Source organism: Halorubrum pallidum (assembly GCF_055380345.1).
Genome location: NZ_AP043945.1, coordinates 724830 through 780485, shown reverse-complemented (window position 1 = coordinate 780485; position 55656 = coordinate 724830). Strand labels below are relative to the sequence as shown.

55 protein-coding genes (2 of these 55 running past the window's edge) are annotated in these 55656 nt (G+C 68.1%); 25 read left to right on the top strand and 30 right to left on the bottom strand.

The features are described from left to right. A protein-coding gene (locus ACZ45C_RS05605) for a DUF5787 family protein (RefSeq protein WP_460560342.1) crosses the window boundary here: on the bottom strand, positions 1–550 show its 5' portion. 449 nt of this gene lie to the left of the window's left edge; 550 of the gene's 999 nt are visible here — the first part of the coding sequence; the start codon lies at positions 548–550; its stop codon lies off the left edge, out of view. An 80-nt stretch (positions 551–630) separates the two neighbouring features. Beyond that, a complete protein-coding gene (locus ACZ45C_RS05600; RefSeq protein WP_460560344.1) occupies positions 631–1077 on the bottom strand; it encodes a bis(5'-nucleosyl)-tetraphosphatase in 447 nt (148 codons plus the stop codon). Positions 1078–1292: 215 nt separating this feature from the next. On the opposite strand from ACZ45C_RS05600, the gene ACZ45C_RS05595 reads away from it, so the two are divergent. After that, entirely contained in the window at positions 1293–1625 is a 333-nt protein-coding gene (locus tag ACZ45C_RS05595) for a 30S ribosomal protein S10 (RefSeq protein ID WP_460560346.1), read from the top strand. Positions 1626–1681: 56 nt separating this feature from the next. Here the strand turns inward: ACZ45C_RS05595 and nasA (ACZ45C_RS05590) are convergent, their stop codons facing one another. Both nasA (ACZ45C_RS05590) and nasA (ACZ45C_RS05585) read right to left on the bottom strand, forming a co-directional pair. Beyond that, complete coding sequence (nasA, locus tag ACZ45C_RS05590; RefSeq protein WP_460560348.1) at positions 1682–3838, bottom strand: assimilatory nitrate reductase NasA; 2157 nt, start codon at positions 3836–3838, stop codon at positions 1682–1684. Positions 3839–4025: 187 nt separating this feature from the next. After that, entirely contained in the window at positions 4026–6137 is a 2112-nt protein-coding gene (nasA, locus tag ACZ45C_RS05585; protein WP_460560350.1) for an assimilatory nitrate reductase NasA, read from the bottom strand. 667 nt (positions 6138–6804) lie between these two features. Here nasA (ACZ45C_RS05585) and ACZ45C_RS05580 point away from each other — a divergent pair. Beyond that, the gene (locus tag ACZ45C_RS05580) at positions 6805–8565 is read left to right on the top strand and encodes a nitrite/sulfite reductase (protein ID WP_460560352.1); all 1761 of its coding nucleotides are present in this window, start codon (positions 6805–6807) and stop codon (positions 8563–8565) included. 257 nt (positions 8566–8822) lie between these two features. Here the strand turns inward: ACZ45C_RS05580 and ACZ45C_RS05575 are convergent, their stop codons facing one another. Next, the gene (locus tag ACZ45C_RS05575; protein WP_460560354.1) at positions 8823–9806 is read right to left on the bottom strand and encodes an NOG1 family protein; all 984 of its coding nucleotides are present in this window, start codon (positions 9804–9806) and stop codon (positions 8823–8825) included. Between the two features lie 218 nt (positions 9807–10024). Here ACZ45C_RS05575 and arcD point away from each other — a divergent pair, with 218 nt between their 5' ends. The 4 genes from arcD to ACZ45C_RS05555 all read left to right on the top strand — a co-directional run bounded on the left by arcD (position 10025) and on the right by ACZ45C_RS05555 (position 13889). Continuing rightward, entirely contained in the window at positions 10025–11494 is a 1470-nt protein-coding gene (arcD, locus tag ACZ45C_RS05570; protein ID WP_460560356.1) for an arginine/ornithine antiporter ArcD, read from the top strand. Positions 11495–11597: 103 nt separating this feature from the next. Then, positions 11598–12923 (top strand): MFS transporter, encoded by a 1326-nt coding sequence (locus ACZ45C_RS05565; RefSeq protein ID WP_460560358.1) that lies wholly within the window; start codon positions 11598–11600, stop codon positions 12921–12923. A gap of 55 nt (positions 12924–12978) precedes the next feature. Beyond that, positions 12979–13503, top strand: a complete 525-nt coding sequence (locus ACZ45C_RS05560; RefSeq protein ID WP_460560360.1) for a DUF2240 family protein — start codon at positions 12979–12981, stop codon at positions 13501–13503. Further along, the gene (locus ACZ45C_RS05555) at positions 13503–13889 is read left to right on the top strand and encodes a hypothetical protein (RefSeq protein ID WP_460560362.1); all 387 of its coding nucleotides are present in this window, start codon (positions 13503–13505) and stop codon (positions 13887–13889) included. Before ACZ45C_RS05560 ends, ACZ45C_RS05555 begins: the two co-directional genes overlap by 1 nt. A gap of 38 nt (positions 13890–13927) precedes the next feature. Here ACZ45C_RS05555 and ACZ45C_RS05550 read toward each other — a convergent pair whose 3' ends face one another. Beyond that, positions 13928–15742 carry a methyl-accepting chemotaxis protein gene (locus tag ACZ45C_RS05550; RefSeq protein ID WP_460560681.1) on the bottom strand — a complete coding sequence of 605 codons (1815 nt, stop codon included), beginning with the start codon at positions 15740–15742 and terminating at the stop codon, positions 13928–13930. A 426-nt stretch (positions 15743–16168) separates the two neighbouring features. On the opposite strand from ACZ45C_RS05550, the gene ACZ45C_RS05545 reads away from it, so the two are divergent. Further along, positions 16169–17470, top strand: coding sequence for a DNA double-strand break repair nuclease NurA (locus tag ACZ45C_RS05545; protein WP_460560364.1), 1302 nt, complete (start codon positions 16169–16171; stop codon positions 17468–17470). 30 nt (positions 17471–17500) lie between these two features. On the opposite strand, the gene ACZ45C_RS05540 is transcribed toward ACZ45C_RS05545, so the two are convergent. The 3 genes from ACZ45C_RS05540 to ACZ45C_RS05530 all read right to left on the bottom strand — a co-directional run bounded on the left by ACZ45C_RS05540 (position 17501) and on the right by ACZ45C_RS05530 (position 22953). Continuing rightward, positions 17501–18226, bottom strand: coding sequence for a CPBP family intramembrane glutamic endopeptidase (locus ACZ45C_RS05540; RefSeq protein WP_460560366.1), 726 nt, complete (start codon positions 18224–18226; stop codon positions 17501–17503). A gap of 84 nt (positions 18227–18310) precedes the next feature. After that, positions 18311–19603 carry a glucose-6-phosphate isomerase gene (locus tag ACZ45C_RS05535; RefSeq protein WP_460560368.1) on the bottom strand — a complete coding sequence of 431 codons (1293 nt, stop codon included), beginning with the start codon at positions 19601–19603 and terminating at the stop codon, positions 18311–18313. 182 nt (positions 19604–19785) lie between these two features. Further along, positions 19786–22953 carry an adenosylcobalamin-dependent ribonucleoside-diphosphate reductase gene (locus ACZ45C_RS05530; RefSeq protein ID WP_460560370.1) on the bottom strand — a complete coding sequence of 1056 codons (3168 nt, stop codon included), beginning with the start codon at positions 22951–22953 and terminating at the stop codon, positions 19786–19788. A gap of 434 nt (positions 22954–23387) precedes the next feature. On the opposite strand from ACZ45C_RS05530, the gene ACZ45C_RS05525 reads away from it, so the two are divergent. Next, positions 23388–23627, top strand: a complete 240-nt coding sequence (locus ACZ45C_RS05525) for a hypothetical protein (protein ID WP_460560372.1) — start codon at positions 23388–23390, stop codon at positions 23625–23627. 83 nt (positions 23628–23710) lie between these two features. On the opposite strand, the gene ACZ45C_RS05520 is transcribed toward ACZ45C_RS05525, so the two are convergent. Together ACZ45C_RS05520 and ACZ45C_RS05515 are read right to left on the bottom strand one after the other, a co-directional pair. Further along, a complete protein-coding gene (locus ACZ45C_RS05520) occupies positions 23711–25978 on the bottom strand; it encodes a CDC48 family AAA ATPase (RefSeq protein WP_460560374.1) in 2268 nt (755 codons plus the stop codon). Continuing rightward, positions 25975–26226: a DUF7127 family protein gene (locus tag ACZ45C_RS05515; RefSeq protein ID WP_460560376.1), complete on the bottom strand. Its 252-nt coding sequence runs from the start codon at positions 26224–26226 to the stop codon at positions 25975–25977. The genes ACZ45C_RS05520 and ACZ45C_RS05515 overlap by 4 nt, the downstream gene beginning before the upstream one ends. A 207-nt stretch (positions 26227–26433) precedes the next feature. Here ACZ45C_RS05515 and ACZ45C_RS05510 point away from each other — a divergent pair, with 207 nt between their 5' ends. The 4 genes from ACZ45C_RS05510 to ACZ45C_RS05495 all read left to right on the top strand — a co-directional run bounded on the left by ACZ45C_RS05510 (position 26434) and on the right by ACZ45C_RS05495 (position 30579). Beyond that, positions 26434–27213 carry an alpha/beta fold hydrolase gene (locus ACZ45C_RS05510; RefSeq protein ID WP_460560378.1) on the top strand — a complete coding sequence of 260 codons (780 nt, stop codon included), beginning with the start codon at positions 26434–26436 and terminating at the stop codon, positions 27211–27213. Between the two features lie 530 nt (positions 27214–27743). Then, positions 27744–28415 (top strand): DUF2391 family protein, encoded by a 672-nt coding sequence (locus ACZ45C_RS05505; RefSeq protein ID WP_460560683.1) that lies wholly within the window; start codon positions 27744–27746, stop codon positions 28413–28415. A gap of 103 nt (positions 28416–28518) precedes the next feature. Beyond that, a complete protein-coding gene (locus ACZ45C_RS05500; protein WP_460560380.1) occupies positions 28519–28902 on the top strand; it encodes an Hsp20/alpha crystallin family protein in 384 nt (127 codons plus the stop codon). Between the two features lie 3 nt (positions 28903–28905). After that, positions 28906–30579, top strand: a complete 1674-nt coding sequence (locus tag ACZ45C_RS05495; protein WP_460560382.1) for an ABC1 kinase family protein — start codon at positions 28906–28908, stop codon at positions 30577–30579. Positions 30580–30641: 62 nt separating this feature from the next. Here the strand turns inward: ACZ45C_RS05495 and ACZ45C_RS05490 are convergent, their stop codons facing one another. From ACZ45C_RS05490 to ACZ45C_RS05480, 3 genes are all read right to left on the bottom strand, one after another. Beyond that, a complete protein-coding gene (locus ACZ45C_RS05490) occupies positions 30642–31793 on the bottom strand; it encodes a site-2 protease family protein (RefSeq protein ID WP_460560384.1) in 1152 nt (383 codons plus the stop codon). 259 nt (positions 31794–32052) lie between these two features. After that, entirely contained in the window at positions 32053–32310 is a 258-nt protein-coding gene (locus ACZ45C_RS05485) for a DUF7123 family protein (RefSeq protein ID WP_460560386.1), read from the bottom strand. Between the two features lie 348 nt (positions 32311–32658). Continuing rightward, a complete protein-coding gene (locus tag ACZ45C_RS05480; RefSeq protein ID WP_460560388.1) occupies positions 32659–33456 on the bottom strand; it encodes a molybdopterin synthase in 798 nt (265 codons plus the stop codon). A 98-nt stretch (positions 33457–33554) separates the two neighbouring features. Between ACZ45C_RS05480 and pyrH the strand changes: the two genes are divergently transcribed. The 3 genes from pyrH to ACZ45C_RS05465 are packed head-to-tail and all read left to right on the top strand — an operon-like array spanning position 33555 to position 36271. After that, complete coding sequence (gene pyrH, locus ACZ45C_RS05475) at positions 33555–34280, top strand: UMP kinase (protein ID WP_460560390.1); 726 nt, start codon at positions 33555–33557, stop codon at positions 34278–34280. Beyond that, positions 34277–36004 carry a lysine--tRNA ligase gene (gene lysS, locus ACZ45C_RS05470; protein ID WP_460560392.1) on the top strand — a complete coding sequence of 576 codons (1728 nt, stop codon included), beginning with the start codon at positions 34277–34279 and terminating at the stop codon, positions 36002–36004. The genes pyrH and lysS overlap by 4 nt, the downstream gene beginning before the upstream one ends. After that, positions 36005–36271, top strand: a complete 267-nt coding sequence (locus ACZ45C_RS05465; RefSeq protein WP_460560394.1) for a DUF7573 domain-containing protein — start codon at positions 36005–36007, stop codon at positions 36269–36271. Between the two features lie 73 nt (positions 36272–36344). On the opposite strand, the gene ACZ45C_RS05460 is transcribed toward ACZ45C_RS05465, so the two are convergent. The 9 genes from ACZ45C_RS05460 to ACZ45C_RS05420 form a co-directional block, all read right to left on the bottom strand. Continuing rightward, positions 36345–36641: a DUF5808 domain-containing protein gene (locus ACZ45C_RS05460; RefSeq protein ID WP_460560396.1), complete on the bottom strand. Its 297-nt coding sequence runs from the start codon at positions 36639–36641 to the stop codon at positions 36345–36347. A gap of 116 nt (positions 36642–36757) precedes the next feature. Then, the gene (locus ACZ45C_RS05455; protein ID WP_460560398.1) at positions 36758–38503 is read right to left on the bottom strand and encodes a bifunctional N(6)-L-threonylcarbamoyladenine synthase/serine/threonine protein kinase; all 1746 of its coding nucleotides are present in this window, start codon (positions 38501–38503) and stop codon (positions 36758–36760) included. A gap of 10 nt (positions 38504–38513) precedes the next feature. Further along, positions 38514–38822: a 30S ribosomal protein S24e gene (locus ACZ45C_RS05450; protein WP_460560400.1), complete on the bottom strand. Its 309-nt coding sequence runs from the start codon at positions 38820–38822 to the stop codon at positions 38514–38516. A gap of 76 nt (positions 38823–38898) precedes the next feature. Next, positions 38899–39471 (bottom strand): GTP-dependent dephospho-CoA kinase family protein, encoded by a 573-nt coding sequence (locus ACZ45C_RS05445; RefSeq protein WP_460560402.1) that lies wholly within the window; start codon positions 39469–39471, stop codon positions 38899–38901. Between the two features lie 110 nt (positions 39472–39581). Beyond that, a complete protein-coding gene (gene spt4 / locus ACZ45C_RS05440; RefSeq protein ID WP_460560404.1) occupies positions 39582–39779 on the bottom strand; it encodes a transcription elongation factor subunit Spt4 in 198 nt (65 codons plus the stop codon). Then, positions 39779–40354, bottom strand: a complete 576-nt coding sequence (locus ACZ45C_RS05435) for a DNA-directed RNA polymerase (RefSeq protein WP_460560406.1) — start codon at positions 40352–40354, stop codon at positions 39779–39781. The genes spt4 and ACZ45C_RS05435 overlap by 1 nt, the downstream gene beginning before the upstream one ends. A gap of 21 nt (positions 40355–40375) precedes the next feature. After that, positions 40376–40819, bottom strand: a complete 444-nt coding sequence (locus ACZ45C_RS05430; RefSeq protein ID WP_460560408.1) for a PIN domain-containing protein — start codon at positions 40817–40819, stop codon at positions 40376–40378. Position 40820: 1 nt separating this feature from the next. After that, a complete protein-coding gene (locus ACZ45C_RS05425) occupies positions 40821–42065 on the bottom strand; it encodes a translation initiation factor IF-2 subunit gamma (RefSeq protein ID WP_460560410.1) in 1245 nt (414 codons plus the stop codon). Positions 42066–42179: 114 nt separating this feature from the next. Further along, positions 42180–42428, bottom strand: a complete 249-nt coding sequence (locus tag ACZ45C_RS05420) for a hypothetical protein (RefSeq protein WP_460560412.1) — start codon at positions 42426–42428, stop codon at positions 42180–42182. Positions 42429–42562: 134 nt separating this feature from the next. Between ACZ45C_RS05420 and ACZ45C_RS05415 the strand changes: the two genes are divergently transcribed. Next, the gene (locus tag ACZ45C_RS05415) at positions 42563–43060 is read left to right on the top strand and encodes a DUF5810 domain-containing protein (protein ID WP_460560414.1); all 498 of its coding nucleotides are present in this window, start codon (positions 42563–42565) and stop codon (positions 43058–43060) included. A gap of 36 nt (positions 43061–43096) precedes the next feature. Next, a complete protein-coding gene (locus ACZ45C_RS05410) occupies positions 43097–43534 on the top strand; it encodes a DUF5809 family protein (RefSeq protein ID WP_460560416.1) in 438 nt (145 codons plus the stop codon). A 143-nt stretch (positions 43535–43677) separates the two neighbouring features. Here ACZ45C_RS05410 and icd read toward each other — a convergent pair whose 3' ends face one another. After that, entirely contained in the window at positions 43678–44940 is a 1263-nt protein-coding gene (icd, locus tag ACZ45C_RS05405; RefSeq protein ID WP_460560418.1) for an isocitrate dehydrogenase (NADP(+)), read from the bottom strand. A gap of 156 nt (positions 44941–45096) precedes the next feature. Beyond that, on the bottom strand, positions 45097–46590 hold the full coding sequence (locus tag ACZ45C_RS05400) for an HTTM domain-containing protein (protein ID WP_460560420.1): 1494 nt from the start codon (positions 46588–46590) through the stop codon (positions 45097–45099). 95 nt (positions 46591–46685) lie between these two features. Between ACZ45C_RS05400 and cofD the strand changes: the two genes are divergently transcribed. The 8 genes from cofD (at position 46686) to ACZ45C_RS05360 (ending at position 52473) form a co-directional block, all read left to right on the top strand. Then, positions 46686–47720: a 2-phospho-L-lactate transferase gene (gene cofD, locus ACZ45C_RS05395; protein WP_460560422.1), complete on the top strand. Its 1035-nt coding sequence runs from the start codon at positions 46686–46688 to the stop codon at positions 47718–47720. Continuing rightward, positions 47717–48535, top strand: a complete 819-nt coding sequence (locus tag ACZ45C_RS05390; RefSeq protein WP_460560424.1) for a beta/alpha barrel domain-containing protein — start codon at positions 47717–47719, stop codon at positions 48533–48535. Before cofD ends, ACZ45C_RS05390 begins: the two co-directional genes overlap by 4 nt. Next, positions 48532–49632: a triphosphoribosyl-dephospho-CoA synthase gene (locus tag ACZ45C_RS05385; protein ID WP_460560426.1), complete on the top strand. Its 1101-nt coding sequence runs from the start codon at positions 48532–48534 to the stop codon at positions 49630–49632. The genes ACZ45C_RS05390 and ACZ45C_RS05385 overlap by 4 nt, the downstream gene beginning before the upstream one ends. Next, positions 49629–50267 (top strand): DUF447 domain-containing protein, encoded by a 639-nt coding sequence (locus ACZ45C_RS05380; RefSeq protein WP_460560428.1) that lies wholly within the window; start codon positions 49629–49631, stop codon positions 50265–50267. Before ACZ45C_RS05385 ends, ACZ45C_RS05380 begins: the two co-directional genes overlap by 4 nt. Before the next feature lie 104 nt (positions 50268–50371). Then, positions 50372–50566, top strand: a complete 195-nt coding sequence (locus ACZ45C_RS05375) for a 30S ribosomal protein S17e (protein ID WP_460560430.1) — start codon at positions 50372–50374, stop codon at positions 50564–50566. Positions 50567–50665: 99 nt separating this feature from the next. Continuing rightward, positions 50666–51901 (top strand): tripartite tricarboxylate transporter permease, encoded by a 1236-nt coding sequence (locus ACZ45C_RS05370; protein WP_460560432.1) that lies wholly within the window; start codon positions 50666–50668, stop codon positions 51899–51901. Between the two features lie 124 nt (positions 51902–52025). Further along, positions 52026–52205, top strand: coding sequence for an HVO_2753 family zinc finger protein (locus tag ACZ45C_RS05365; protein ID WP_049983145.1), 180 nt, complete (start codon positions 52026–52028; stop codon positions 52203–52205). 1 nt (position 52206) lies between these two features. Next, positions 52207–52473: an elongation factor 1-beta gene (locus tag ACZ45C_RS05360; protein ID WP_256417282.1), complete on the top strand. Its 267-nt coding sequence runs from the start codon at positions 52207–52209 to the stop codon at positions 52471–52473. 123 nt (positions 52474–52596) lie between these two features. Here ACZ45C_RS05360 and ACZ45C_RS05355 read toward each other — a convergent pair whose 3' ends face one another. The 5 genes from ACZ45C_RS05355 to ACZ45C_RS05335 form a co-directional block, all read right to left on the bottom strand. Then, on the bottom strand, positions 52597–52965 hold the full coding sequence (locus ACZ45C_RS05355; protein ID WP_460560436.1) for a thioredoxin family protein: 369 nt from the start codon (positions 52963–52965) through the stop codon (positions 52597–52599). Between the two features lie 98 nt (positions 52966–53063). After that, entirely contained in the window at positions 53064–54059 is a 996-nt protein-coding gene (locus tag ACZ45C_RS05350; RefSeq protein WP_460560438.1) for a Gfo/Idh/MocA family protein, read from the bottom strand. 245 nt (positions 54060–54304) lie between these two features. Continuing rightward, positions 54305–54958: an Sjogren's syndrome/scleroderma autoantigen 1 family protein gene (locus ACZ45C_RS05345; RefSeq protein ID WP_460560440.1), complete on the bottom strand. Its 654-nt coding sequence runs from the start codon at positions 54956–54958 to the stop codon at positions 54305–54307. A 71-nt stretch (positions 54959–55029) separates the two neighbouring features. Continuing rightward, entirely contained in the window at positions 55030–55455 is a 426-nt protein-coding gene (gene sufU, locus ACZ45C_RS05340; protein ID WP_460560442.1) for a Fe-S cluster assembly sulfur transfer protein SufU, read from the bottom strand. A gap of 110 nt (positions 55456–55565) precedes the next feature. Beyond that, a protein-coding gene (locus tag ACZ45C_RS05335) for a response regulator (protein ID WP_460560444.1) crosses the window boundary here: on the bottom strand, positions 55566–55656 show its end. 410 nt of this gene lie beyond the right edge of the window; only the last 91 of its 501 coding nucleotides appear in the window; its start codon lies beyond the right edge, outside the window — the gene reads right to left on this strand; it ends in the stop codon at positions 55566–55568.

Sequence of the window (55656 nt, the reverse complement as noted above, 5' to 3'; positions counted from 1 at the left end):
GCAGGGCGCGCTCGATCCGGTCGCCCGTCGTCTCGGTCGCGAGCCACACCTCGTCGGCGAGAGCCGTCTCGACGTCGTGTGCGAGCTGGTCAGCGAGCCGATCGGCGGCGGAGCGGTCCAGGTCCGGCTTGTTCTCGACGGCGACGATCCGCGTGACCCAGTCCGGGTACGGTCGCACGCGGCGGACCTGGATCCGGTTGCCGTCTCGGCGCGTCTCGACCAGGCCACGTCCCGCGGCGCGGTGGACCGCCTTCCGGACGTATCGCCACGGGTAGCCGGGGTCGGGCAGCGCGTCGCGATACCACGCCCAGTCGGCGGGCGCGTGGCGGACGACGTGCAGGAGGTCCGAGTCGACGGTCCGGTCGCCGAACGCCCGCCGCGCCGCGAATGCCGCCGGGTCCACCTCGATCACCACCGTGTCCCAGCGGCGCTCGCGGGTGCCGAGCTGGCGGGAGACGATCGCCGGCCGCGGGCCGTCTCCGGGGTGCCACGCCAGTTCGGCGTAGCGACAGACGAGCAGTTCGTAGCCGAACTCGGCGTCCGGAGTCACAGGTCAGCGTCGGAGTCGGCGGATAAAAACGAACCGCTCGATCGCGGCGGCGGCCGGCTGTTCGGACCGTCGCGAACCGATCAGACGTACTCGCCGCTCTCCTCGTCTTTCCGCTCGTCGAGGTACTCGTGGGCCTCTTCGAGAATGTCGCGGGGGCCGTCTTGGGTGATCGTGTTGAGCGCCTGGTCGTAGTCGCGCCACTGCAGGTCGCGGTGCTCGTTCGAGATCTCGGCGCTCGCCTCGAACGAGCGCGCGATGAACAGGTGAACCGTCTTGTGAATGGTGTTACCGTTCGCCTCGAACACGTAGTCGTACTCCTTCCGGAAGCCGTCGATCAGCCGGAAATCCTCGATTCCGGCCTCCTCGGAAACCTCCCGTATCGCCGTCTGCTGAAGCTCCTCGTCCCCCTCGACCCCGCCCTTGGGGAACTCCCAGTCCCCCGGCCGGCTCTTCAGGAGCAAATACTCCCGTTCGCCGCGGGTATCGCGGAAGAGGATGGCTCCAGCGCTGGTCGCTTCGACCGTCATTAGCGTCAGGTAAGCAACCACCCCTAAAGAGGGTGTCGGACTCATCAACACACCGGGCGTTTCAGCCGCCGTCGGCGGATCTGCGCCCCGAGCAGCCGCCGACACACGGCCGCTTTTCGGCGGACCTCCGCGATCCGTCATGGACCGCCGCGGACCGCCGGACAGGTAGGTGCGCTTTTACTCCTCGGGGTATCACACACGCACGACCCCCAGCCATGACCTTCGTCACGAAACTCTCGTTCGCGTCCGGCGACCACGACGTGCTCTCCGAGACCGTCCAAGACCTGAAAACGACCCTCGAACGCAAGGGCGCAGAGTGTAAGGGCCCACACGCCACGCCCGCCGAGACGGTTCGCGTTCCCCTGTATAAACAGCTCCGCGCGGGCGACGAGTTCTCGCCGTGGAGCTACTCGGTGTACAAGCGGTCGATGGAGATTCACGGTGCCGACGACATCGCGCGAGACGTGGTCGCGCGCGACTTCCCCGACTCGATCCACGTCGAGGTCGAGGTCGACCAGAAGAAGCCGCTCGGGCACCGCCGGGACTGATTCCGACGTACCGGCGGTCGCCGATATCGATATCGGGCGTCATCGCCAGCGACGTCTCAAGAGTGCGAACCGGTTCCGTTCGCCCGTTCCGGGCTGCCGGTGAGATCGGTGTCGCCGCGACTCGGTGCGCTCAATGCGATCGCGCACTGTTTGAGATTCGGTTCGGCCGATTCCGGGTCCGCGGCGGACAGCGTGAGTCGGTTGGCGGCCGGGTTGTGAACCGGGAGCCAGACGAGCCCCGGCGGCACGTCGGCGTCGGGTGCGACCTCGACCGCGACCGACGAGCGACGGGACTCGATCACCGTCTTCCCCCGGTCGAACGCCGCCAAGTTGTCGGCGATCGTTTCGGGGTGCACCCGCGCGGCCATCGCGCGTCCCCCGCCGGCGTCGGTCCGGGTTCTGACACCGGTGTTGTAGGCGTCCGGACGCCGGCCGGTCGTGAGTGTGAGCGGGTACTCCCCGTCGATCGGCTCCGGGACGCCCTCGTGTGACGCGTTCGAGAACCGCGCCCGGCCGGAGTCTGTGTGGAACGACCACGATCCGGCGGCGCCCTCGGCCGTCTCGTCTCCGTCGGACCCGGCACCGCCGCCCCGATCGTAGTATCTGTATCCTCCCTCGTTTTCGGCGTCCGGAGCGGGCCACCGGACGGCCAGTGACTCGGAGAGCCGCTCGTAGGATATCCCGGAGAAGTCGGCCGTCGTACCGCCCGTCAGGGCGCTGACCTCGTCGAACAGCGCCTCGGGGTCGAGCCGCGTCGACTCGAACAGCTCCGGAACGACCCGGTCTGCGACCGCGCCGATGATGTCCACGTCCTGCCGAACGTTCTCGGGCGGATCGCGGGCCGCCGTGACCCGCGACACGCGACGCTCCATGTTCATCACCGTCCCCTCGGACTCGCCCCACGTCGCCGCCGGCAGCACCACGTCGGCCAGCTCCGCGGTGTCCGAGTGGAACGCGTCCTGGACGATCAGGAACGCGTCGTCGAGGGCGTCTCTCACGTGCCCCGCGTCGGGCATCCCCGCGGCCGGGTTCGTCGCCACCGTCCAGCAGACGTCGATGTTGTCCCGAGCGATCTCGTCGATGATCCGAATGAATCCGGGTCCCGAGGAGTCCGGGAGCCGGCTCAGGGGCACGCCCCACTCGTTCGCGATCGCCTTGCGGTGGGCGGCGTCGTCGAACGGTCTGTACCCCGGCCACGACGACTTCGAGGCACAGACGCGGTTCCCCATCGAGTTCGCCTGGCCGGTCAGCGAGAACGGCCCGCTGCCCGGTCCCAGGTTTCCGGTGGCCAGACAGAGGTCGATCAGCGAGCGAGCGGTCCCCGTCCCCTGAACGCTCTGATTGACACCCATCCCCCAGTACACGATGGTTCGATCGTCGAACGCCGCGGCCAACTCCGCGACGCGATCGGCGGACACGCCGGCGGTCTCGGCCGCGACGTCGACGTCCGGCAGCGATCCGACCATCGCCTCGAACCCCTCGGTGTGTCGCCCGACGAACTCGCTGTCGACGAGGCCGTCGTCGACGGCCCGCGCGAGCACCGCTCGGGCCAGCGACAGATCTGTCCCCGGCTCCGGCCGAACGTGGAGGTCGGCGTCCGCGGCCGTCTCGCTCTCGACGGGATCGACGACGATCAGATCGCCGTCGTCGATCGTGCTGTCGGCGATCCACCGGTACAAGACGGGATGGGCGATCTTCGGGTTCGCACCCCAGATCACGTGGGTCTGTGCGTCGGGAATGTCCTCGTACGTCGGCGGGGGCGCGTCGCTCCCGAACGCCTGCACGTACGCCCGTACCGCAGAGGCCATACAGAGGGTAGTGTTGGCGTCGTAGTGGCGGGTGCCGAAGCCGCCGCGGGCGAGTTTGCCTAGCGCGTACGCCGCCTCGTTCGTCTGCTGACCGCTCCCCAACACCGCGACGTTGTCGTTCCCCTTCCTGAGCGCTTCGATGATCCGCACGGACACGGTCCCGAGGACGGTGTCCCAGTCGGCGGGCTGAAGCGTCCCGCCGCGGCGGATCAGCGGTTCGGTCACCCGCTCGCCCCTCGGGTCGACCGTCTCGCGGACGCCTCGGCTGCACGTTTCCCCGTCGTTCGTCGGGTGGTCCTCGTCGCCGCGAACGTCGACGACGCCCCGCCCGCCGTCTGCGGCGCGCTGTCGGTAGCCGCAGCCGACCGCACACCGCATACATGTGGTTGGTTTTCGATCAGTCATTAATCGTTATATGAATCTATTGTTTCGATCGAATCCGCATATTCATTCGATCGCCCGGTGAATTCGGATCGATGTGTCGTTCTGTTTGAATTCATTTGAGATAGCTCTTTTTCACACGAACGATTGTGTGGGGCATGGTCGTCGACGAGGGGAAGGGCACAGGATTCATCAGATAGGTGACGCGGAGTCAGTCGTCCGACGGGGCGGGCTCTCCGTCCGCGCTCGGATGCCCCTCGTGGACGAGGGGGTTCGACGGCTGCGGGGCTCGCACGTCGACCGCACACTGCTTGAAGTTCGGTTCGTCGGACTCGGGATCGACGGCCGGGAGCGTGAGGACGTTCACCGCCGGGTGGTGGATCGGCAGCCACACCATCCCCTTCGGGACGCCGTCGTCCGGGTTGACCGCGATCGTGGTCGACCCGCGCCGCGACGCGACGACCGTCTTCCCGCGGTCGAACTCCTCGATGTACTCCAGCGTCGTCTCCGGGTGGATCCGTGCCGTCGGTGGCGCGTCGGTCTCGTCACCTCGGCTGCGAACGCCGGTGTTGTACGCGTCGGCGCGCCGCCCGGTCGTCAGCGTCAGCGGATACTCGTCGTCGGTCGGCTCGGCGAGCCCGCCGTGAGTCCCCGTCGAGAACCGCGCGCGGCCCGACGGCGTGGGGAACTCCCACCCGTCCTCCTCGACGTAGCGGTACTCCCCCTCGGCTTCGGGCGACGGCGCGGGCCACCGAACCGCGAGTTCGGCGTCCAGCCGGTCGTACGAGAGGCCGGACAGGTCCGCGAGCGTCCCGGCCGTCAGCTCGCACAGCTCGTCGAACACCGACTCCGGCGACGTCGTCGGCTCCGAGAACAGCGCCGGATCGATCGCCGAGCCGATCGCGACGATGATGTCGAGGTCCCCTTTGATCTTCGGCGAGGTCTCCGTCGCGGCCCGTACTCGCGAGATCCGTCGCTCCATGTTCGTGACGGTCCCCTCGGACTCGCCCCACGTCGCCGCCGGCAGCACCACGTCGGCCAGCTCGACGGTCTCGGTTCGGAACGCGTCCTGCGCGACGAGGAAGGTGTCGTCGAGCGCCTCCCGAACGCGGTCGCCGTCGGGCATCCCCGCGACCGGGTTCGTCGCCACGGTCCAACACACCTCTGGCGGCCCGTCCGCGATCGCGTCGACGATCCCGACCGGTCCCGGTCCCGGATCGTCCGGGAGCCGGCTCGAAGGGATTCCCCACGCGTCGGCGACGGCACGTCGGTGATCCGGATCCGTGAACTCGCGCTGGCCGGGCCAAGTCCCCTTCGACGAGCAGACGCGCGTCCCCATCGAGTTCGCTTGGCCGGTCAGCGAGAACGGTCCGCTTCCCGGCCGGAGGTTCCCGGTCGCGAGACAGAGATCGATGAGCGCCCGTGCGGTCGCGGTCCCCTGGACGCTCTGGTTGACGCCCATTCCCCAGTACAGAAGCGTCGGATCGCTGAGGGCGGCGGCGACGCGCTCGACCGTCTCGACCGGGACGCCGGCCGTCTCGGCCGCCTCCCGGACCGAGGGTAGCGAGTCGACCGTCGCCTCGAAGCCGTCGGTGTATCGATCGACGAACTCGCGGTCGACACTCCCGTCGTCGACGACCTGCGCCAGCACCGCCCGAGCGAACGCGAGGTCGGCTCCCGGGTCGATCTGCGCGTGCACGTCGGCGTCGTCGACGGTCTCGCTCTCGACGGGGTCGACGACGATCAGATCGCCGTCGCCGCTCGCGCTGTCGGCGATCCACCGGTACATCACCGGGTGTGCCACCGCCGGATTCGCGCCCCAGACGACGTGAGTCCGCGCGTCGGGGATGTCCTCGTACGTCGGCGGGGGCGCGTCGCTCCCGAAGGCCTGGTAGTAGGCGGTGACGGCCGAGGCCATACAGAGGGTGGTGTTGGCGTCGTAGTAACGGGTGCCGAAGCCGCCGCGGGCGAGCTTGCCCAGCGCGTACGCCGCCTCGTTCGTCTGCTGACCGCTCCCCAACACCGCGACGCCGTCCGCACTCTCGGCGAGCGCGTCTTCGAGGTGCGAGACGACGGTGCCGATCGCCGTCTCCCAGTTGGTCGAGACGAGGGTTCCGTTCTCCCTGACGAGCGGACGGGTCAGCCACTCCCCGTCGGGGTTGGCCGTCTCGTCGACGCCGCGCTGGCAGGCGAGACCGCGGTTCACCGGGTGCGTCGCGTCACCCCGGACGGTGTCGAGCCCGTAGTTGTTCGCGTATCCCCGCTGTAGGTGGCCGCAGCCGACCGCACATCGCATACACGTCGTCGGCGTCCACTCGCTCATCGGCGATGCCGCACCTCCGCGACGGAGTCGCCCCGCCCTGAAGCGGGCGATTCGCCGGTGGTTCCGATCCGTGGCCGGTCCGAAATAGGTGGCCCGCACACGTTGTGTCGCATCAGTTGTTTTCTGAATACAACATACCCTATCGGCTCTATAACTGTTTTGGTACAGATAATATATCGAAATACACGAAAATTCGTCCATTTATTTCGTGTATTTCTAAATAAACGCGTGCACGCCCGAGCGGGCGAGTCGTCGCCGCCCGCACACGCGTCGCCCGATTCGGTTCGGCTGCTCAACGCGGGACCCCCTCGAACGTGGCGACGACCCGAACCCGACGGTCACGGAGACGCACCCGGACCGCGGTCGCCCCGGCGAATCGCCGACTCGCTCGTCGGACCCTCGACCCGCGGGAGAACGAAATCCACAGTTTGCGTTTGTAAACTTCTGACAGGTTTCGCTACCGCACGTATAATTTCTATATCGGATGGTAGAAATATAGGGAGCCATGGCAGCCCGTTTTTCGATCGCCCGGTTATCTACCATATTTTGTGATTTTATAAGAAGCGAACTATTTTATGCTATCCTATAAATTTCTAAGCGAAATGACCCAGCATTCGGCCACTATAGATGCAGAACGGTTCCAGACCAACGAGGAGGCTGATCGGTGATGGTTAACAAAAAGGAGGAGTGGAAATCGGAGCTATACGGCGACCGAGTGCGCGAGAAGTTGGTCGAGTTCGCCGAAGAAGGGTTCGACTCGATCCCCGAGGACGAGCGGGACGCGTGGTTCACCCGCTTCAAATTCTGGGGAGTGTTCCACCAGCGCACCGGTCAGGAGAGCTACTTCATGATGCGGCTGACCAACGCCAACGGGATCTTAGAGCCCGGACAACTGCGTGCGATCGCCGAGGTCGCTCGCGATTACGCGTCCGGTCCCGTCACGAATCCCGAGTTCGGCGACAGCTGGATCGACCTGACCACGCGACAGTCGATCCAGCTCCACTGGATCAAACTCGAAGATATCCCGGAGATTTGGGAGGAGCTGGAGTCGGTCGGCGTGACCACCCGATCGTCGGGCGGCGACACCATGCGGAACATCTCCGGCAGCCCGGTCGCCGGCAAGGACGCGGATGAAGTGATCGACACGCTCCCGCTTCTCGAACGGTTCCAAGAGGAGATCCGCGGAGACGACGACCTCTGTAATATGCCCCGGAAGTTCAACATCAGCATCTCCGGGACCCCGGAGGGCGGCGCGCAGGACGCGATCAACGACGTCGCCCTCGAACCCGCCCGCAAGGAGATCGACGGCGAGGAGACGCTCGGTTTCAACGTGCGCGTCGGCGGCGGGCTCGGCGGCAGAGAGCCCCGCGTCGCCCGGCCGCTCGACGCCTTCGTGACGCCGGACGAGGCCTTCGAGGTCGTCCGCGGCTTCGTCGAGCTGTACCACGACCACGGCGACCGGCAGGTGCGCGCGAAAAACCGGTCTCGCTTCTTCGTCGACGAACACGGCACCGAGTGGATCCGAGACCTGCTGGCCGAGGAGTACGTCGACGGCGACCTCCGGGGCGCGGGCGAGGACATCCGCGACGAGTACACCTACAACGCCGGCCGCGCCACAGAGGAGGGTAAGAAGGATTACACGGGCGTTCACGAACAGGGCGACGGGCGGAGGTACGTCGGTCTCAGCGTTCCCGTCGGTCGGCTTCCGGCCGAGGAGGCGATCGAACTCGCCGACCTCGCCGACGAGTACGGCTCCGGCGAAGTCCGGCTCACCCGCCGGCAGAACCCGATCATCGTCGACGTCGAGCCCGACCGGGTGGACGATCTGCTCGCCGAGCCGCTGCTCGCGAGACACCGGCCGGAGCCCGACCCGTTCGTCCGCGGCGCGATGGCGTGTACCGGCACCGAGTTCTGCTCGCTCGCGCTCGTCGAGACCAAGGCCCGGACGGCGCGGCTGCTCCGCTGGCTGCGCGACAACGTGGACCTGCCGGACGACGTCGAGCAACTGAAGCTCCACTTCTCCGGTTGTACGGCCGACTGTGGCCACGCCAACACCGCCGACATCGGTCTTCTCGGCATGCGAGCGCGCAAGGACGGTGAGATGGTCGAGGCGGTCGACATCGGCGTCGGCGGCGGCATGGGCGAGGACCCCTCGTTCGTCGAGTACGTCCGACAGCGCGTCCCCGCGGATGAGGCGCCCGGTGCGATCCGGAACCTCGTCGAGGGATTCGCGGAGCGGCGCGAGTCGGGACAGACGTTCCGCGAGTGGGCCGATTCGACCGATTCCGAGACGCTCGCCGAGCTGTGTGAGCCCGAGGAGACGAACTACGCCGACGCCTCGCTGACCGACGCCAAGCAGTCGTGGTACCCGTTCGCAGACGAGGGAACGACGGCGGCCGAACCGGAGGTCGTGTCGTCCGATGACTGAGTCACCGACCGACGACTCCGCAGCGACGGCCGACGAGCGTGGGAGTTCCGCCATCTTCGACCGCGCGCAACACGCATCCGCGGACGCCGCACCCGAGCTGTTCGGGTGGTAGAGACGCAGGTCGTCCCGCGGGGCAGATGTGTGAAATTGCCTCTCAGTGTGCGGGGGACGGCTGCGAGTTTCGGAGTGCGAGAACGGGTTCCCGACGTGGACGGCGAGACCCGACACGCGTGCCGAGAGATGGATCGAGAGGGACGCTACTCGTCGTCTCGCGTCGGCAGGTCCGGCTCGAAGGCAGCCGACTCGACGGCCATGTCGAGTACGGCGTCGACGTTCTCGCCTTCGGTGACGCTCATCGTCGCGTCGACGGACTCGGCTTTGACCGCGTCGTACCGGTCGTGTTTGTTCGCTACGGTGAGGAACGGGACGGCCTCGCCGAACAGCTCTCGGACCTCCTCGCGGAGTTCGAGTTGAACGTCGAGCGGGTAGCCGCAGTCGCCGGACGGGTCGAGAACGAAGACGACGGCGTCGGCGAGGTGCTCTAAGGCGCTCACCGCCTGTCGCTCGATGTCGTTGCGCTCGTCGGCCGGTCGGTCCAGCAGCCCGGGGGTATCGACGATCTGGTACCGGATGTGGTTCCGCTCGAAGTGACCGATCTGCACGCCCTTGGTCGTGAACGGGTACTCCGCGATCTCGTTGGACGCGCGGGTGACGCGGTTGACAAACGACGACTTCCCCACGTTGGGGTAGCCGGCGATCACGATGGCCGGCTCGTCGGGACGAACGTCGGGAAGCACTTTCAACTGGTCGCGCGAGTCGCCGATGTACCGCAGGTCATCCTCGATCTGGTCCATCACGTCGGCCATGCGCGCGAACGCCTGTTTACGGTGTTTGCGGGCGGTGTCGATGTCGGAGTCGCGGATCTTGGAGGTGTACTCGTCCCGGAGGTCCTCGATCTGTCTGCTCGCCCACATCACCTGCGAGAGCGCCTGTCGGAGGCGGTCCACGTCGACGATGGCGTCGGCCAGCTCGTAGTAGAAGGGGTCGACGTCGAAGCCGAAGTCGGGCCACGAGACGACGACGTTCTCCAGGTTGTCCGAGAGCACGTTGCCGGCCGTCCGCAGCATCGATTCTTGCGCCTCGTGACCGCGCTTGGCGCGGCCGGCGCGTGCCGCCCGGGAGAACGCCTTATCGACGAGTTCCTCCGATCGAGGCGTCGTCGGAAGGCCCTCAAATATCATGTTATCCGCCTTTGCCCACCGAAGCGTATAAGACCGTCCGTTCGTCCACCGCCGCGACACGCCGGCGCACGGTCGGACGCGCGGAGAACGGCCTCGCGACCGAGCTTCGGGGACCCCGCGACTGGACCGCGATCGCGTTGCCGACACGCATGAATAATTATTATACATTTGGCGCATATTTCAAGATATATTTATGCTTCAAAAGAATATATGAATACATGACGAACTCGTTTACCCCCACCACGTACGACGACCTCGATCCGGATCGACGACCGAGTCTCGCGGCGGCGCTGGTTCCGATCTTTGCCGTCGTGGCGTTCCTCGGCGTCGGATCGGCCGTGTTGGGACTCGACCCGCACGCGCCGTTGCTGTGGAGCATCGTCATCGTCGGCGCGTTCGGTCTCTGGCTCGGCTACGACTGGGACGAGCTGTTCGACGGCATCTCGAACGGGCTCGTGATGGGGCTGCAGGCGCTCCTCATCATCTTCACCATCTACGGGCTGATCGCCACGTGGGTCAGCGCCGGCACGATCCCCGGGCTGATGTACTACGGACTGGAGATCCTCTCGCCGACGACCTTCCTCCCCGCGGCGGCGGTCGTCGCCGCGGTCGTCGCCTTCGCCATCGGCTCCTCGTGGACGGCGGTCGGCACGCTGGGCGTCGCTTTCGTCGGAATCGGCGCTGGCCTCGGCGTCCCCGCGCCGATGACGGTCGGAGCCGTGCTCTCCGGGGCGTACGCGGGCGACAAGCAGTCGCCGCTCTCGGACACGACGAACCTCGCCGCCGGCGTCACCAACACCGACCTGTACGCGCACATCCGTCGGATGCGGACCGGCACGCTCGCCGCGTTCGGAATCGCGGTGCTCGGTTTCCTCGCGCTCGGGATCCGCGCGAGCGGCGAGATTCCCGCCGGTCGGATAGCCGAGATACAGGGCGGGCTCGCCGAGACGTACGCGATCACGCTCGTCGCGTTCGTCCCGCTCGCCGTCACCTTCGGGCTGGCGCTGCGGGGGTACGCCGCCCTCCCGACGCTCGTCGCCGGCGTCTTCGCCGGCGTGTTCACGACGGTCCTCGTGCAGGGGACCGGCTTCGTCGCCGCGTGGGACGCCTTCATGTACGGGACCGCACCCGAATCGGGGTCCGATCTGGTGAACGATCTGCTCGCGACGGGCGGACTCACCGGATCGGCGTGGACGATCACGGTCGTCGTCGCCGCGCTGTCGCTGGGCGGAATACTCGAACGGACCGGCGTGCTGGCGGTGATCGCACACGCGTTCACGTCGACCGTCCGGAGCGCGGGCGTCCTCGTCGCCGGGACGGGAATCTCGGCGATCGCCATCAACGCGCTCACTGCCCAGCAGTACATGAGCATCGTCCTCCCGAGCGTCACGCTCCGGAACACCTACGACGAGTTCGGCCTCGACAGCGACCAGCTGTCCCGCGCGGTCGAGGCGGCCGGGACGCCGACGGGCGCGCTGTTCCCGTGGCATGCCGGCGCGGTGTACATGACCGGCGTCACCGGCGTCCCGACGCTCGAGTACGCGCCGTACTTCCTGTTCGCGTTCTTCTCGCCGCTCGCGCTGTTCGCGATGGCGGCGACCGGCTACACGATCGAAGCGACGCCGACCGGAGCGCCGCCCACTACGGCGACTACCGGGATCGGTGACACGGCCGGGGACGACGACTGAGACGCCGCGACGGTCCCCGAGCGCGGGAGTCGAGAGCTGACGGTCGCGTCGTTCGGTCACGCGACCGGTGCGGTTAACCCTCGTCCGCTCCCGAATTCGCCGTATGTCCGACGGCTGGCTGTACGGCTGGGGGCTCGGATCGGTCGCGTTCGGCGGCGCGTCGCTCGTCGTGCCGCTGTACGTGGTCGACCTCGGCGGCGGTCCGATCGTCCTCGGCGTGCTCGCCGCCGTCGCCGCCGTCGTCGGCGTTCCGGGCGCGCTGTGGTTCGGCCGCGTCGCCGACCGCACGGGAAACCGCCGCGGACTCGTTCTGGCGGCGCTCGCGGTCGCGGCGGTCGCGGTCGCCGCCGTTCCGCTCACAGAGAGCGTGAGCGCGGTGATCGCGGCCAACGCAGTCGTCTGGTTCGCCTTCGCGGCCGCGACGCCCGTGTTGACGCTTCTCGCGGTCGCAGAGGCACCGGAGTCTGCCTGGAGCGAACGGATCGCGGACCTCAACCGGTTTCAGGGGGTGGGTTGGGCGCTCGGGCTCCTCTTCGGAACGGTGTGGACCGGCCTCGGCTCGCTCGTTACGTCCGCGGCGACCGCGACGCGCTGGCTGTTCGTCCCGCTCGCGGTCGCGGCGGCGGTCTCCTGCGCCGTCGTCGCTCGAACGCTGCCGGCGGACCCGTCGCTCGGAGACGCGACCGTCGGTAACGGTTCCGGGACGATCCCCTCGGGGAGCCGCGTCCGTCGCGCCATCCGCCGTGCGGACCGGTTCGCGGTCCGCGGCGCGACGCTCCCCGGATCGCTCGCCCGCACCGACTTTCGCGGACTGGATCCCCGGCGGCTCGCGGCGCGGTTCACCCCCGCGCTCGCGGCGTACTTCGCCGCTTGTCTCCTGTTTCTGTCGGGGTCCGCGGCCTTCTTCGCGCCGCTTCCCGCGTTCCTCGCCGCCGTGGGGTACGACTCCGGGGGAACGTTCGCGCTGTACCTGATCAACAGCGCCGCCGCCGCGCTCGCGTTCGGAGCCGTCGGACGCCTCGCGGGCGAGCGAAACGTGGTCCGACTCCAAGTCGGCGGACTGGTCGCTCGCACCGCCCTCCTTCCGCTCGTCGCCGTCGTCGGCACCGCTCTCGGCGCGAGTGCGCTCGGCTTCACCGCCGTCGGCGTGGCGTTCGCGCTCATCGGACTCACGTGGGCAGTGATAGCAGTCACCGCGGGGATCGTCGTCACCCGGCTTTCACCCCCGTCGATCCGGGGCGAGGCCCTCGGCGTGTACGCGGCGCTCGGCGCGCTCGCTGGCGGTATCGGTAGCGTCGTGGGCGGATGGCTCGCCGCCGAGAGCTACGCGCTCGCGTTCGGCGTCGCCGGCTTGCTCGTGTTTGCGGGCGCGGCAGGGGCGTTCGCAGTGGATCGTCGCGTCGACGGCGACCTGCCTCGGCGCGGATAGAAATCGGGAGCGCTCGTCCGACACGTTTACGCGCCAGCCGGGCGGTCCCTCGAACATGAGCCTAGAGGCCGCCGTCGCCGCCCCGTTCAAACAGCGGGCCAAAGCGCGGCTGGGCGAAGGCGAGTTCGTCGTCGCGCTGTCGCTCGACCGCGACTGGTTCTCGCCGGACCAAGCGAAGCGGCTCGTCGACGTCGCCGTCGGCCGCGGCCTCCTCGACGCGGACGACGGTGAACTCGTGACGCGGTTTGATCCTGACGACGTGGTGATTCCGGAGGGGTTCACCCCCGACGAGTCCGTCCTCCGCGAGCAGTCGACCTTCGAGACGGCGCTCGACGCGATCGTCTCAGCCGGCGTGGAGAAACAGCGGGCGGTGGCGGGCATCAACGAGCGCCAGCGGACGCTGGAGATCACGATCGAGGCCGCGGCGGTGCTCTACGCGAAAGAACACGGTGCCGCGGTCGATCGCCTCGCTGCCGCCGTCAGAAGTGACCTCGCGAGCGCCGGAGAAGAGGCAGCCGACGAGAACGCTCGTGGGGACGATTCCCGTGACGAGACGGACGATCCCGCGGAGGTCGCGTGATGGTCGCGGACCGACTGACCGACGGGGTTCGGATCGCCCAGCTGCTCGCCTCGGAGATATCCGGAAACGAGGGGCGGCTTCGCGATCTCGTGCTCGCCGACGCCGATCCCGACGTGGAACCGACGACAGACGGAACGCTCGCGTATCGGATCGTTCGCGACGCCGATCGGGGTTCCGAGGCCGTCGCGGAGGTGTACGTGCAACCCGATCGGATCCGGATAGAATTCCTCGTGGCACCCGACGCGGCGGCCGACGCGGCCGCGGACATCGAACTCCGAGTCAGACCGAAGGCGGTCCGGCCACCGCGAACCCTCGTGTTCGTCGAAGACGGCGCACAGGTCAAGCGGTCGCTGCCGGTGATCGAGGCCGTCGTCGACGCGGTGTGAGAAGAAATGAGAATCCGGACGCCGAGCGTGTCGCCGCTTCAGTCGGACCGACCGCCGTCACCCATCGCGACGGTGCGGGCTCCCGACGCCGCCGAGTCGCCGTGGGGCTCTTCGCGGACGTCGAACTTCCGGAGCAGCGCTCGGAGTCGATCGGCCTGATCGGCGAGCGAGCCGGCTTCGTCGGTGGCCTGTGACATGGCGGCGAGCTGCTCGTTTGCCGCCTCGCTGACGTCGTCTGCCTCGTCGGCGGTCGATCTGCTGATGCCCGCTACCTCCTCCACCATCGACACCATCTCCTCCGTGCTCGCGGCCTGATCGTCCGTCGCCTTGCTGATCTCGCGGATCCCGTCGTCGGTCTCTCCCGCGTTGTCCGCCACCTCGGCGAACGCGTCGGCGGCGTCTCTGACCGCCTCTGCACCCTCTTCCATGTGCTCTTCTGCGGTCCGGACCTCGGCGACGGCCGCCCGCGTCTGTGCCTGCGTGCCGGCGATAAGCTCCTCTATCTCCTGGGCCGCCTCCTGCGTCTCCTCGGCGAGCTGTTTGACCTCGTCGGCGACGACCGCGAACCCGTCGCTCCCGCCGCCACCGCCGCCGGCCCGCGCGGCCTCGATGTTGGCGTTCAACGCGAGCAGGTTGGTCTGCTCGGCGATGTCGCTTATCAGGTCGACTATCTCCCCGATGTCTTCCATCCGTTCGTCGAGTATCCTGACCTTCTCCGCCGTCTCGTCGATCGCGTCCCGTGACTCCTGGACGCTGTCTATCGCCTCGCCGGCGGTGTCCTGTCCCTCGGTGGCCACCGACGCCGTCTGCTGGGCCGCGTCCGCGACGGTCTCCGTCGACGAGGCGACCTCCTCGATCGTCGCCGAGAGGGTGTTCATCTCGCCGGAGACCTGTTCGAGCATCTCGCGCTGTTCTTCTGCCCCGTCAGCGATTTCCTCGACGGATCGGCTCACGTCCTCGCTGCGGGCCTCTGCCGTGTCCACGCCCTCGACCGTCTTTTCGCTGGCTTCGGACACCTCGCCCGCGAACGACTGCACGTCTCGCATCGTCGCTTCGATGTCGTCCATCATCTCGTTGAACGCGGTGCCGATCTGTTCCATGGCGTCGCTCTCGCTGTCGGCGTCCAGCCGGACGGTGAGGTCGCCGTCGGCCGCGCGATCCATCGTCGCGCTGTAAACGTCGGCCTTCGTTTCGAGGTGCCGATTCAGGCGCTCGACCTCCTCGCGGCGCTTTTCGACCTCAGCTTTCGCGTCCTCGACGTCTCGAATCTCCTCCTTCTGTTCGGAAACCAGCTCGAGCTGTCGCTCGGCCTCCTCGCGTGACTTTTCGATCGAGTACCAGTTGATCACGAGCGCACCGGCGAGCGCCGTGACGAAGACGGCGTGGATGCCGCCCCACGCGATCGGGTTCGCGATCGCGGCGGGGTGGTTGTATACCAGACTCGAATCGATCAGTCCGAACAACCCGTGGCCGGTGGCGACGTACGCCATCCCGAGCCCGAAGGGGAGCCAGTCCTCGTACACCGCGACGACGGCGATGAACACGAAAAAGTGGAAGTGCGCTTCGATGTAGCCGCCCGAAAGCTTCACGAGCGCCATCGAGACCGTGAGTCCGCTGAACGTCGCGAGCAGCGTTCGCGTCCGTCGGTCGAAGCCGGACCACGCAGCGAGACCTCCGGTACCGAGGACGATGGCGAGTGTACCACCGAGCATCCAGAGCGGCGTGGCCGGAATCTGCGCGCCGGTGAACGACTCCGTTCCCTCGTACAGCCCCAACGCCGCGAGAAACGGCACGTGGATGGCGATGACTATCAGGATGTTTCGATGGCGCGGACGCCACATCTCTTTCGGCATGGAGGTCCCGTCTGGAACGTATCGGAGCACCTCGCGGACGCCGCCGAATATCCCAGAGGGTTCGCCACCGGCCGCGCCCTCCGTCGTCGGCCCGTGACCGCCCCCAGCGGACCCGATCGTTGAGTCTGTCATACACGTCGATCGTCGTACCCGATAAAAGAACCCACCCTCCGAATATTACCACTGATACTCACTAGACACACGGTATCAGGCGTCAGGTGGTAGTTTACAGATATCACACCACACTGTCGAACGAGTGTCTACATCGCCGGAACAACGACGGAAGTCGAACACGTTCGGAGTCTCTCCTCGTCGTCGGATCGCTGGCGTCCCGGCGATGCTCCCGCCTGGACGCTCTCCGTCTGATCGTCATCTGCCCTGATCCGTGGCGACGCCTTTTATGTTACTCCGAACGGCGATACGGCCGTGACGCTCGATCCGATCCACGTCGAGAACATCGCGCGGCTCGCGTACGGGATAGCGGGCGACGTGGACACGACCGACCACGACGACCTCGCGGGAACGGTGTGGAACGACTGGCTTCCCGACCTCCGTCGCGACGGCCGCACCGTGATCGAGCCCGTCGACGACCACGAGCGGCGACGCGCGCAGATCGACGACGCCGCACTCGCGGCGCGGCCGTTCGAGACAGTCCACGGGCTCGACTCAGGAACGATCAACCCGACGACGTTCAAAAACGGGCTCGTCGTCGACGTGGCCCACGCGGCGATGGCGAGCGAGCCGACGGACCTGGATCTCCACCGCGACCGCACCATCGTCGCGACCGTTCACGCGGGCGACTCCACCGCCGACTTCGACGGAGAGTGGACCGAACGCGACGAGGGACACACCCGCCAGCGCGTGCTCCACGCGCCGCGGGTGAACCGGTACGCCGAAGGCGTCGTCCACGCACTCGCGCTGTACCTCGCCGAGGGCACCCACGCGCTCTATCACGCCGACCGCGTCGACGACCTGCTCGTGCTCGACGGCCCGATCTACCCCAAAGAGCTGTTCACGTGGGACGACAGGAACCCCGAACTCGGAGCGCTCGCCCGCGAGGCGAAGCCCCGCGCCGTCGTCGAGAACTACGTTCGGCTCGTCGAGCGGTTCGTCGAGCGCGACGTGCCGCTCGTCGGATTCGTGAAGAACCCCTCCAGCGGGACCGTCGTGCGGTCGCTCGCCCGCGAGGGCGTCGAACCGCCGTGGCCCGACGACACCGCGCTGTTCACTCGGCTGCTGGAGCGACGCGACGCTGACGGCGGTCCCGGGGACGGTAGCGGAACCGAGGTCCCCGGCGACGAAACCCGGGCTGTCGGCGAGCGCGTCGACGACGAGATCACCTTTACCACGTGGTTTCACAGCCGCGGCGGGGCCGACGAGACGATGGCCGCCGATCGCGACGCCCTCGGTATCGACCGCGAGTTGGCGCCGGCGCTGTACGAGCCGACGTTCATGGTTCTGTACGACCCGCGGACCGACGTGACCTACAAGCTCGAGGCCCCGTACGCGTTCACCCGCGACCGAGACACGCGCGAGCGACTCACGCGACAGGTGCTCGCCGACGTGGCGGCCTCCCGCGGACCGCCGGAAGCCGTGGCGAAGGCCGACGAGCTAGCGCGGATCGCGGCGACCGAGAAAGCCGCGCTCAGACGGGCGTTCGAAGACCGGTTCGACAGCGAGCAGCAGTCGACCTACGACGACCATCGGTGGGGAAAGACGCGGCTGTGACTCGCGTCGAGCGGCCCGAGGTTGCCGCCGTCAGAGCGCGCTCCAGAGGAGCCCCGCGAAGATGATCGCGTTGTACAGTCCGTGGGCGAGCCCGGGCACCAGTACGTTCTCCGTCCGCTCGTAGAGCACCCCGAGGATCGAGCCGAGGACGATTGTCACGCCCATGTACGCGATCTGCTCCGGGAAGGTCCCCTCCACGCTGCCGTGCAGCGCGCCGAACATGATCGCCGCGATCAAGATGGCCGGCGCGGCGTCGAACGAGCGCCGGAGCCCGCCTTGGACGACCCCGCGAAGCAGCAGCTCCTCCGCCGGGCCGACGAGGAGGATCGAGACGACGATCATTGCAGTGTAGTACGCGACGGGGTCGCCGGCGGCCACCGTCGCCGGGTTCTGGCCGGTCCCGAGTCCGGCCGCCCGAAGCCCGAACAACAGTCCGATCTGGAGACCGTAGAGGAGGACGGCAGCGCCCGCGATCAGCCCGATCTCCCGGACCGACGGCCGCGAGATTGAGACGAGACTCCGCTGGTCGGTGATCACCAGGTAGCCGACGACGCCCGGGAGAAATCCCGCGAAGCTGACGGCGGTTTCGAGAAGCGTGAACGCGTTCGTCCCGTCGGTGACGACGCCGACTCGAAGCGCGAACGACGTGACCACTTGCGTGATCAGGCTCGTGAGAACCAGCGCGAACACGAGCGCGAAGGCCGCGCTCACCACGTGGACCAGTCGGTCGACCGGGACCGGGAGGTCGTCCGTCATTGGCGTCCGTTGGACGCACGGCGTGTTAGGCGCTCCGGAACCGCTCGCCCGGAGCGCCGCTTCGGGGCGCTCACGGAGCCCGATTCAGGACCGCTCGATCCGCAGCTCTCGCTTGTCGGCCACGGCGTCGGCCTCCGGGAAGTCGCCGCCGCCGAGCAGTCCCCGCGCCGCCTTCTTTCCCCACTCGACCGCCGGCTGGGTGAACGTCGAGACGCCCGCAAGTTCGCCGTAGAGCACGCACGCGGCCTCCATGCCGTACAGCAGCTCTCCGAGACTCCGCTCGTCGACGCGGTCGATCTCGACGCGGAGGTTCGGCACGTCGGCGGCGGCGAGGCTCGCCTCCGTCGCCTCGAACTCCGCGTCGAGCAGTTCGCCGAGCGACGAGCCGCCGAGGTACGCGAGCCCGTCGAGGTCCGTCTCCGGGATCGCCGTCTCCGCCCGCTCCGTGGGTCGGACCAGCGAGACGACCTTGTCCGGCGGCCCGGCGCGGTACAGCTGAAGCTGGGAGTGCTGATCCGTCGCGCCGAGCGCGCGGGCCGGCGTCTGTCCGAGTCCGTCCTTCCCCAAGCTCTCCGCCCACAGCTGGGCGAACCACTCCGCGAACGTCTCCAGCGACTCGACGTACGGCATCACGGCGTTGGTGAGCGCACCGCGCTCGGCCAGCGCGTACGTCGTCGCACCGTAGGCGTACGCTGGCGACTCGTACAGCGAGCCCGAGAGCGCGTCCATCCCGTCTCGGCCGCCGGCGAGCACCGCCTCGATGTCGTGGCCCTGCAGCGCCGGGACGGTCAGTCCGACCGTCGAGAGCGCCGTGAACCGCCCCGGAACCCCGTCCGGAACGTCGAGCGCCGGCAGGTCGTGCTCGTCGGCGAGCGACCGGAGGTTCCCCTCTTCCCCGGTCGTGACGACGGTCCGTTCGGTCCAGTCGACGCCCGCCTCGGTCATGGCCTCGCGGACGACGAGGAAGTTCGCGAGCGTCTCGGCGGTCGTCCCCGACTTCGACACGACGTTGACTACGGTCTCCGAGAGCGGGAGGTCGGCGAGCAGCGCGTCGACGGCGTCCGGATCGACGTTGTCGAGGAAGTACGCGTCCACGTCGCTCTCCAACGCGTTCGCGATCGTCGCCGCGCCGAGCGCGCTTCCCCCAATGCCGACCGTGAGCACGGCCGCGGGGCGATCGAACCGATCCGTCACCGCCCTGATCGCCTCGGGGTCCGTCGTCTCCGGAAGCGTCAGCGCCGCGTATCCGAACTCGTCGGACTCCATACCGGCCTCGATCCGCTCGTGTGCGGCCGTGACGCGATCGTCGATCCGATCGAGCGTCTCGTCCGTGAGTCCGGGCGTCGTCTCCATCGTGTTGCCGAGGTCGACGTCCATACGTCACGTGGCGGGCGACCGCGACTTAAGCGTGGGTTTCTGCGAAGGCCAAGACACTTCCGAAAAGAGCGATCTCGAACGACCGGTCGTGTGGCCGACAGGTCCGATCGGTCGCTCGACCGGCGATCGCGATCGACTCGCGGCGGTCCGGAGAGCGCGCTACCGAACCGACGGCTACCGGGTCAGCACTCCGACCAGCCGCAGGACTCGCACGTCTTGCAGCCCTCGGAGTAATAGAGGTTCATCCCGCCGCAGTCGGGGCACTCGGGCGACTCGCCCGCCGCGATCAGCTCCTGCATCGCGTCGGTGCCCTCGTCGTCCCTCTCGGCGTTCGGCCCGTCGGGCGCGTCGGAGCCCGTCGGAACCGCGTCGTCGACCGCCGGACCGGCGTCGACCGCGCCGCCGTCGGTCTGGCTCGGCGGCTCGGCCGCGGCGTCGCTCTCGACGTCGTCGAGGCTCTGCTGTTGGGGGATCCCCTTGTCGACGTCGTCGTCGAGGTAGCGTCGGAGCGCGGTACCGATCGCGTCGGGGATCGACTGGATCTGCTCGCCTTTGTCCCACGCGACCTTCGGGCTGCGGGTACCCTGCAACTCGTCGACGATCTCCTCGGGATCGACACCCGAGCGGAGCGCCGTTGAGATGACCTTCGCGAGCGCCTCCGTGAAGGAGTTCGTGTAGCCGCCGGAGTGGCCGATGTTCGCGAACAGTTCGAACGGTCGGCCGTTCTCGTCCTCGTTGATGGTGACGTACAGCTTGCCGTAGCCGGTCTCGACGCGCTGGGTCACACCCGACAGCGAGTCGGGGCGGGGACTGCGCTCGCTGTAGTCGATCTGCGGCTGCTCGCTCGCTTCGAGCAGGTCCGCGATCTCCGTGTCGATCGCTTGCTGCACGTCCTCGTTGTCGAGGAACGCCTCGATCCCGCCGAACACCTCGCCGATCTGCTCGACGATCGTCTCGGCCGCCTCGCTCTCATCGGCGAACTCCGCGTTCTTCGCGCGGGTGGTGAGCACCTGCTTCGAGCGGGTTCCGTCGCGGTAGACGGTGACGCCCTTCCCGCCGTGGTCGTAGATGTAGCGGTACACCTCCTCCATCTCCTCGGCGGTGGCGTCGTTCGGGAAGTTACACGTCTTCGAGATGGCGGAGTCGACGCCCTGCTGGCAGGCGCACTGGACCGCCGCGTGCTGCTTACCGGAGAGGTCGCCGGTGACGACGAACAGCTCGCCGATGGCGTCCGGGACGGTATCAAGCCCGTCCACGCCGTCGAACTCGTTTTCCGCCATCTGCGCTTGGGCCTCCGATTTGACCGCGTCGACATCGACGTCGTTCTCCTCTAAGGTGCGGAGGAAGTAGTCGTCGAACTCGACGAGCATCTCGTCGCCCTGCACGTCGTCGGAGACGTTCTTGTAGTAGGCGACGTTGTAGATGGGCTCACAGCCGCCCGTCGTGTTTCCGATCATCGAGGTCGTGCCCGTGGGCGCGATGGTCGTCGTGTTGTGGTTACGGATCGGGAACCCGTCTTCCCACTCGTCGGCGTCGAGACCGGTGTAGTGTTCGAACCAGTCGCGGTGCTCGGTGGGGTTCGCGTACTTCGACTCTTCCCAGTCGTTGAACGTCCCGCGCTCCGTCGCGAGCTCGTGGGAGGTCCGCTTCGACGCGTGGTTGATGTGGGTCATCAGCTGGCGGGCGACCTCGTTGCCCTCCTCGGTGCCGTATCGAATGCCGAGCTGGATGTACAGCTGGGCGAGCCCCATGACACCCAGTCCGATCTTTCGCATGTCGCGGACCTTCTCTTCGATCTTCTCGACGGGAAAGTCCGACATCGTGACGACGTTCTCCAGGAAGCGCGTGCCGTAGTCGATGCGCTCGTCGAACTCCTCGAAGTCGATCGCCTCTTCCAAGAACGCCGACATGGCCGCCTCCTTCGAGTCGTACTCATCGGCGTGTGCCGCGGACCAGACGCGCCAGTCCGGCGCGTCCTGCGCCGCGAGCGTCGAGAGGTTGATGTGACCGAGGTTACACGCCTCGTACTCTTCGAGCGGCTGCTCGCCGCAGGGGTTCGTCGCGAGGATGCGGTGGTCTGGGTGTTCCTCGACGTCGAACGAATGCTCCTTGTTCACGCGTTCGAGGTAGATGACGCCCGGCTCGCCGTTCTCGTGGGCGCCCTCGATCATGTCGTCCCACAACTCCTGTGCGGGGATCGACAGCTCCTCGCCGACCTCGACGTGCTCGCCGAGACCGAACATGTCGTAGATCTCCTTCGTCTCCGGCGTCGCGACGTGCGGCTCCTCCGTGCGCGGGTTGGTGAAGGTGAACTCCTCGTCGTTGTACAGCGCCTCCATGAAGTCGTCTGTGACGCCGACGCTGATGTTGAAGTTCGAGAGGTGGCCCTCGACGGCGTTTCGGAGGTGCTCGGGAACTTTCCCGTCTTCGTCGATAAGCTCGCGAGCCTCCTCCAAGGCGTCCGCGAAGGAGTTGTGCGTGAAGTCGTCGGGGTCGTTCAGCCGCAGCGAGTGCGCGAGCGAGACGTCCTTGTTCTTCGAGTGGATGAACTGGATGACGTCGGGGTGCGAGACGCGCATGACGCCCATCTGCGCGCCGCGGCGCGCGCCGCCCTGCGCGATCGTCTCGCACATCTGGTCGAAGGTACGCATGAACGTGATCGGCCCGGAGGCGATGCCGCCGGTCGAGCCGACTGAGTCACCGTACGGCCGGAGCTTCCAGAACGCGTACCCCATGCCGCCGCCGGACTGGAACACCTCGGCCGCCTCCTTGGCGGTCTGGTGGATGTCCGTGATGTCGTCGCCGGGGGAATCGACGAAACACGCGGAGAGCTGCTGGAGCTCGTCGCCCGCGTTCATCAGCGTCGGCGAGTTCGGCATGAAAGAGAGCGACTCCATCCCGTCGCGGAACCGGTCCGCGGTCGCTTCGACGTGGTCGCGCACGCTCTCGGGAAGCTCGGGGACGACGGTGTCGTACGCGAACTTGTTGACGTTGTGCGCGGTGAGCGTCGTCTCCGCCTCGTCGTCAGCCGTGACGCCCGCGCCGAACACGTCCGCCGCGAGCTCGTCGCGACGCGGGTGGTCGGGCTTCAACTGATCGGGCGTGACGGTGATCTCGGCGCCCTGATTGTCGGCCTCGAAGACCGCCTCCGCGAGCGCGACGTTGCGCGCGACGCGGTCGAACAGTTCCTCGGGATCCTCGATCGCCTCGCCGTCGGCGTTCTTCCGGAGGTACCGGGCGGGCAGGATATTGTGGTAGGCGTTGGCCGTGAGCCGCTCTTCCATCGTCTCGCCCGTGGTGCGTTTGATCGGCAGTTCGAGTTCGTCGGCGGCGACGCCGTCGCTGCTCATTCGGCAGCCACCCCGATCGGTCGGTATGGGATATGAATCATCGTAGTGTTGGTGTACTGGCGAGGCGGACCCTTGTACGTTCGGATGTCCGAACCCGACAGGCTCTCAGTCGTCTATGTGTCTGATTAGTTATTCAATTCAATTCCGCGCGTCTGACGCTGGGTTCAGGTACGTCGGTACTGAATGAGTCCCCAATATATAAGCGTAGGTAGACCGAGGTGAAACTGATCTGCTGTCGAAAATATCGCCAGACAGCACCGGTATCGCACTAGAACAAAAGGGGGGTTGAGTGACCGCCACGGTCCACGCCGTCGCGGAATGAAGCCTCGTCCTACTCGCTGAGGGTGATGATCGTTCGTTTGAGAGTACCCCGTTAGATCGACATATGTATCAGAATATAACAATAAATCGTTCGACGGCGCTCCCACAAGCTTATGCCCGGCCTCGTCGTGGCCCTGAACATGACCGCGTCACTCGCCGCGTTCGCGACATCGGCACCGCTTCAGGCCGGAATCCTCGCCAGTCCGACCGGACAGCTGCTCGCCGCGCTCGTCGCCGCGGCGATCGTGATCGTCCTCGGGAAGTTCGTGTTGAAGCTCGCGTGGCGGCTGGTCACGATCGGTATCGTCGTCGTCGCCGCGGTCTACCTGCTGACGGTGCTCGGCGTCATCTGAGGCGACGACAGAACCCGCGTGATCGGCAGACAAAAATCAGCACCGCACGGCCGCGGGCCCGTCCGGCTATCGGACCGGTCCGATCACTGGAACGCCGCGCCGGGCTCGGCTTCCGTGCGGTCGACGTCCGACCGCTTGAACTGCTTTTCTATCTCCTCGTAGCGCTCCCGCGTCTCGGGAGTGACGCTCGGGTTCACTTCCTGTAAGGCGTCCTCGAAGTGCTGCATCGTCACGCGGACGTTGCCGACGGACTCGCCGACCTCCTCGCGCGAGACGCTGCCGATGAACTCCCGGGAGGCGTTCATCGACGCCTCGCGGGCGACGGCCTCGATGTCGGCGCCGACGTAGCCCTCGCTCTTCCGGGCGAGCGCGTCGAGGTCGACGTCGTCGGAAAGCGGCTTGTTCCGGGTGTGGACCTCGAATATCCGGCGGCGTGCCTCCTCGTCCGGCACGGGCACGTGCACGTGGCGATCCAGCCGACCGGGCCGAAGCAGCGCGGAGTCGATGAGATCCGGGCGGTTCGTCGTCGCGATGACGACGACATCCTCCAGCGATTCGAGCCCGTCGAGCTCCGTCAACAGCTGGGAGACGACGCGCTCGCCGACGCCGGAGTCGCCGGAGTTCGTGCCGCGCTCGGTCGCGATCGAGTCGATCTCGTCGAAGAACACGATCGTCGGCGCGTTCTCGCGGGCCTTGCTGAACACCTCGCGGACGCCCTTCTCGGACTCGCCCACGTACTTGTTCAGCAGCTCGGGCCCCTTGATCGAGATGAAGTTCGACTCGCTCTCGTTGGCGACGGCCTTCGCGAGCAGGGTCTTCCCCGTGCCCGGCGGACCGTACATCAGGACGCCCTTGGCGGCCTGCATGTCGAGTTCCTCGAACACCTCGGGGTACTCGAGCGGCCACTGGATCGTCTCGCGGAGCCGCTCTTTGGTGTCTTCCAGACCGCCGACCCGGTCCCAGGTGACGTCGGGGACCTCCACGAACACCTCGCGCAGCGCGGAGGGTTCGATCCCCTTGATCGCCTCCTTGAAGTCGTCCTCGGTGACCTGAATGGAGTTCAGCACCTCGGCGTCGATCTCGTCGCTCTCGAGATCGAGCTGCGGACGGATGCGCCGCAGCGCGTGCATCGCGGACTCCTTGGCCAGCGATTCGAGGTCGGCACCGACGAAGCCGTGCGTGTTCTCGGCGTACTCGTCCAGATCGATTCCCTCGACGAGCGGCATGTTACGCGTGTGGACCTGCAGGATCTCCTTGCGGCCGTCTCGGTCGGGGACGCCGACCTCGATCTCGCGGTCGAAGCGACCGCCGCGCCGGAGCGCGGGGTCGATGGCGTCGACGCGGTTGGTCGCGCCGATGACGACGACCTCGCCGCGCTCCTCGAGCCCGTCCATCAGCGAGAGCAGCTGGGCCACGACGCGCCGTTCCACGTCGCCGCCGGCCTCCTCGCGTTTGGGCGCGATCGAGTCGAGCTCGTCCATGAAGATGATCGACGGCGACTCCTCCGCCGCCTCCTCGAACACCTCACGGAGCTGCTCTTCGGACTCGCCGTAGTACTTCGACATGATCTCCGGCCCGGAGATGGTGTGGAAGTTCGCGTCGATCTCGTTGGCGACGGCCTTCGCGATCAGCGTCTTCCCCGTGCCCGGCGGACCGTGCAGCAGGACGCCCTTCGGCGGATCGATGCCGAGCCGCTTGAACAGCTCCGGATGCCGCATGGGCAGCTCGATCATCTCGCGGACCTGCTCTAGCTCGCCGTCGAGTCCGCCGATGTCCTCGTAGGTCACGTCGGGGCCCTCGCCGGTCCCCTCGGGACCCTCGCCGCGCTCGGCGATCTCCTCGGCTGCGACCTCCGAGATCGAGATCTCGGTGTCGTCGGTGATGACGACGGTGCCGCCGGGATGCGTCTCGGCGATCTTCATCGGTACCGCCTGCGACTGCCCGCCCATCAGGCCGAAGCCCATCGAGGTGCGGATCGTCTGTCCCTCGGTCACCGGCTGACCGGAGAGCTTGTCGCGAATGAACGGCGCGATCTGACCGCGCACGCGGAGTTGGCTCGGGAACGCGATGGTGACCGACTCCGCCCGCGAGACGTCGACCGACTCGACGGTCACGCGGTCGTCGATCCCGACGTTCGCCTCCTGACGGAGACGTCCGTCGATGCGAACGACGCCGGTTCCGTCGTCTTCGGGGTAGCCGGGCCAGACGCGGGCGATGGCGGCCCCGTCCGCGCCCTCGACGCGAACGATGTCCCCGCCGGAGAGGTCGAGTTCCTCGGCCGCGACGCGGTCGATCGCCGCGAGGCGACGACCGGCGTCCTTCTGTTTCAGCGGTCTGACGGTGAGCTTCATCGCTCGCCCTCCACCGTGATCACGCCGTTTTCGACCGAGACCGACTCGGCCGTTCCGGGCAGTTCGAACTCGGACTCGACCGGGTCTCCGGACCCCTCGATCACGACGATCGCCGTCTCGTCGACGGTGTCGACGGAGACGTTTTCCGCGTCGACGCCCAGATCGGCGGCGACGACCCACCCGTCCTCGTACTCGTACCGACGAAGCAGCGCACCGTCGCCGGTCGATTGGGTCTGTTGGTGATTCATCCTAACAACAAGTTAGGTGCTAAAGTATTTAAATCTGTCGTGTAAAATCGCATGACGTGAGTAAATGAGAACAACATCGGTGGTGTTGTGGTTCAGAGACGAGAGATAGGGGAACGGCGCGTCGGTGAGACGATTTCCGGCACGGTAGCAGGTGCGTGAGGTGCCCGGTGATGGACGCTTATTGGGTCGGCACGCGAGCGGACGGACATGGAGCGCGTCACCCACCACGGTCGCGAGACGACCTACCGGGCCTCCGGCCGCGGCGGAGAGGGCCCGACGGTCTGTTTCGTCCACGGTAGCGGCGGGACGAAGGGCGTCTGGAAGGCGCAAGCGCGGAGCGACCGATTCCGCGCCGTCGCGCTCGATCTGTCCGGCCACGGCGACAGCGACGATGTCGACACGCCGGCGGGACCGGAGACGCTCGACGCGTACGCGGACGACGTCGTCGCCGTCGCCGAAGCGACCGGCGCGACCGTCCTCTGTGGCAGTTCGCTCGGCGGAGCCGTGGCGCTTCGAGTCGCGCTCGACCGCGACTGTGCTCTCACCGGATTGGTCCTCGCGGCCACGGGCGCGAAGCTCGGTGTGACTCCCGAGCTGCTGGACGCGCTGGCGACCGACTTCGACCGGGCGATCGATCACCTCCACGAGCCCGACCGGCTCTTTCACGACGTGCCGCCGGAGTACCTCGAACTGTCCCGCGCCGGCATGCGCGAGTGCGGCCGCGAGGTCACGGCGCGCGACTTCCGGACCTGTCACGCGTTCGATGCCCGCGATCGCCTCGACGAGGTGAACGTCCCGTCGCTCGCGGTCGTGGGAGAACACGACGCGCTCACGCCACCCGCGTACCACGAGTACCTCGCCGACCGGATCGACGACTGCGAGTGCACGGTGATCGACGACGCCGCCCACCTCGCGATGCTCGAACGCCCGGCGGGGTTCAACGCGGCGCTGTCGAGGTTCCTAACAGAGGACTCTGACTCGCCGTAGCCGTCCGTGTGAGACTCACACGAGCGCAAAATCGGTCACAACGGGCAAATCGGTCAAAACAGGAAATTCGGTCACAACGGGGTACGGGCGGACGAGAGCGCCCCGCGAAGCGGCGGCCGCGGGTGACGGACCGGCGCGCTCCGCGTCCCGAAGACGATCCACACTGGACTCGGTTCGGTACCACTCGGCTGTCGATTGAGGTCGGTGCCGGTCCTGAATGTTCCCGTACTCACCTCGTGGTCTATGTTACCACCCCGCAATATATAAATTGATCGGCGATCCCGCCGATCGGGACGCACAATTCGGGCAGACGCCTAGACGACCCCGTTCCGATCACCCGCGTCCCCGGTACGCTTTCCACGCTCGGCGTCGACCGATGGCCTATGAGCACCGACGGGGGCGACACGGAGCGAGCCGACGACCGGTCGGCGAAGTCCGGCGACGGATCCGTAGACGCCGGTGACGAGACCCCAGACGCCGACGGCGGAGTATCGACGACTGGTGATGGGACACCGACGTCTGGCGACGGCGTGACGGACTCCGACGACCCGCCGGCGGATCCGTCGCACGGTCCGAGCGATCCCGACATCAACGACCTGCTCGCGAAGCTCGACGCCCTGAGCGACACCGTCGACGAGGGGCACGAGCGCGAGAAGGTGCGACAGACCATCTCGCTCGTCGAACGAATGCCGGGAAGCGCGGCGTTCACCACGCGGATCACCAAGTACACCTCGCGAGACATGGCGGAGGCGTTCGTCGGGGCGGTCCTCTTCTCGCTGCCGCTTCTCGTCGAGGGCGGCGTCTTCGAGATCGCGGTGTGGTTCGCCGCGACCACGCCGGGAGGAGTTCCTGTCTTTCTGATCGCCCACGTCGGGTTCGTCCTGGTTATGACCGCCGGGCTGCTCTACTTCGCCGATTTCCGACACATCGAGGTCAGACACCCGATTCTCGGCGTTATCCCGCGCCGGTACGCGGGCATCCTGCTCGTCTCGCTCGTGACGTCCGTGTTCATGCTGTTCCTCTGGGGACGGCTCCACGAGGGGGGGCCGACCGCGATCGAGCAGGTGGGCCGGGTGGCAATCGTCTGGGCGGCCGCCGCCTTCGGTGCGAGTCTCGGCGACATCCTCCCGGGCGAATCACAGGGAGAGGACATCTACGACATCGATATCGACTTCGACCGCGACGACGAGCGACGGGACTGACCGACGCATCGCGCCGTCCGCGCCACGCGGCTGCGCCGTCAACGCCGTCAGACCGATCCGCCCTTTCCACACCTTTTTCGCCGCGGCGACCCTACGACTGTCCATGTCAGCGTTACGCGACGCGCTCCGGGACCTCCCGGACGCGGTGTTTGCGGACCTGCTCGAATCCGACGACGGGTACGTCCTCGTCGTCGACCTCCCGGGCGCGACCGCGGAGACGACCGAGGTTCTCGCAGAAGACGGGCGGCTCGTCATCGAGGGACGCCGAGAGAAGGGCGTTCCCGACGGGTTCCGCTACGTGCGCGAGGAGCGTCCGTTGTTCCTCGACGCCGAGTTACCGCTCCCTCCGGACGCAGACGAGAGCGGTGCAGACGCCGAGATGGACCGCGGCGTTCTCGAAGTCACCGTCCCCAAGCGGGCCGGCGACGCCGCCCGCACGATTCCGATCGACGAGGGGGACGAGGGCGGTGCGGACAGTGACGCCTGACGGGTGGTGACGCTGGTCAACCTTCGTGCATACTGGCGGTTCGTCGTGGTCCTGCGGCGGTTCTCGCCGCTGATCGTCGCCTACTGGCGGGACCGGAAACGGTACTTCCTGTTCGGCGGGAGCCGCGAGGTCGACACGGAGACCCAACGCGAGCGCGCGGCGGTCCTCCTCGATATCCTGCTCACGCTCGGCCCGACGTTCATCAAACTCGGTCAGTTGCTCTCGACGCGGCCGGACATCCTCCCGCCCGCGTACATCGAGGTGTTAGAGGACCTCCAAGACGACGTGCCTCCCGCTCCGTGGGAGGAGTCGCGGACCGTGCTCGAAGGCGAACTCGGCCCCGTGGACGACGTTTTCGACGATTTCGACCGGGAGTCGATAAGCGGTGCGAGCCTCGGTCAGGTGTACACGGCCCGGTACGACGGCGACCCGGTCGCGGTGAAGGTCCGACGCCCGGGGATCGAGTCGCTCGTCGAGGCGGACCTCCGGACCATCCGCTGGCTGATCCCGCTCGTCAAGCAGTTCACCGGGAGCGGACGGGCGTTCTCCCTGGAGAACCTCGCCGACGAGTTCGCGAAGACGATCCGCGAGGAGATGGACTACGACCGCGAGCGGACCATGCTCGAACAGATCCGCGCCAATTTCACAGACGAAGAGCGGATCCGGATCCCGCGGGCCTACGAGGCGGTCTCGGGACCGCGCGTGCTCACCATGGAGTACATCCCGGGAACGAAGATCAGCGACATCGACGCGCTCGACGAGGCGGGGTTCGACCGGAACGCCATCGCGGAGACGCTTCAGAAGGTGTACCTCCAGATGATCATCGAAGACGGGATGTTCCACGCCGACCCCCACCCCGGAAACCTCGCCGTCGACGACGACGGCGCGGTGATATTCTACGACTTCGGGATGGCGGGGAGCGTCGACCCGTTCATTCAGGAGAAGATCGTCGACTTCTACGTCGCGGTCGCGCGCCAGGACATCGACGCAATCTTGGACACGCTGATCGCGATGGGGACGCTGTCGCCGGAGGCCGACCGCGAGGTGATGGGGAACGTGATGGAACTCGCCATCGCGGACGCCAGCGGCGAGGACATCGAGCAGTACCAGGTGAATCAGATCATCGAGCAAGTGGAGTCGACGATCTACGAGTTCCCGCTGCGGCTCCCGCCGAACCTCGCGCTCGTGTTGCGGGTCGCGACCTTCGTGGAGGGCGTCTGTGTCACGCTCGACCCCGAGTTCGACTTCATCTCGACGGCGACCGAGTACCTCAGAGACGAGGGGTACTACGAACGGACCGCTCGGAACCTGGCCGAGGAGGCGGGACAGCAGGCACAACGGACCGCCGAGGCGCTGTTCACCGTCCCGCCGAAGGCCGACGACTTCTTCGATCGGGTGAACCGCGGCGACCTCCACGTCGACGTCACGATCGAGGACGACTCGAACGTCCTCGACAAACTCGCGATGCGGATCGCCTACTCCGTGCTGCTCGCGGTCGGCGTGCTCTCGGCGACGATCCTCTACTCGTTTGCCGAGGAGTGGCGTCTCGCGGCGATCGTCCTCGTGTTGGCCGCGCCGCTCGCGGTCGCGCTCTACCGGTCGTTCCGAAAGAAGCGCGGGATCCGCGCACGACCGCAGTTCACCCGACAGGGGATGAAAAAGCGTCGCGAGGACTGAACCGACGAACCCGTTCTCGCGAGGACTGAACCGACGAACCCGTTCGGGTCCGACCGGTTCCGTCACGTCGTGACCACTTGGATCGGCACGAGGAGGAAACAGAGCGCGCCGATCGCGAACGTCGCGACCCCGACGGCGAGACGCGGCCAGCCGATCCGCGCCTCGTCGGTCGGGTTCGCCGGTCCGTTGAACGCGATCACGAGCGAGAACACGCCCCAGAAGGCCCACAGCCCGACCGACTGATCGATCCCGAAGCCGCGCCAGAAGTAGAGGTACGCGGCGACGGCGAACAGCGCGGCGGGCACGAGCGACGCGATCGTCTCCTGTCGCGGGCCGACCATCGCGCGAACCATATGTCCGCCGTCGAGTTGACCGACGGGAAGGAGGTTCAACAACGTGAAGAACATTCCGACCCAGCCTCCGATCACCACCGGATGCGCCGTCAGGCCCGGCTCCTCGTACGACGTCGGCTGACCGAGGAGGTCGGCGATGATCGACAGAAGCGGCGGGTTGTTGAACTGGATGACGGTGCCCGAGGCGTCGGCGACCGTCGCGGGGACCCGGATCGGATCGAGCGAGAGCCCGATCACGGTGACGACGACCGTGGCGACGAGACCCGCGATCGGTCCGGCAACGCCGATGTCGAACAGCGCCTTCCGCGAGGGCATCCGTCCGCGCATTCGGATCACTGCACCCAGCGTACCGAACGGGAACACGAACGGGATGACGTACGGCAGCGAGACGTCGACGTCGTGATACCGTCCAGCGGCGTAATGACCCAGCTCGTGGGTCATCAGGACGCCGAGTACCGCGGCCGTGAAGGGCCACGCCTGCAGGACGGTCAGGGGGTTCGCGGTGATCTCCGTCCACCCGACGTAGAACCACCCGTACGCCCCGACGAAGAGCGTCGACAAGACGGTCGCGACGAACAGCGCGAGGTTGATCCACGGGACCCCCTCGCGGCCGCGGCCGAACGGCGTCGCGACGACGACCTGCCGGCCGTTCGCCGATTCGACGCTGACGTCGTAACCGGCCTCGCGAAACGGTGGAACCAGCTTCCGCGCCAGCGTCCGCTCCGGGATGTACGACTCGCCCACGTACCGAACGCGACCGTCGTCCCGGTGGACCTCGTCGACCCGGAAGAACGTCCGCAGCGGCTCCGGACGCGGCGCGTCGGTCGTCGCCGACATCCCCCCGTCCTCGTGCTCTGGCATCGTCCGTCGTAACTGGTCGTCCAGTATAAACCCCGCGTCGGACAGCGGTCGCTTGACGGACAGCAGTCGAGACGCGGACGTAGCGACCACTGGAAGACGCGGCACCGCCCGTCTTCACGCTATCCGGTAGGCGGGTGGAAAGAAAGGGTAGGAGGAACGAGGCGGGGACGCGCGTGAGCGCGCTGTCGTTGACTTGCGGGCCGGCCGGTCCGCGGGTCCGCGGCGGTCCACCGGGTTCACTCGACGGCGACCGGTCGCATTACGCCGGCTCGATCCGCCACGTAGTCGCGCCCGTGTACGACCACTTCTCGACGGTGAGTTCGGTGGCCGAGTCGCGGAGCTTCACCATCAGCGCGCCGATCTCCTTCGGCGAGAGATCGACGTCGTCGGCGATGAACTTCCCCTTGAAGTACATCTCGCCCTCTTCGGCGCGATCGAGCAGGTACTGTTTCAGCCGCTCTTCCTTGCTGCGGTCGTCGGTCGTCGCGGTCGTGGACGGGTTTGCAGTCGCGCTCATAGTACATCCCCTGCTTGTCCCCGGATGATGTTATAAAGGGGAGACCGTTAGACGGTGTTCAGTAGCTTTCATGGCGTTTTATTGGATCGGGGCGATCTAAAACGTGTCTGACGGATCGTTCACAACGCCCTCAGATACACGTAGAAATTTTATACACCGATTAGAGAGCGTTTCTGTGGTTCCCTGAGTGAGACAATTCTGTTCGTTCTTCACCAACAGAATTGGAGAGTAGCGGAACGAATATCCGCAATCTGGCCGGAGCCGTCCTCGCTCGCGCGGGGTAGTGTCGATTATTACATGTGAATTAGTCCGAACAGATTGCACGAATCGGGCGGAGTCGACTTCCGATCACTCGCGCTGGTGAACCCAGAACTCCTCGGCTTCGGTGGTCTCTTTTTTGAATATCGGGACCTCGTCTTTGAGGCGATCGATACCGTCTTCGACGGCGCGAAACGCCTCCCGACGGTGCCCCGCGAGCACGACGACGAACACGATGTCTTCGCCCGCCTCGATCACGCCCGTTCGGTGGTGCATTCGGACGTCGAAGACGCCCTCGCGCGCGGTCAGTTCCGCGGCGATGGTGTCCATCCGCTCGTCCGCAACGCCCTCGTACTTCTCGAAGGCGAGGTGAGTCGTGCGGTCGTCCTCGGACCCGTCGCGCGCTCGCACCCGACCGGTGAATGTCGCGATCGCCCCCGAGCGGTCGGCTGACGCCGACGACTTCGCCCGGTGCACGAGCGTCTCGCGGGTGATCCACGGCTCCGCATCGGCGAGGTCAGCGACGAGGCGGTCGAGGTCGATGTCGTCCGCCGACGGTGCGGCGGCGAGGACTCGTCCCGGCGCATCGTCCGAGTCGATGTCGTCTCCGAGCAGAACCACGGGCACGCGCAGCCGCGACTCGCCGAGCGCGACGAGGTGATCGTGGGCCGGCGCGAGGCCGTCGAGCAGGTCGTCGAGCCCGTCGGCGCGCCCGGATCCCGACCACGATCCGTCCGCCGCGAGCGTGAACTCGGTGTCCGCGCCGAGTTCCGTCCGTATCTCAGTCGCGCTCCGAGCGTCGACGACGGCCACCCGCCCGTCGAGCCGATCGACGAGGGACTCGGCGAGGACCGGTGCGTCGGGACCGAGGATCGATATCGGCTGCATACTCGACGGCGGGGTGCGAGCGGCTTAGGCGTTTCCCGGCGGCCGGCCGCGTCCGGGCTTGATAATCCTTAAGACCGCGACAGGGGTATTCGACGGTAATGAGAGTCGTCGTTTCTGTCGGCGGGAGCGTGCTCGCGCCCGATCTCGCCTCAGGCCGAGTAGCCGCGTACGCCGACGCGATCGAGCGACTGGTCGCCAGCGGCCACGAAGTCGGCGTCGTCGTCGGCGGCGGCGGGATCGCGCGCGAGTACATCGAGACGGCACGCGACCTCGGCGCGAATGAGGTCGAACTCGACCAGTTCGGCATCGGGACGACCCGGCTCAACGCCCGGCTGTTGATCGCCGCGCTCGGGGAGACCGCGGCCGTCTCGCCCGCGACCGAGTACGACGAGGCCGCGGCCGGACTCCGACGCGGAGAGGTGTCAGTGATGGGCGGGATGACGCCCGGACAGACCACCGACGCCGTCGCCGCCGCGTTCGCCGAGTCCGTCGACGCCGACCTGCTCGTGTACGCGACGAGCGCCGACGGCGTGTACGACGCCGATCCCAACGTCGACCCCGACGCGACGCAGTTCGCCGAGATGTCGCCCGCGGAACTCGTCGAGGTCGTCCTCCCGATGAGTCGCGACGCCGGTGCCTCGGCCCCCGTCGACCTGCTCGCCGCGAAGCTCATCGACCGCGCGGGGATGCGCGCGATCGTCCTCGACGGCACCGATCCGAGCGCCGTCGTCGACGCCGTCGTCTCCGGCAACCACACCGGCACCGACGTGACCCCGGTCGACGACGACCGGACCGATCGGGAGAACGCCGCCGAGCAATCATGACCGGCGACGCCACAGACGAGCACGGCGACTCTCCGCACATCCTCTCGGACCGCCCGACGGTCAGCGGTGACGACGAGGACGCACTCGGCGGCGACGGGGCCGCCGGAGACGACGGCTTTCGCGCGTTCTGGGCCGACGTCGTCGCCGACGCGATCGAGGCGCGCGGCGTCGACGATCCGGTCGTGATCAAGGGCGGTGTCTCCCCCTCGGGCGTGGCCCATCTCGGGAATTTCAACGAGATCATGCGCGGCTACTTCGTCGCCGAGGTGCTCCGCGACCGCGGCCACGAGGTCAGACAGGTGTTCACCTCGGACGACAAGGACCCGCTCCGGAAGATTCCGCGGAAGCTGGCGAACGCCGACGGCGAGATCGTCGGACTCGGCGAGGTCGACGCCAGTGCGCTCGGGCGGAACCTCGGCAAGCCGTACACCGCGATCCCGGACCCGTTCGGCGAGCGCGAGTCGTACGCGGCCCACTTCGCGGCCCTCCTGAAGGCCGACGCCGACCGCCTCGATGTCCCCGTGGAGATGGTCTCGAACACCGACCTGTACGCGAACGGCGACTTCGACGAGGTGACTCGGACGGTTCTCGGCGATCTCGATCGCGTCCGCGAGGTGCTCTCGCAGTACCAGGACAAGGTCGACGGCGAGTACGTCCCGTTCAACCCCATCTGTGCGGAGTGCGGCAAGGTCACGGAGACGGTGACTGCGGTCGATCTCGACACGGAGACGGTCGAGTACGTCTGCACGGACATGACGGTCGGCGACGAGACGATCGAGGGCTGCGGCCACGAGGGAACGGCGACGTTCCGCGAGGGGAAACTCCCGTGGCGGCTGGAGTGGCCCGGACAGTGGGAGGTTCTGGAAGTCGACTTCGAACCGTTCGGGAAGGACCACGCAGAGGGGTCGTGGCCGTCCGGCATCGACGTCGCCCGCAACGTCCTCGGGATCGACCCCCCGGTGCCGATGGTGTACGAGTGGTTCACTCTCAACGGGAAGCCGCTCTCCTCGTCGTCGGGAAACATCGTCACGGTCCCCGAGCTACTGGAACTGCTCGAACCCGAGGTGCTGCGGTACTTCTTCGCGCTCCACCCGAAGAAGGCCCGCGACCTCGACATCGAACGGCTCGATCAGCTCGTCGATCGCTTCGACCGGTTCGAGCGCGCGTATTTCGGCGAGATCGACGACGAGGACCTGACCGCCTTCGCCGAGCGCGCGTACCCGTTCGTCGTCGGCCAGACCGAGGACCCGCCGACGGAGAAGCCGATCCGGCTCCCCTACACGTTCGCGGCCGTCCTCGGCATGGTCGACGACCCGGCGTTCCGCGAGCGGCTCGCCCGCGACGAGAGACACATTCCCGAAAACGCGAGCAGCGAGGCGGTCGACGCTGCTCTCGCCCGCGTCGAGAGGGCGAGATCCTGGGCGGAACGGACGGAAAACGAGTACGACTACCGGCTTCAGACCGCGCTTCCGGACGTCGACTTCGATGACGACGTGGCGGCCGCGCTCGATGAACTCGCCGACTTCGTCGCCGACGGTCACGACGGCGAGGCGATACAGAGCGAGATGTACGAGACGGCTCGCGACCACGACGTCGAAGTCAGCGACTTCTTTTCGGCCGGCTACCGGCTCTTCTTCGACGACACGCAGGGTCCCCGGCTCGGCGAGTTCCTCGGCGAACTGGAACGCGAGTACGTGGTACGGCGGCTCCGCCGGGAGGCGTAGATGGTCACGGATCGATCGCTCGACGATTTTTCGGGCGACGCGGACGCCGATCGGGACGACGGAGACGGCGATCAGGGGAACGCGGGCGCGGAGCCCGAAAGTGGTGATCAGACCGATGCGAACGCTGCGGCGGACGAGGCAGTCACCGCGACTGCGGCGTGGACTACCGACGGCGCCGACTGCGACCGCTGCGGGGAGTCGGTGTCACGTCGCTGGCGCGACGGCGACGCCCTCGTCTGTGCCGGCTGTATGTCGTGGGAACGGTAGGTCTCCCGTGCCGCGCGCGGTCCTCACCGAGTAGTCGTGACTCGGTGGCGACGAAGTCGGCCTGTCGCGTCAGCTACTCACCGTCGACGATCACTTCGACGGGACCGTCGTCAGCCGATTCGGCCGAATCTCCCCCGTCGCTGCCGTCGGTCGCGCTCTGTGCTTGCTGGTAGTAGAGGCCGCCGGCGACCGCGAGGACGACCCACGACCGCCAGTTCGCGAGGTTGAGGGTGTATCCGATGCCGAACGGCTTCTCGACAAGCATCCCCTTGTCTGGCTGCCAGTACGACGAGAGGAGGCGACCGAGACTCGGCCGGTCGAAGTTGTACGGGATTCCGAGAATCTCACCCGAAGACGGTTTGTCTGCCATACCGGTAGGTCGCTCGCCGGACATATAAATCGTGGCGCAACCACCGCTCGGCCGCGGCGGACCTCGGAGACGTGTGTCTCCTGCTCATCGAGACTCCAGACCACCGCGTATCCCGCTCACTGGTACCGGCCGCGTCCCTCGACCTCACGAAGTCGGTCGAGGACGGTCCGGTCGCCGACCGCGGCGTAGCCCGCCTCGAACGCGTCGATCAGCGCGTCCGGATCGGTCGCAGTCGCCCGGACCGACCCCTCGAAGACGTGGAGATCCATCGCGTGATCCTCGACGTGACCGGTGTGATACCCGAGACCGAAATCGATGAGCGCGGTCCGTGCAGCCGCACCCGACGGTCCGGACCCGTCGTCTCTCGACTCGGGATCCTCTCCGTCCGATCCGCCGGCGATCCGGACGTTCCGGGTCGTGGGATCGCCGTGGACGATCCCGGCCCCGTGGAGCGTCGCGAGGTGGCGGCCCGTCCCGCGGACCCACGCCTCGCCGTCGTCGAGGGCGGCCGCGAGGTCGCGGTCGCCGACGTACTGGAGCGTCAGCGTCGCGTTCGCCACGTCGACGTCGTACACGAGAGGAGTCGGGACGCCGGCGCGGCGCGCCTCGCTCGTGAGCCGCGCCTCTGCGACGGTCCGATCGCGCCGGATCGAGCGATCCAGTTCCGGGTGTCGGTACCGCTTCGGAACCCGGCGCTTGATCACGCGACCGTCCCCGTCGCCGGTCTGGATGTCGACGACCGCCTCCGCTCCGCGGTCGGAATCGCGGCCGTCGGACTCGGGGTCGGTTCCCGGCCGGGCCGTCTCCGAGCGACGCGTCACCGCGCCGACCGCGACCGATTCGGAGCCGTCTCGCCACGTGACGGGCACCCGATCCGGCCGGAAGTTCGGATCGACGGCCGACTCGGCGATCGCCACGGTGTCGCCCGCTCGCGCCATCTTCGCGCCAAGGACGGCGATCATCCCGGCGTTATCGCGGAGAAACCGCGGCTCGGGCGCGTGAAAATCGGCTCCCCTGTCGGCACACATCGTCGCGAGCATCTCCCGCAGCCGCTCGTTCTGAGCGACGCCCCCGCCGAGGACGAGTTCGGTCGCACCGGTCAGCGACAGCGCCCGCTCGGCGACCTCGGCGAGCATCGCGAACACGTGTTCTTGGAGCGAAAAGCAGATCGCCTCCACCGGTACCCCGTCGTCGTACGCATCGTTGGCCGCGGAGCTGATCCCGGAAAACGAGAAGTCCATCCCCTTGACGACGTAGGGGAGATCGAGAAGATCCTGGGAGTCGCCGTCCGAGTGCTCCGCCGCGAACTCGGCGGCCGCGGCCTCGACTTTCGGCCCACCGGGATGGTCCCATCCGACGTGACGTGTGAACTTGTCGATCGCGTTGCCGACGCCGGCGTCCATCGTCTCTCCGAGCACGCGGTAGCGACCGTCGTGGTAGCCGAGGAGGTGCGCGTTCGCACCGGAGGCGTTCAGACACACCGGGCTGTCGAACCCGGAGCGGTGTCGACCGATCTCCAGGTGTGCCACCATGTGGTTCACCCCAACGAGCGGAACGTCGAGCGCGCCCGCGAGCGCTCGCGCCGCGGTGCCAACCGTGCGGAGGCAGGGGCCGAGTCCGGGACCGCGAGAGAAGGCGACGGCGTCGATCGCGTCCGGACCGTGCTCGTCTTCGGCCGCGGTCAACATCGCGTCGACGACTGCGGGGATCGCCTCCGACATGTGTTCGGCGGCTTCACGCGGGTGAATGCCGCCGCTGTCCGGCTCGTAGGGATCCGATTCGATGAGAACGGCGTCGGTCTCGGTGTCGTACAGCGCGGCGCTCGCACACCACGCGGTTCCCTCGATACCGAGAACGCGCATTCGGCGGGCGTTAGGCCTCTTCGGCGTCCGCGTCGCCCTCGCTGCCGATCTTGTTGCGTTCGAGCATGTGCTCCTGTTCGACGTCGAGCGCGTCGGCCGCGGAGTCGTACACCTTCGCGTAGCCGACCGTCTTCCGCATGCCGAACTTCGTGTTCAGCTCGTGGACGACGACCTCCTCGGAGTCCTTGTCGAGTTTGGCCGCGAGCGAGTCTCGGACCGAGAGGCGGGAGGGCGTCGCCTCCTCGTGGGTCGTCTCGAAGCGGATATCGGTGCGGTGCAACATGGGGTTCTCTTCTTCGGAGATGATGTCGACGTCCATGGTCAGTTACGCGTATATCCCCCCGAAAGCTGTAAAAGGATTTCGAAGCGGGGGTGTCGCGGCGGATCGACTGACTCTAGCGCTCGTCCGGATCGACGCCGAGCGCGTCGTAGGCTGCGTCGACGTCCCCGTCGAGCGCCTCGAACAGCTCGCGGGCCTCGTCCCTGGCCTCCGGGGTGACCGGAACGCGAACCATCCCCTCGCCCGGCTGGCCGTAGACCACGCTTGCACCGTCCGGTGCGGCGATGATCGCCGGCAGCGTCGCGAGGTCCTCCTCGCCCGTCACCTCGATCGACACAGGTTCGTCGGCGGACAGCGCCGTCGCGAGCGCCGAGAGCAGGTCGGCCGACAGCGACGCCGAGGGGTTCGTCACCGCGATCCGACGGACCTCCGCGGCCGCGAGCGCCGTCTCGATCTCCTCGCGGACCGCTTCGCGCTCCGTCTGTCCGTCAACGACGGCCACGTCGGGGGCGCGACCGGCCTCCCGGAGGTGGTAGGTGACCACGTCGCCGACGGCGACGATCGGCGCGTCGCCGCCGTGCTCGTCGCGGGTCGATGCGGCCGCCGCGATCAGCGCAGTCGCGTCGGTCGTCACCGGACCGAGCGGGTCTTTGAACGCGTCTCTGAGCGAGTCGGGAAGTGTGAGCATGACTGTGAGGTGAGCGGGTCTATAGTGGTCTAGATAGGCCGGTCGTGAGTAGAGCGGCGGTGCGTCGTGAACGGGCGGGTCGAACGTGACTCAGTCGTTGGTGCGCCGCCTCACCGGACCTTCAGCGCGTACGAGCCCGCCTTCGTGACGTTCATCTCTTCGGCGATCTCGCTGTTCTCCGGCTGGGTGATGATGACGTAGCCCGCCCAGTCTTCCGTCAGCGACGACGACCCGCAGTGTTCGCAGGTCTGTGCGTCGGGGTCGTTGACGTGGTGACACTCCCGACACGCGAGGCGGTCCTCGGCCATCAGTCGGCCTCCTCACCGGTCTGTTCGCGGTGTTTCCGCTGTCCTTCCAGCCACTCGTGTTTCCCGAGGCCGGGCTGTTTCGCCGTCAGGCCGATCTTCGAGTCGCGCGGGTTGCGCTCGTCGATGCTCTTCGTCACGACGCGGACGCGCACGGCGTCGTCGACGCCGAGGGTCTTGTCGGAGTCCGAGGAGGCGAGCTGCTGGTTCGCCCCGTCGAACGTGAGGTACTCGTCTGTGATCTGTGAGACGTGGAGAAGCCCGTCGACCGGGCCGATCCCGACGAACGCGCCGAACTCGACCGTCTCGACGACGGTGCCGTCGGCGACCTCCTGCATGTCGGGGTCGTAGGTGAGCGCGTCGAACTCGGCCTCGTAGTAGACGCCGGGCCGGTTGTGTAACACCGCTCCGTCCCCGATGTCGTGGACGTCGATGACGCTCACGACGCTGCCGACGTCTTCGTCCATCCGTCCTTCCAGCTTGTCCTGCAGCAGGGCTTTCACCCGCTCGTCGGTGACGTCCGCCAGGTGTTTCGGCGGGACCTCGACCGTATCCTTGAGTCGAACTCGTTTGTACATAGTGTTGGTTGTCCGCGTCCGCTAGGGTTCCGTTATCGCCAGTGTGTTCCGACCCCTTAAACCGATTACTGGTGCGTCCGCCTCCAGCACCCGGTTCGCAAGCGGTCGATCGTTGGTGACGACGCCGTCGACCCGGTCCTCGGTGACCAGTTCGACCAGCGCGTCGTCCGCGTACGATTCCGCCGTCTCCACCGTCTCTGCCCGCGCAGCGAGGTCCGCGCCCACGCTCGCCGCGGTCGCCTCCGCGCCGTTCCCGGCCCGTAATCCGTCGAGTTCGGCGAGCACGGCCGCGGGAACGACCGACTCGTAGGCCCCGAGGAGCCGATCGAGTTCCTCGAAGAGCCGCACGTTCGCCTCGACCGGGGCCATGAGCGCGCTCGCGTCGAGCGCGACGACCGGTGCGGCGGCGTCCGCACCCGCCGACTCCTCTGCCGTGAGAGCGCTTCCGCGGGCGGTTTCGGTCACGTTACGAGAGAGTCCCGACGCCGATGAGCCGCCACCGCGCGCCGACCCGTCGGTTGATCGCGATCTGCGCGCCCTCCTCGGCGCAGACGGGCCGTTTGAGGCTCACTTCGCACTCGCCGTCGCGAGCGCTCGTCACCGCGCCGACGGTGGTGGCCGTGCCGACCGTGAGCATCAGGGGCTCGCCCGTGCTTATCTCCTCGATGTCGCTCTCGCCGCTCTCGTCGTCTTCCTTCCCGACGACGCGGTCGAGCAGATCGACCTGCATCTCGAACTCGTTGCGGGTCGGCGGGAGCGTGCCGGGCTCGCCCGCGACCTGTCCCGCGAGCGCGTCGCCCTTCGTCAGGCTCGGGTCGAGCCCGGTGCCGACGCCGAGTAAACCGCCCGGACGGGCGCTCTCGACGTCGTTGCTGCCGGCCTGCAGCGAGCGGACCGTCGTTTCGAGCGGTCGCCACTCCGTCTGTCCCTCCTCGTCGACCTCGCGGCCGGGCCGGATCTCGAGCCCGTCGCCGACGGACAGCTCGCCGCTGACGAGCGAGCCGCCGACGACGCCGCCCTTGAGGTCCGCCGCGGTCGCACCCGGTCGGTTGATGTCGAACGAGCGGGCCGCGTACATGCGAGCGCTCTCGCCGGGGTCGCGGTCGGGCGTCGGGATCTCCGTCTCGATCGCGTCGATGAGCAGGTCCATGTTGACCTCCTGTTGCGCCGAGACGGGGACGATCGGCGCGTCCTCCGCGACGGTGCCTTCGACGAACTCCTGGATCTGTCGGTAGTTGTCGACGGCGCGGTCGCGGTCGACGAGGTCGACTTTGTTCTGTGCGATGACGACGTTCTCGATCCCGATCAGATCGAGTGCCATCAGGTGTTCCTCCGTCTGCGCCTGCGGGACGTCCTCGGTCGCGCTCACGACCAGGACGGCCCCGTCCATGATCGAGGCGCCCGAGAGCATCGTCGCCATCAGCGTCTCGTGGCCGGGCGCGTCGACGAACGAGACCGTCCGGATCGGCTCGCTTTCGGAGCCGTCCTCGCACTCCTCGTCGACGGTGTAACACTCGGGCGCGTCGACGCCGGGGCAGCGGCGGAACGTGGCGTCCGCGTACCCCAATCGGATCGAGATTCCGCGTTTCATTTCCTCGCTGTGCTGGTCGGTCCACGAGCCGGACAACGCCTGCACGAGCGTCGTCTTCCCGTGGTCGACGTGACCGACGAGACCGATGTTCACCTCCGGTTGTGTGTTGGCTTCAGTCACTGTTGGACCTCCTAACGGAGTAGTCTTACCGGAAATTCGCCCCGTGCGAGTGATAAAGTTGCTGTTATAGTGGCGAGGCGCCGGCGACGACCGCGCTCGGTTCGCATCGACAGATCAGCGTTCGCCGGGCGTCGTCGAGACGCGGTCGGTGAGAATCGGGGCGTGCATATCCGGGCCGGACGTCCGACTGACCCCGAGCACCAGCATGACGGTCATAACTGCCAACAGCCCCGCCACGGCGAGGAAGAAACTGGTCACGCCGATCCTGATCAGGAGCGTCATTCCGAGCAGTTCGCCGGCGAGCGTGGCGAGGAAGGCGGCTACCGTGAGTCCGAGCAATCGGTCCTGTGAGTCTGCGATCATGCAGGCCACTTGGTGCCGGAGGGGGTTAAGCCGCACCCGACACCTGCCGTTATGTCTCACGCTGCCACGCGCCACCGTTCGGTCCGGTTCCGTTCGACGCAGATTTACGCCTCACGGCCGTAGCCCCGCTCGACATGGGATACGCGTGCCCCGTCTGTGAGACGCCGCAACGCGACGGCGAACACCTCGCACACCACCTCGCGTTCACGGCGATGCTCCACGGCGACGACCACGCCGAGTGGCTCGACGACCACGTCGCCGACTGGGCAGACCGCGACCCCGACGGGCTCGCGGCCGAGGTGACCGAACACGCCGAGGCGGCCGAGTACCACGAGGTGTTCGAGGACACCGTCGATCGCGGGCGGCCGGACGTGGACGTGGGCGCGCACGCTGGTCGCGCGCGCGGAGACCACGCCCACGACGGACGCGGTCACGCACACGGCTCCGCCGCGAGCCCCGGTGTCGTCGATGAGAGCGGCGCGACCGACCCGGAGACCGCCGAGGCGCTGGAGGAGGCGAAAGAGATGACGCGCGAGATGCTATCCGACGGATCGGCGGACGACGACGACGCCAACCGCGACGACGACACCAACCGAAACGGCGACGCCGAACGCGACGATCCGACCGCGTAACGGAACGCCCTTTCCCGTCGACGTCGAATCGGGGGCATGCACACCAGAGGGACGTTCGCCCCGGAGACTCGCACCGACGCGCTCGAACGATACGAGGAGGTCGGCCCGGTCGCACAGGTCGTCGTCCGCGAGGCGACGAAGGCGATGGAGTTCGACGCCGACGAGTACGACGAACGCGTCACCCCGGAAGTGGTCCAGACCGCCCGCGACGCCACGTTCTCGGAGCTGCTCGCAGTCCACGTCGGCGACGAGAGCGAGTTCGAGGCGTGGCTCGCCGACAGCCAGTTCGACGCCGAGGACGTAACGCGGATCGGATCGGAGAACGTCGAGAACGTCGCGTGGCATCCGGTCCCGTTCGCCGACACCGTCGTCGCGGCGACGTACCAGGACGAGCCCGACGCGGCCGCGAGCACCCTCCGCCGGAACGCGTTCGGACGCGTGTACCGCGAGGAGTTCTACGCCTCGGGTCGGTAACGCGGGCCATCGTCGCGGACTGTCGTCACGCAGACCATCGAATCGAGATGCCGACGCGGTCGACGCGCTGTGAGTTCGCATTTAAAAAAAAAGCAGAAATCGGAGTGTCGGGGGCGACCCGACGCGTCCGCGGAAGCCGGCCCTTACGCGAGCTCGTCGATCTTCTCGACGACGGCGTCGGCGAACTCGCTCGTCGCGAGCTTCTCGCCGCCGTCGATCTGGCGGTGGAGGTCGTAGGTGACCTGACCGGACGCGATGGTCTCCTCGACGGCGTCGCGCACGAGGTCGGCGGCGTCGGACCAGCCGAGGTAATCGAGCATCTCGCGGCCGGAGAGGATCATCGCGGTGGGGTTCACCTTGTCCTCGCCGGCGTACTTGGGCGCGGAGCCGTGGACAGGCTCGGCGAGCGCACGACCGTGGCCGTAGTTGACGCCGGGGGCGATTCCCAGGCCGCCGATCTGCGCGCCGGCGGCGTCGGACATGTAGTCGCCGTTGAGGTTCATCGTCGCGATGACGGAGTACTCGTCGGTGCGGGTGAGAAGCTGCTGGAGCATGTTGTCGGCGATGCGGTCGTTCACGACGACCGTGCCCTCGGGCTGTTCGCCGTCGTGCTCGTCCCACAGCTCGTCCTCGGTGATGACGTCCTCGCCGTACTCCTCCTCTGCGACCTCGTAGCCCCAGTCGCGGAAGGCGCCCTCGGTGAACTTCATGATGTTGCCCTTGTGGACGAGGGTGACGGTGTCGCGGTCGTTGGTGATCGCGTAGTCGATCGCCTCGCGGATGAGCCGCTTCGAGCCGAACTCCGAGATCGGTTTGACGCCGATCCCGACCGGACCGTCGTGAATGACGTCGGCTATCTCCATGTCGTCTTCGAGGAACTCGCGTACCTCCTCTACCTCGTCCGTTTCGGCCTCCCACTCGACGCCGGCGTAGACGTCCTCCGTGTTCTCACGGAAGGTGATCATGTCCATCGCCTCGGGGTTTTTCACGGGCGACGGGACACCTTCTAGGTGGTAGGTGGGCCGAACGTTCGCGTACATGTCGAGCGTCTGCCGGAGCGCGACGTTCAGCGATCGGAAGCCCGCACCGACCGGCGTCGTAAGCGGCCCCTTGATCGCGACGCGGTGGCTGCGAATGGCCGAGACCGTGTCTTCTGGGAGGTTCTCGTCGTACTTCTCGCGGGCGCTCTCACCGGCGTAGACGCGCATCCACGCGATGGAGCGGTCGGTCGCCTCCGCGGCGGCGTCGAGTACCTTCTGTGCTGCCGGTCCGACGTCGGTCCCGATCCCGTCGCCGTGGATGATCGGGATGATGGGATTCGACGGGACGTTCAGCTCGCCTGTCTCCTCGTCGGCGAGCGTGATCGCCTCGCCGTCTTCGGGGACGTCGACCTTGTCGTAGCTCATGAACGTTCGTGGATTCTTGGGGCCCCCTAAAGTGCCTGCCGCTTTGCCGCTGGCGTCGCACTCGCCGGAAATCGAAAAGGGGGCTGGATTCGACTGTAGCGGCCGCGAGGGCGGCCTCCGGCGGACAGACGCGGCGGACGCGCCAGCCCGAATCGGTCACCGATCGCCACACCGCCGTCCGCCGAGCGGTCTGACCTGTGTCTCGTCGCCGCCGCCGATGTCGACCGAGACGATCGAGACCGTGACGCGCTCGATCTCGGCGTCCGCGTGTCCGCTCGCGCGATCACAGAGGTGCGCGAGGAGGTGGCGGGTGCGTGCGGACTCGGGCGAGTCGGCGAGCAGGGTGAGGAACTTCCGCCACCGGGCGGTCGGATACGCGCGGGCGTCCGAGGGCGGTCTGTCGGTCGCGACGGCGTCGCCGTGCAGGGCGTCGACCCGGGACCCCTCTGCGGTCGCGGCCGTCGCGAGCACGAGCGTGTCGGTCGTCGGCGGGTCCGGGGCGAACATGTCCCACCCGCTCTCGGCGGGGTCGCTCACCGCGGCGACCGGCTCCGGCGTCGCGACGAGGCCGAGCGCCAACGCGTTCCAGCAGAGCAGCGCCGCGAGCAGGACCGCGGCGACGGCCGGTAGGACGCGACGGCCGACCGACGCAACCCGATCGATCTCGGCGACCGGTTCACTCCGTGGCGCGTGGTGCGGGCCGACCGCCTGCCTCAGTCGCGGCGCGACCGCATCGAGGCGTGTCTCGACGTCGTCCCACACCGCGGACGGAAGGAACGGCAGGAGACCGGCGGCGGACACGAGCGGGAACACCCCGATCTGGAGCACGAGCGCCATCGCGAGGTGGGTGGCGACGAAGATCGCCGTCAGCGCCGTCCGGATCCGCCTCGCGGCGAGGACGAGGAGCGGCGCGGCGGCGAGGAGTCCGAGCCAGCCGTAGGTGGCCGCGGCGAGGAGGCCAGGGGTTTCGGGGACGAGCCCGCCGAACGGTCCGTGGAGGTAGGTGAGTCGGAACACCCGACCGATGGCCTCGCCACCGGTCCAGGCGGTGCCGCGGAGCTTCACGACCGCGTTCGACACGTAGACGACGAGCGTGACGGCCAAGAGCAGTGCGGACGCCGGACCGACGAACCGGTCGACGTCGTCGCCGTCGCGGTCCGCGGCGTCTCTTCCTCGTCGGACCGCGTCGATCGACCACCGCGATCCGAGCGGACACAGCAGCCCGACGCCGAGCAGCTGTAACAGGTGGGTGTCGCCCGCGTTGAGGACGAACGGATTCCGCGCCTGCAGCGACGCCAGAAGCACGAGCGACGCCGCGGTCGCGAGTCGAGTCCGGTGGCCGACCGCGAGCGCCGCGGCCGCGACGGCGGCGAGCGCGAAGAGCGCCGCTATCACCTGCGGGTCGCCCGAGACCGCGTGCAGCGAGACGCGGGCAACGAGCGGATACACCTCGGCCAGCGCCGATCGGGGAAGCGCGCCCGAGTCGGTGTAAAACGCCGTCAGGTTCCGCGCGCGGAGCCCGAGGTCGACGAGGAGGACGACCCCGAGCGCGATCCGGAGCGCCGCGAGCGCGCGGCGGTCGACGCCGAGGCGCTCGCTCGCCGCTGCGCGCAGGCGGTCGGCCCACGATCGGCTTCCGTCCTCGCTCACAGTGGTGCCGTCTCTCCGAGGCGCGGAGATAGGTCTTGCGGGGAACGGCGGCCGGCGGACCGAGGATACAAAACCGGTCGCCGCGTGCGTCGGGTATGGTCACGTTCCTCGCCGGCGGCACGGGGACGCCGAAGCTTCTCGACGGAGCGACCCGCGTGTGGGACGCCGGGGACGTCTCGGTCGTCGCAAACACGGGCGACGACGTCGAACTCGGCGGCCACCTCGTCTGTCCGGACGTCGACACCGTGTTGTTCGCGGGCGGCGACGTCCTCGACCGCGAGACCTGGTGGGGGATCGACGGCGACACGACGGAAACACACGGGGAACTCCGACGGCTCGCAGACGAGATAGCGGTCGACTCCGGGCCGCGATACCTCGACGACGAGGCGCAGACCGCGGGCCGGGCGATCGCTCGATGGCGGCGCTTCTCTGCCGTCGGCGAGTTTATGGAGATCGGCGATCGCGACCGCGCGGTGCATCTCACCCGCACGGGCCTCCTCGACGAGGGACGCACGCTCACCGAGGTCACGCGCACGCTCGCCGACGCGTTCGGGCTCGACGTCGATCTCTCTCCGATGTCCGACGACCCGGTCGCGACGCTCATCCACACCGAGGCCGGCGAGACGCTCCACTTCCAAGAGTACTGGGTCGCCCGCCGCGGCGAGCCGCCCGTCGCCGACGTGGAGTTCCGGGGTGCCGAGGCCGCGGCGTTGACGGACGCGGTCCGGACGGCGCTCGCGGACCCGGTCGTGATAGGCCCCTCGAACCCCGTCACGAGCATCGGGCCGATGCTCGCGGTTCCCGGCTTCGAGCGCGCGCTCCGGGAGACGCCCGTCGTCGCGGTCTCTCCGTTCGTCGGCGACGAAGTGTTCTCGGGGCCCGCCGCCGATCTGATGGCCGGGACCGGAGCCGAGCCCTCGACCGCCGGCGTCGCCGAGAGCTACCCGTTCGCGGACGCGTTCGTGCTCGACGACGACGACCCGACGCGCCTCGACCGCCGCGTCGAGCGCACCGACACCCGGATCGACGACGCCGACGACGCCGAGCGCGTCGCCCGGGCATGCGAACGCGCGCTGGCCGCGGTCGACTCGGGCGGTCTCGGCCCCGACGACGGGGAGGTGACGGGATGAGGCCCCGGCCGAGCGACCTCGATCCCCCGTTCCTCGTCGCCGCGAGCCTCAGCGGCGCGGCCGACGCCGACTGGGCCCGACGGGCCGCCCCCCACGTCGACGCCGCGGTGCTGGGCGGGATCGCGCTCGATCCGCCGAGCCGGTCGGCGGCGCGCGACCTCGTCTCCCGCGACCGCTCGGAGTTCCTCCCCGACGATCCGATCGAGTGGATCGGCGGCCAGCTCGACGCGGTCGCCGACGCCCCCGTCGTTGCCGGCGTCAACGTCCGCAGCGCGACCGTCGGGCCGGTCCGGGAGGCGGCCGCGGTCTGTGCCGACCGCGACGCGGTCTGTGAGATCAACGCCCACTGCCGCCAGCCGGAACTCCGCGAGGTCGGGTGCGGGGAGTCGCTGCTTCGCGACGCGGACCGGCTCACCGAGTACGTCTCGGTCGCCGCGCGGACGGGGGCGACGACGAGCGTGAAGGCCCGCGCGGAGGTCGACGGCGTCGACCTCGTCGCCGTCGCGGACGCGGTCGCGGACGCCGGCGCGGACTGGCTCCACGTCGACGCGATGGACTCTGAGCGGGTCGTTCGCGACCTCTCAGACACCGGCCCGACGGGCCCCGACGACGGCCTCACCGTGATCGCGAACAACGGCGTCAGGGGTCGGAGAACCGTCGCCGAGTACGCCGCCTACGGCGCCGGCGCCGTGAGCGTCGGCCGACCGAGCGATCGGCCCGCGGCCCTCGCTCGCGTTGCGGACGCGGTGACGGCGTGGCGAGAGGGGTCGCTGTCGGAGGTCGACGCAGACGAGCGATCGGAGGCGTCGCCGTGACCGCCGAGGGCGACCGGCCCCCGGCGGGCGACCCGTCGCCGGTCGACGACGCGGTCCTCGCGATGCTCCTCGAAGTCGCCGGAACGCCGAAGCCCGGAAACGTCGACCGACGACGGGACCTCGGTGGCCTCCGGTTCGAGTCGTTCCTCGGCGGCGCGGTCGGGGCTCGGTCCGGGCTCGAACTGGCCGCTGGCAACGGGAGTGACGGCGAGACGGGCGACGGCCCGATCGATGACGATCGGCCGCCCGTCGGCGTCGCCTTCGAGCGCGCCGTCACGGGGATGGCCGACCGCGCGGGGACGAACACCCAGTTCGGCTGTCTGCTGCTCCTCGTCCCGCTCGTGCGGGCGGCCGCCGCCGGCGACCTCTCGCGCGCGGGCGTCGATCGGGTGACGCGGACCACGACTGTCGACGACGCGGTCGCGTTCTACCGGTCGTTCGAGCGCGTCGACGTCGCGGTCGCAGAGCCTCCCGCGGACGCGGACGCCCTTGACGTGCGCCGCGGCGGCGACGCCGAGCCCGCGCTCAGAAAGCGCGAGGCGACGCTTCGGGACGTGATGGCACTGTCCGTCGGCGACAGCGAACCGCCGGACTCCGCGGGCCCCCACGGTAACGACGCGGTCGGGGGAGGCGGATCGGACCCTCCATCCGACGAACCGGAGCGCGTCGCCGACCGCAACGCGCAGGAATGGGTCGAGGGGTTCCCGCGGACCTTCCGCGCGGCCGAGTGGATACTGACCGACGACGGTCCGCTCGCGGACCGGGCGGCTCGGGCATTCCTCGGATTGCTCTCGACGGAACCCGACACGCTCGTTGCGACGAACCACGGTCCCGCCGCCGCGCGAGGCGCGACGGCGAGGGCGGCCGCGATCGTGAGCGGCGACCGCGAGAGCGCACTCGACACCTCTCGCGGCCGCGAGACCGGGTCGATCGGCGGCCCGCCGTCTCCCGAGGCGGTCCACGCGATCGACCTCGACGCCGTCGAGGCGCTGGCGGACGCGTTCGTCGACGAGGAGATCAATCCCGGAACGACCGCCGATCTCACCTGTGCGGCGCTGTACGTCGCGCTCAGGCGCGGCGCGGAGGTCGCGTTGTGACTACCGAGAACGGTGGGGGCGATCCCGCCTCCGCGCCCAACGGGTGGCCCGTCCGGCTCCGCGGCGTCACGGAGTCCGTGGTGACGACGCTCGGCCCGAACGGCCGGTGGAACGCCGCGGCGCTCGGCCTCCACGCGCCGGACTCCCCCGGCGATCCGGTCACGGCGCGGACGTACGGGCGAACGCGAACGTGGCGCAACTTCACGGAGCGGGGCGGCGGTGTCGTCCAGTTCACGGCCGACCCGCGGACGTTCGTCGACGCCGCGCTCACGGTCCACGAAGTCGACGACCCGGTGCTCGCGACCGCCGACGCCTGGGTCGAGGTGGACGCCGAGCAGATCGCCAGCGAGACCGAAGGAGACACCACGATCCGGACGTGGGCGCTCGATCCGGTCGAGAGCGCGGTGCTCACAGAGCGCGTCCCGACGACGAACCGCGGGTTCGGCGCGGTCGTCGACGCGACGGTCGCGGCCTCGCGGCTCGACGTTCCCGGCTTCGACGAGGAGACGCTCCTCGACCGGCTGTCGTACTTCGGTGACGTGGTCGAGCGCTGCGGCGGGCCGGCCGAGCGCGAGGCGTTCGTGCGGATCGACGAGGCGACCGCGTGGCGCGACCGACGAGCGGGTCGCGAGTGAGCCACGGACCGTCTCGTCCCGTCCCCCGCTGACTGACACACTCGCCTCGGGGCCGCTCGCGGCGGAACGAACCCTTTTAGTTCGCCCCGAGGGTACCGCTCGGTATGGCCATCAAACCCAAGTACATCAAACAGCTCGGGAACGTCCTGCTGGAGCGGTATCCCGACTCTTTCAACACGGACTTCGAGACGAACAAAGAGAGCGTCACCGCGCTGACGACCGTCGAGTCGAAGGGCGTCCGTAACCGGATCGCCGGCTACGTCACCCGGAAGAAGGCGCAGGCGGCACAGCCCGCGTAACGGCGTTTCGTATTCTCCAGCGACGACTCGAAGCGACCGACAGAGGCCGGGCTCCGTCGGACGAGCGTTTATATTCGAAACCGCGGCCACCTCGGGGAGATGGATGCGTTCGTTCGACCCGTCGTCGACCCCACCTTCTCGGTGGCCGCGCTCGCGTTCCTGTTGGGCGGCGTCGCGCTCGGGACGGCGAGCGGGCTCGTCCCGGGGCTCCACGCCAACAACTTCGCGCTGCTTCTGGCCGGGCTCGCGCCGTCGGTCCCGGGGGACCCGCTTCTCGTCGGGATCGCGATGCTCGCCGCGGGCGTCGTGCATTCGTTCCTAGACATCGTCCCCGCGCTCGCGCTCGGCGTTCCCGACGCGGCCACGGCGGTCGCGGCGCTCCCCGGCCACCGGCTCGTGATCGCCGGTCGGGGGCGCGAGGCGCTGCGGCTGTCCGCGGTCGGCTCCGCGCTCGCGGTCGCGCTCGCCGTCCCCCTCGCGATCCCGATCACGTGGGTCATGGTTCGCGGGTACCCCACCGTCCGCGCGCACCTCCCGCTCCTCCTCGCCGGCGTCGTCGCCGCGCTCGTACTCACGGAGTCCTCGAAGCGGGCCGCCGTCGGCGGGGTGATCGCCTTTTTGGCGAGCGCCGCGCTGGGACTCGCCACGCTCGACGTCGACCCCGCGGCACCGCTCGATGCGGGCGGTATCCTCGCGCCGCTCTTCGCCGGGCTGTTCGGCGCGCCGGTGCTCGTCGACGCGCTCGGCGGGGAGGGAGTACCGCCGCAGGCCGACGCGCGGATCACGATGACGCCGCGAGACCTCGGCGTGAGCGCGGGGGCGGGGTCGCTCTCGGGCGCGATCGTCGGGTACATTCCGGGCGTCTCCGCCGCCATAGCCGCCGTCGCGGCGCTCCCCGCGATCCCGCGGTCCGAGGGCGACCGTGGTTTCATCGTCGCCACGAGCGGCGCGAACACGGCGAACACCATCTTCGCTCTGTTCGCGCTCGCGGCGCTCGGCACGCCCCGAACCGGGGTAACCGTCGCCATCGACCGGGCCGAGGTACCGCTCGCGCTCCCCATTCTGCTCGTCGCGGCGGCGACCGCCGCAGTCTGCGGGTTCACGCTGGTGGTACTCCTCGGAGACAGGTATCTCAGTACCGTCGGGACCGCCGACTACACGCGGCTGTCGGTCGGCGTTCTGGTGCTTCTCGTCGGGATCTCCTTCGCGTTCGCCGGCGCGTTCGGCGTCGGAGTGTTCGCCGTCTCCGGCGTTCTCGGGCTGTTCCCTCCCCGAGTCGGCACGCGGCGGGTGCACCTGATGGGCGTGTTGATCGGTCCGCTAATCGCGGGGTGAGACCGCCGATCACGGGCGACGCACGTGACGGTATCGAGGCGAACCGCGGTACTGCGTGACACTCGATCGGACGCCGACGAGGGCAAAGAACAACGGTTAAAAGTCGCGCGGTGGTGGATCGAGTATGAGCGAGAGCGAAACGCAGGGCGCTCGACAGTGCGTCTCCTGTGGCATCCAGGTCGCCGGTATGAACGCCGCGCGCTTCTCCTGTCCGGACTGCGGCGCGACGATCCACCGGTGTGCGAAGTGCCGGAAGCAGAGCAACCTCTACGAGTGTCACGACTGCGGCTTCCGGGGGCCCTAACATGGGCGATGTCGCCGCCAAGATCAAGGTCATGCCGGACAGTCCCGACGTGGACCTCGACGACCTTCAGGACCGTCTGGAGGAGTCGCTCCCGCAGGGCGCGAAGATCCGCGGATTCCAGCGCGACGACGTCGCGTTCGGACTGGTCGCCCTCCTCCCTACGGTCATCGTCCCGGACGGTGCAGGTGGCACCGAGGCAGTCGAGGAGGCGTTCACCGAAGTCGAGGGCGTCGAGTCCGTCGCCGTCGAGAACGTCGGTCGACTCTGAGCCGGTACCGCTCACGCCGGACGCGTACTGCGAAGGGTTTTCTGCCATATCGTAGCCGAGTAGCGACCGTTACACCCCGGTCGACGCGCGGTATCGGTCACGCCGGAACCGAATGCCGCGAGGTCACGCGACGTGTTCGTCGACCCACGCCGTCAGGTCGTCGCCGGCGATGAACCCCTCGGCGCGCCGCGCGACGGGAACGCCGTCGACGAAGAGCACGAACAGCGGAACGCTCCGCACGTCGAAGCGCTCGACGAGCGGCGGGTCGTCGCGGGGGTTCACGAGCGCGACGTCGACGTCGACCGCGCGGGCGACGTTGCCGAGGACGGGCTCCATGCTCGCGCAGATGCCGCAGCCGTCCGTGTAGAACTCGACGAGCGCCGCGTCCGCGTCGGCGACGAACGCGTCGAGCGCGTCTTCATCGGTGAGAGACACTGGGCGTCGGGCGGGCCCGTCGCTCGGTACCCCATCGCTCTCGATATTGGAACTCACACGCACTATTGGGTTCGTGCGGATATAAACACACCCCTCGAACGTGCCTCATCCGTGGCTGTCCGCCGACGAGCACACGGCGTGGAGCATCAGGGGTGTCAGATGTCGATCGGACTCGTCGTCGCCGCGCTCTCGGCCAGCGCGTCGATGACCCGCATGTTCGCGATCGCCTCTGTGCCGTCGGTCCGCGGACTCGCGCCGCCGGCGGCGCAGTCGGCGAAGTGGTCGACCTGTAGCCGGTACTGGTCTACCGGGTCAAACGTCTCGACTCCGCGGCGACCGTCGACCTCGTAGGTCAACTCGACGTGTTCGTCCGCCGGCGCGTCGAACGCCCGCTCGACGGCGATCCAGCCGTTCGTCGCGTCGATCCGGTACCGCTGGACGAGCTGGGTGTCGAACCCGGAGGCGACCCGCGCCGAGCGGCCGTCGTCGTACGCCAACACGCCCGCGAGCTCGGTGTCGACGCCGGCGTTGCGGGTGTCGTTCGTCTCCGCGTACGCCCGGTCGGGGTCACCAAGCACCGTCCTGACGAGCGAGACGGGATAACACCCGACATCCATCAGTGATCCGCCGGCGATATCGGGATCGAGTCGCACGTCGTCCGGGCGGTCGTACAGCGGGAACCGAAACGTCGCGGTCACCGTGCGCACGTCGTCGAGCGTGCGCTCGGCGAGCGCTACTGCGCGCTCGGTACGCGGATGGTAACGATACATGAACCCCTCCATCAGCGTGACGCCTCGGTCCTCGCAGTGATCGACCACCGCTCGCGCCTCCGCCGCGTCGACCGCGAGCGGTTTCTCACAGAGGACGTCCAGCCCCGCGTCGGCGGCGCGCGTCGTCCACTCGGCGTGGACGCCGTTCGGAAGCGGGACGTAGACGGCGTCGAGCGAATCGTCCGCGAGAAGGGCGTCGTACGACCCGTAGCTCCGCGGGATCGACTGCTCGGCCGCGAACCGCTCCGCGCGGTCCCCGTCGCGTGAGGCGATCGCACCGACCGCGTGGTCGCTCGCCGCGATCGCCGGAATAACGGCTTTACGGGCGATTCCCGCTGTCCCGAGCACGCCGAACGTGAGTCCGTCGTTTGCGATTGGCATACGCAGACAGGGACGTCGACCCGTCAAAAAGCACCGTGGATCCGCCCGGACGCGCGGGACTGTGTGTCACGTCCGATCCGGAGCCCGGCGGTCGGAGTGACGATCGTTCCGTGTCGAGATACCGCCGGCTGCTCGCGTCTCCAGCCCTCGATCGCCCAGTTGCCTTCGGGACGGTGCTTGCGGATCCGAGTGCGTATCGATCTTCCGGATCGCGGACCGAGAGCGAGGAATCGACTGCGGACGGGTCAGTCCAGCGCCGCAAGCGCCTCGGCGGCCTCGCGCGCCGCCTGGAGGAACTCGCGTGCGCGACGCGGGTCGTCGGTCGCCTCGGCCTTGCGGGAAAATCGCACGAGCGTCTCGATGAGCGACTGGCGAGCGTCGGCGACGGTACCGGAGCCACCAGTCCGAGAACCAGCGGTCTCTGATCGGTCGGTCGGTTCACCGCCCCGTGGCTGCGATCGCGGGGCAGACGCGTCGGTGGTCGCGTCAGGTGTGGACGCGCCGGAGGACGTGTCAGTGGTGGACGCGTCGGGGCCGGACGGGTTAGCAGGCACGTCAGCGCCGGTCGACTCAATCGTAGGCATGCCGGAACCGTTATCGTCTCCGTCTCGCGGTCCGGCCGTGCTGTTTGTGTTGGCTCCCGTCTGCGGGTCGGATGCAGACTGATCCGCGGCGCTCGCGGCGTCGTTCGACTCGCCCGAGTGACACGTCGGGCAGAACTCCCGGCCGTCGTGTCTGAATATCGGATCGCCGCAGTCGTCGCAGTGGCGGTTCGTCATCGTCGCGCCTTGCAAGAGGAGTTCCGACATCCGTTGGGTGTGTTCACGCTTTTTATCGTCTCTCGCGAACTTCTCGCGGAGCTTCTCCCGTTCGGCCTCCTTGTCGAACCCGTCGCTCATGCGCGGACAAACGTGACTCACGAGCAAAAGTTCCGTGGGCTCGAGACGACCGACCCGTCCTTGCGACCCGACTACTCCTCGGTCTTCGTGCGAGTCCGGTCGGGGTCGAGTTCGCCGCGGTGGATCTTCGCACCGTCTTGGGCGACCTGCCGTCCGAGCACCGCACACTTCACGCGCATCGGCGAGATGTCGACCCCGAGCATCTCGGTGATGTCGTCGGTGTCGAGCGCGTCAAGTTCCTCGACGGACATCCCGTGGAGCCGTTCGGAGAGCATACTCGCCGACGCCATCGAGATGGCGCAGCCGTCGCCGGTGAACCGCACCGCCTCGATCCCTTTCCCTGCGTCATCGAGGTCGATCTCCATCCGGATCGTGTCGCCACACGAGGGGTTCTCACCGACGTGCGTGAAGTCCGGATCCTCGAGTTCCCCGTAGTTGCGTGGATTCTTGTAGTGGTCGAGGATCTGCTGTCGGTACATGTCCGAGCCCAGTCCCATATCGACCGTGAATACGCCAGTGCGGGCCAAAAGGGTTCCGTCGGCCGGCGGGATGCCGACACCGACGGCCCGGAACCGAACGTCCGGGGTGTCCCCGAGATACGCCCGTCTCAGTCCTCGTGCGTCTCCGGCGCGTCCGCGGTGGCGGGTGCCACCGTCCGGTCGGGCCGGTCGTCACCCACGAGCGATCGGACCCGATCG

Coding starts and splice junctions, on each gene's coding strand:
- ACZ45C_RS05600 (WP_460560344.1), bottom strand. CDS start 1,077: ATGACGGTCGAAGCGACCAGCGCTGGAGCCATCCTCTTCCGCGATACC.
- ACZ45C_RS05595 (WP_460560346.1), top strand. CDS start 1,293: ATGACCTTCGTCACGAAACTCTCGTTCGCGTCCGGCGACCACGACGTG.
- nasA (WP_460560348.1), bottom strand. CDS start 3,838: ATGACTGATCGAAAACCAACCACATGTATGCGGTGTGCGGTCGGCTGC.
- nasA (WP_460560350.1), bottom strand. CDS start 6,137: ATGAGCGAGTGGACGCCGACGACGTGTATGCGATGTGCGGTCGGCTGC.
- ACZ45C_RS05580 (WP_460560352.1), top strand. CDS start 6,805: ATGGTTAACAAAAAGGAGGAGTGGAAATCGGAGCTATACGGCGACCGA.
- ACZ45C_RS05575 (WP_460560354.1), bottom strand. CDS start 9,806: ATGATATTTGAGGGCCTTCCGACGACGCCTCGATCGGAGGAACTCGTC.
- arcD (WP_460560356.1), top strand. CDS start 10,025: ATGACGAACTCGTTTACCCCCACCACGTACGACGACCTCGATCCGGAT.
- ACZ45C_RS05565 (WP_460560358.1), top strand. CDS start 11,598: ATGTCCGACGGCTGGCTGTACGGCTGGGGGCTCGGATCGGTCGCGTTC.
- ACZ45C_RS05560 (WP_460560360.1), top strand. CDS start 12,979: ATGAGCCTAGAGGCCGCCGTCGCCGCCCCGTTCAAACAGCGGGCCAAA.
- ACZ45C_RS05555 (WP_460560362.1), top strand. CDS start 13,503: ATGGTCGCGGACCGACTGACCGACGGGGTTCGGATCGCCCAGCTGCTC.
- ACZ45C_RS05550 (WP_460560681.1), bottom strand. CDS start 15,742: ATGCCGAAAGAGATGTGGCGTCCGCGCCATCGAAACATCCTGATAGTC.
- ACZ45C_RS05540 (WP_460560366.1), bottom strand. CDS start 18,226: ATGACGGACGACCTCCCGGTCCCGGTCGACCGACTGGTCCACGTGGTG.
- ACZ45C_RS05535 (WP_460560368.1), bottom strand. CDS start 19,603: ATGGACGTCGACCTCGGCAACACGATGGAGACGACGCCCGGACTCACG.
- ACZ45C_RS05530 (WP_460560370.1), bottom strand. CDS start 22,953: ATGAGCAGCGACGGCGTCGCCGCCGACGAACTCGAACTGCCGATCAAA.
- ACZ45C_RS05525 (WP_460560372.1), top strand. CDS start 23,388: ATGCCCGGCCTCGTCGTGGCCCTGAACATGACCGCGTCACTCGCCGCG.
- ACZ45C_RS05520 (WP_460560374.1), bottom strand. CDS start 25,978: ATGAAGCTCACCGTCAGACCGCTGAAACAGAAGGACGCCGGTCGTCGC.
- ACZ45C_RS05515 (WP_460560376.1), bottom strand. CDS start 26,226: ATGAATCACCAACAGACCCAATCGACCGGCGACGGTGCGCTGCTTCGT.
- ACZ45C_RS05510 (WP_460560378.1), top strand. CDS start 26,434: ATGGAGCGCGTCACCCACCACGGTCGCGAGACGACCTACCGGGCCTCC.
- ACZ45C_RS05500 (WP_460560380.1), top strand. CDS start 28,519: ATGTCAGCGTTACGCGACGCGCTCCGGGACCTCCCGGACGCGGTGTTT.
- ACZ45C_RS05490 (WP_460560384.1), bottom strand. CDS start 31,793: ATGCCAGAGCACGAGGACGGGGGGATGTCGGCGACGACCGACGCGCCG.
- ACZ45C_RS05485 (WP_460560386.1), bottom strand. CDS start 32,310: ATGAGCGCGACTGCAAACCCGTCCACGACCGCGACGACCGACGACCGC.
- ACZ45C_RS05480 (WP_460560388.1), bottom strand. CDS start 33,456: ATGCAGCCGATATCGATCCTCGGTCCCGACGCACCGGTCCTCGCCGAG.
- pyrH (WP_460560390.1), top strand. CDS start 33,555: ATGAGAGTCGTCGTTTCTGTCGGCGGGAGCGTGCTCGCGCCCGATCTC.
- lysS (WP_460560392.1), top strand. CDS start 34,277: ATGACCGGCGACGCCACAGACGAGCACGGCGACTCTCCGCACATCCTC.
- ACZ45C_RS05465 (WP_460560394.1), top strand. CDS start 36,005: ATGGTCACGGATCGATCGCTCGACGATTTTTCGGGCGACGCGGACGCC.
- ACZ45C_RS05460 (WP_460560396.1), bottom strand. CDS start 36,641: ATGGCAGACAAACCGTCTTCGGGTGAGATTCTCGGAATCCCGTACAAC.
- ACZ45C_RS05455 (WP_460560398.1), bottom strand. CDS start 38,503: ATGCGCGTTCTCGGTATCGAGGGAACCGCGTGGTGTGCGAGCGCCGCG.
- ACZ45C_RS05450 (WP_460560400.1), bottom strand. CDS start 38,822: ATGGACGTCGACATCATCTCCGAAGAAGAGAACCCCATGTTGCACCGC.
- ACZ45C_RS05445 (WP_460560402.1), bottom strand. CDS start 39,471: ATGCTCACACTTCCCGACTCGCTCAGAGACGCGTTCAAAGACCCGCTC.
- spt4 (WP_460560404.1), bottom strand. CDS start 39,779: ATGGCCGAGGACCGCCTCGCGTGTCGGGAGTGTCACCACGTCAACGAC.
- ACZ45C_RS05435 (WP_460560406.1), bottom strand. CDS start 40,354: ATGTACAAACGAGTTCGACTCAAGGATACGGTCGAGGTCCCGCCGAAA.
- ACZ45C_RS05420 (WP_460560412.1), bottom strand. CDS start 42,428: ATGATCGCAGACTCACAGGACCGATTGCTCGGACTCACGGTAGCCGCC.
- ACZ45C_RS05415 (WP_460560414.1), top strand. CDS start 42,563: ATGGGATACGCGTGCCCCGTCTGTGAGACGCCGCAACGCGACGGCGAA.
- ACZ45C_RS05410 (WP_460560416.1), top strand. CDS start 43,097: ATGCACACCAGAGGGACGTTCGCCCCGGAGACTCGCACCGACGCGCTC.
- icd (WP_460560418.1), bottom strand. CDS start 44,940: ATGAGCTACGACAAGGTCGACGTCCCCGAAGACGGCGAGGCGATCACG.
- cofD (WP_460560422.1), top strand. CDS start 46,686: ATGGTCACGTTCCTCGCCGGCGGCACGGGGACGCCGAAGCTTCTCGAC.
- ACZ45C_RS05390 (WP_460560424.1), top strand. CDS start 47,717: ATGAGGCCCCGGCCGAGCGACCTCGATCCCCCGTTCCTCGTCGCCGCG.
- ACZ45C_RS05375 (WP_460560430.1), top strand. CDS start 50,372: ATGGCCATCAAACCCAAGTACATCAAACAGCTCGGGAACGTCCTGCTG.
- ACZ45C_RS05370 (WP_460560432.1), top strand. CDS start 50,666: ATGGATGCGTTCGTTCGACCCGTCGTCGACCCCACCTTCTCGGTGGCC.
- ACZ45C_RS05365 (WP_049983145.1), top strand. CDS start 52,026: ATGAGCGAGAGCGAAACGCAGGGCGCTCGACAGTGCGTCTCCTGTGGC.
- ACZ45C_RS05360 (WP_256417282.1), top strand. CDS start 52,207: ATGGGCGATGTCGCCGCCAAGATCAAGGTCATGCCGGACAGTCCCGAC.
- ACZ45C_RS05350 (WP_460560438.1), bottom strand. CDS start 54,059: ATGCCAATCGCAAACGACGGACTCACGTTCGGCGTGCTCGGGACAGCG.
- ACZ45C_RS05345 (WP_460560440.1), bottom strand. CDS start 54,958: ATGAGCGACGGGTTCGACAAGGAGGCCGAACGGGAGAAGCTCCGCGAG.
- sufU (WP_460560442.1), bottom strand. CDS start 55,455: ATGGGACTGGGCTCGGACATGTACCGACAGCAGATCCTCGACCACTAC.